Genomic DNA, 57,671 nt, shown 5'->3' with positions numbered 1-57,671 from the left:
GACCTGGCGCCACTCAGCGGCCTGGTGAAGAACCAGGTGCGCTCGATCGCGCGCAGCTTTGGCGCGCCGGAGTCACTGGTGGAGAAGGTCCCGACCGCGGACCTGGAAGACCTCGAGCCGGGCAAGCCGGACGAGGCTGCACACGGCGTCACCTATGCGCAGATCGACGCCTTCCTGCACGGCGAGCCGGTAAGCGAGGAAGCGTTCGAAATCATCAAGCGGACGTACGAGAAGACGCAGCACAAGCGGGAAATGCCGTTCGCCCCCTGAGGAGCGACGCGGTCAATGTGGGAGCGGGTTCACCCGCGATTACGTCAGTGAATTCACCGACCTCATCGCGGGTGAACCCGCTCCCACAGGGTTCAGCGGTGTCTGTTGTTACTTCAGTACAACAGCGCCTTTCATCATGCTGATATGGCCTGGGAAGGTGCAGAAGAACTGATAGTCCTGGCCCGCTTCCAGCTTGGACACATCGAAGGTCACGGAGCTGGTTTCACCGGCGCCGATCAGCTTGGTGTGGGCAACGATGCGCGCATCGCTTTCATCCAGGTAACCGCCGTCCAGGCCCTTGCCCATGCTGGCAGTGGCGATGGCCTGGGCATCGGCAGTCTTGCTGATTACCAGGTTGTGGCCCATGACGTTCTTCGGCAGGTTGCCGGAGTGGGTCAGCTCGACGGTGAACTGCTTGCAGCTCTTGTCGATGGTGATTTCCTTGGTGTTGTAGGACATCTGGTCGGTGGAATCGACGGTGACCTTGCAATCAGCGGCCATTACCTGGGCACTGGCGAGGGTCAGCAGGGATACCGCAACGAACTTGGCAAACATCGTGAATCTCCATGGCAGGTTTTTTATTGAAATCAGACTGCCCCATCCAGCGCAACGGACCGGTGACATGGGTCAAGGGTTAAGACCCTGAATCGGCAGTGAAATTCTCTATGGTGTCCATCAAGACAATCAACGTGCGCCATCATGCCCCTATGACCGAGGATGGGACAACCTCTCATTTAGGAGTAGTCCGCCATGTCCCTCGGCAATTTCATGCAAAGTCTTCTGGCCGCCTATGCCTGCGGCGCTGCCGGCACCGCCTGCGAATTCTCCCGTCCGGAGTAGCTGCAAGGCTTGGAACCGCCGCTGCATGACCGTACCCTGTGGCCGTTTTCGACCCGGAGAAAGTCATGTCCCTGCGTTCCGTTTGTGTTTTCTGTGGCGCCAGCACCGGGGCCAGCCCGGTCTATCGTGAAGCCGCCATCGCCCTCGGCCAGGCGATCGCCGGGCGCGGCCTGACGCTGGTCTACGGTGGTGGTGCGGTGGGCCTGATGGGGATCGTTGCCGATGCCGCCATGGCCGCCGGAGGCGAGGTGATCGGGATCATCCCGGTGAGCCTGCAACGCGCCGAAATCGCCCACCCTGGCCTCACGCGCCTGGAGGTGGTCGACGGCATGCACGCGCGCAAGGCGCGCATGGCCGAGCTGAGCGACGCCTTCATCGCCCTACCTGGCGGGCTCGGCACCTTCGAGGAGCTGTTCGAAGTCTGGACCTGGGGCCAGCTCGGCTACCACGGCAAACCGTTGGGCCTGCTCGAAGTCAACGGGTTCTACGAGAAGCTCAGCGGCTTCCTCGATCATGTCGTCGAACAGGGCTTCGTGCGCCCGCAGCACCGCTCGATGCTGCAGATGAACGAGGCACCGGACGCCCTGCTCGATGCGTTGGACGCCTGGGAGCCGGTGGTGCAGCCGAAGTGGGTCGATCAGCCGCCGAGCTGATCCTCCACGGGCAGCACCGTTACCCGGACCTCGGGATCATGGCTGCCGCCGCCGAGAATCACCCCGCGCAGCGGCGAGACATCGGCGAAGTCCCGACCCCAGCCGAGAGTGATGTGCTCCAGCGCCGGCAGCAGGTTGTTGGTGGGATCGAAATCCACCCAGCCATGGGTCGGGCAGTACACCGAGACCCAGGCATGGGAAGCGTCGGCACCGATCAGCCGGGCCTGCCCGGGCGGTGGCCGGGTCAGCAGGTAACCACTGACGTAGCGCGCCGCCAGCCCCCGCGAGCGCAGGCAGGCAAGCATCAGGTGGGCGAAGTCCTGGCAGACCCCACGACGCCGCGCCAGCACCTCCACCAACGGCGTGGCGACCTGGGTTGCGCCGGCATCGAAGGTGAACTCCCGGTGGATCTTTTCCATCAGCGCCCGTACCGCTTCCAGCAGCGGTACGCCGGCGCCGAAGCAGGGTTCGGAGAATTCCACGAAGCGCCTTTTCAGGCGCACGAACGGTGACTCGAAGCGATAGCGGCTGGCCTCGAGAAACGCCGGCGACAGCGCCCTGCGCGAATAGGCCAGGGCATCCCGGGCCTGCTCCCAGGCGGGTGAAGCGCACAGCGATGGCAGCTTGCGCGGTAGCACTTCGATGCGCACGCGCGTACTGACCTGCAACTCGTCATGCTGGTACTCCAGGCCGAGTCGGGTCAGGGGATTGCCGAACACATCCAGCTCGTCGCGGCGCCGTGTCGGCACCGGGGTCACCTCCAGAACACGCTCCTGGCAACGTTGCCAGGCACAGTCCCTCGGCCAGAGGTGCACCAATTGCTGAGCCAGGGAGACCGGGCTGGCATAGCGGTAATGGGTATCGTGAAGAATCTGGTAATGCGCACTCATCAGGCGGACACCGTCTGCTGGCTGACATCGACATGGGCGAAATGGCGCAGGGCCAGGCGCTCGGCAGCCGCTTCGGCGCCTGCCGCGATCCGTTCGAGCATTGCCGCCAGCCCTTCCAGCACTGCGGTCAGGCTGGCTTCTCCGAACAACGACGCCTCCAGGCTGCGCAGGTCGAAACGCTTCAGGCGCTCGGCCAGCTCGCCCAATTCGGCCTCTGCCGGGCTGCGCAGGCGTTCCAGCGACCGCAGCAGCGAACGCAACTGGAACAGCACGCCATGGGGGTTCTGCTCGTCCAGCAGAAGCAGGTCCAGCGCCGGAACCAGCTGCGCCACCGCCAGATAGCGCGAACGGTAAGTGATGCTGCTGTTGGCCAGTTCAAGCAACCACTCCAGACCAGCCTGGTCGCTGGGCGCCGGTCCGCGCAGGTAGCCTGCAAGGCTGCTGCTCAACGCGTGCAGGCGCTCGATGCGGCGCCCGGTAAGCAGGAAGCGCCAGCCTTCGTCGCGGGTCATGTCGTCCATGGCGAAGCCGGACAGGGCCGCCATCGACAGGATCAGGCGGTTGAGAAAGTCCAGCAGTTCGGTGAAATCGGCCGAGAGATCGTCAAGGCGCTGCGCCTCTCGTTGCAGTTCGCTCAGCGCCTGCCAGTTTTCCCGCGACAGCGTGCCGCGCACCTGCCCGGCCGCCCATTGCAGGCGCTGCAGATTGGCCCGCAGGCTGAAGCCCCAGTTCGGGTCCAGCAGTGCAGTGCGCAGACGGGTGTCGAGAGTGCCCTGTCTCGGCAGCAGCTCCAGCTCTTCGGCCAGTTGCACCGCCGCTTCCAGCGCTTGCGGCGAGTCGCCATCCAGGTAACGCCCCAGCAGGATCCGCAGCAGGCGCGCGCTGGTATCGCAACGCTCGCAATAACGGCCGAACCAGAACAGGTTTTCCACCACCCGCGATGGCAGATAGGGGTCGGCGCGGACCAGGTCGGCGACGCCCAGGCTGCGGCTGACCTGCCATTGTTCACCTCGGGCCGGGCGCTCGCCCAGGACCCAGGTGTCCTTGCTGGCACCGCCGCGCTGCATCGACACCACCTCGGCATCGGCCTGCGCTGCCACCCGTGTCAGCCCGCCCGGCAGGACCCGCCAGCCGTCGGCGTCGGCCACGGCGTAGACGCGCATGCCCACGGGCCGGTCTTCCAGCCTCGCACCCTGCCAGACCGGAGCCTGGGACAGCTGCGCCAGTTCCTGGGCGACATAGGCATAGGGCCGCGCGCGCAGGCGCTTGGCCACCGCCTGGCGCTGGGCATCGTCGAGGTCGCGCCCCAGCAAGGGCTGGAAGCTTTGCGAGGGAAAGGCGGGCTTGAACAGCAGGTCGGGCATCTTTTCCAGCGCCTGCTCCAGGGCGGCTGGCTCGCCGCACCACCAGCTGGCGATGGACGGCAGGATCAATGGCTCACCCAGCAGCCGCTCACTGATCGCCGGCAGGAAGCCCGGCAGACCGGGAGATTCCAGCACGCCGCTGCCCAGGGCGTTGGCTACCAGGACCCGTCCCTGGCGCACGGCGTCCAGCAGGCCGGGGACGCCCAGCGCCGAGTCGGTGCGCAATTCCAGGGGGTCGCAGAAATCGTCGTCGAGCCGACGCAGGATCGCGTGGACCCGGCGCAGGCCGCTCAAGGTCTTCAGGTAGACCGTGCCGTCGCGCACGGTCAGGTCGCTGCCCTCCACCAGCGGGTAGTCCAGCTGGCGGGCAAGGAACAGGTGTTCGAACCAGCTTTCGTTGAAGCGCCCGGGGGTCAGCAGCACCACCAGTGGCGTTTCCCGACCGCTGGGCGCCAGGCGTGCCAGGCTCTGCTGGAGGGTACGGAAGAAGCCGGCCAGGTGTTGCACGTGGAGATCGCGATACAGCTCGGGGAAGGCGCGGGAGACCACGGTGCGGTTCTCCAGGGCGTATCCCGCGCCGGAGGGAGCCTGGGTGCGGTCGGCAGTCACCCACCAGCGGCCGTCCGGGCCGCGTGCCAGATCGGCGGCGTAGACATGCAGCCAGGTCTGCTGCGGCACTTCGATGCCTTGGCAAGGCCACAGGAAATTGTTGTGGCCGAAGACCAGCTCGGCCGGCAGCAGCCCCTCGGCGATCAGTTGCTGCGGCCCGTAGATATCCGCCAGCACGCCATTGAGCACCTGCGCCCGCTGGGCAATGCCGCGGGCCAGCACGTCCCATTCGGCGGCGGGGATGACCTGGGGCAGCAGGTCCAGTTCCCAGGGGCGATCGGCACCGTCGGGATCGGCGTAGATGTTGTAGGTGACGCCGTTTTCCCGCAATTGTCGGTTAAGCAGGGCCTGGCGCTGGGTCAGTTGCTGCGGACCACTGCGTTGCAGGTGGGCCAGCAGTTCCTGCCAGTGCGGACGCACGCTGCCGTCGACGGCGAGCATTTCATGCCAGGTCGCGGGGCTTGGGGTCAGGGCATCCAGCAGGTCGGGCATCGGGGCGCTCACAGGGGAGTGGTGGGCGGGATGCGGCAAGAGTTATGCCAGTGGCTTCAGCGCGGAATTGACAACATCCGAAAGCAAGACTCCCACAGGGTACGCGCATGAGTGCACCCATGTGGTGCCTGGATGGGCTTCATGACGGGGCGCAAGCCCCGTCATGGGGCTTAGCGCGGCAGGACCGGCTGGCGCTTGGTCTTGCCCTTGCCCTTGCCGCCCTTGGCTGCGTCCTTGCGCGCCTTGGCCGCCTCCTGGTTGCGGGCGAACGCGGCGGCCTTGGCCTCTTCGCGCTTGTCCCAGGGCTTGGCACCATTGCTGGCGCGCGGCGGCAGGCCGGTGTGCTGGGTGAGGAGCTTCTGTTCCTTGGCCACCTTGTGGCTGCCCGCAGGGGTGGAGTTCTTGCGCCGGGCGCTCTGGTAGCTGTCGGTCGCCGGCTGGTGCGCCGGAATCAGCTGATGCTTGCCCGGGCCGATCAGGTCGGCACGGCCCATGCGCTCAAGGGCCTCGCGCAGCATCGGCCAGCCCTTCGGATCGTGGTAGCGCAGGAAAGCCTTGTGCAGGCGGCGCTGCTCCTCGCTCTTGACGATGGTCACCCCTTCGCTCTTGTAGGTGACCTTGCGCAGCGGGTTCTTGCCCGAGTGGTACATGGCAGTGGCCGAGGCCATCGGCGACGGATAGAACGCCTGCACCTGGTCGGCGCGGAAGCCGTTGCCCTTGAGCCACAGGGCCAGGTTCATCATGTCTTCGTCGGTGGTGCCCGGGTGCGCGGCGATGAAGTACGGAATCAGGTACTGCTCCTTGCCCGCTTCCTTCGAATACTTCTCGAACATGCGCTTGAAGCGGTCGTAGGTGCCGATACCAGGCTTCATCATCTGGTTCAGCGGGCCTTCCTCGGTGTGCTCAGGGGCGATCTTCAGGTAGCCACCAACGTGGTGGGTCACCAGTTCGCGCACGTACTCGGGCGACTCCACGGCAAGGTCGTAGCGCAGGCCGGAAGCGATCAGGATCTTCTTCACCCCCGGCAGGGCCCGGGCGCTGCGGTACAGCTTGATCAGCGACGAGTGGTCGGTGTTCAGGTTCGGGCAGATCCCCGGGAACACGCAGGACGGCTTGCGGCAGTGGGTCTCGATCTCGGTGCTCTTGCAGGCGATCCGGTACATGTTCGCGGTCGGGCCGCCGAGGTCGGAAATAACGCCGGTGAAGCCGGGGACCTTGTCACGGATCTCCTCGATCTCGCGAATGATCGACTCGTGGGAACGGTTCTGGATGATCCGCCCTTCATGCTCGGTGATGGAGCAGAACGTGCAGCCACCAAAGCAGCCGCGCATGATGTTCACCGAGAAACGGATCATTTCGTACGCAGGGATGCGCTCCTTGCCGTAGGCCGGATGCGGTATCCGCGCGTAGGGCATGCCGAATACGTAGTCCATTTCCTCGGTGGTCATCGGAATGGGCGGCGGGTTGAACCAGACATCGACTTCACCGTGCTTCTGCACCATGGCCCGGGCGTTACCCGGGTTGGTTTCCAGGTGCAGCACGCGGTTGGCGTGGGCGTAGAGCACCGCGTCATTGCGCACCTTCTCGAACGACGGCAGGCGGATCACGGTCTTTTCCCGGGTCATCCGCGGGCTGTCGAGCAGTTGCACCACCTTCGGCTCGTTCGGATCCTCCACCTCGCCCTTCTGCTGCTCGATGGCGCAGGCCTGGGTGTCCTGGGTGTTGACGTAGGGGTTGATGATCTTGTCGACCTTGCCCGGACGGTCGATGCGGGTCGAGTCGATCTCGTACCAGCCCTGCGGGGTATCGCGACGGACGAAGGCGGTACCGCGGATATCGGTGATGTCCTCGATGCGTTCGCCCGCGGCAAGACGCTGGGCGATGTCGACCACGGCACGTTCGGCGTTGCCGTACAGGAGGATGTCGGCGCAGGCGTCGATCAGGATCGAGTGGCGGACCTTGTCCTGCCAGTAGTCGTAGTGCGCGATGCGGCGCAGCGACGCCTCGATGCCGCCGAGAACGATCGGCACGTGCTTGTAGGCTTCCTTGCAGCGCTGGCTGTAGACCAGGCTCGCACGGTCCGGGCGCTTGCCGGCCAGGCCACCCGGGGTATAGGCGTCATCGGAGCGGATCTTCTTGTCGGCGGTGTAGCGGTTGATCATCGAGTCCATGTTGCCGGCGGCGACGCCGAAGAACAGGTTGGGCTCGCCGAGCTTCATGAAGTCGTCCTTCGACTGCCAGTTCGGCTGGGCGATGATCCCGACGCGGAAGCCCTGGGCCTCCAGCAGGCGGCCGATGATGGCCATGCCGAACGACGGATGGTCGACGTAGGCGTCGCCGGTCACGATGATGATGTCGCAGGAATCCCAGCCGAGCTGATCCATCTCCTCCCTGCTCATCGGCAGGAACGGCGCTGGTCCGAAGCATTCGGCCCAGTACTTGGGATAGTCGAAGAGTGGTTTGGCTGCTTGCATGTCAGTGACCGGTTTTTTTGAGTGCAGGAAAATCGCGGGCGCGGAATATAGCACAAAATTTAACCAATTCCGACGGCGAAGGTCGGAATTGGTCGGGCGCGGGCATTACTCGTCGTCGTCGAAGTTGTAGCTGCCCGGGGCAAGGTTCTCGAAGCGCGTGTACTTGCCGATGAAGGCCAGGCGGATAAAGCCGATCGGGCCGTTCCGCTGCTTGCCGATGATGATCTCGGCAATGCCCTTGTGCTCGGTCTCGGGGTGATACACCTCGTCGCGGTAGACGAACATGATCACGTCGGCGTCCTGCTCGATCGCTCCCGATTCCCGTAAGTCGGAGTTCACCGGACGCTTGTTCGGACGCTGCTCCAGGGAGCGGTTGAGCTGCGACAGGGCGATGACCGGGCAGTTGAATTCCTTGGCCAGGGCCTTGAGGGACCGGGAGATCTCGGAGATCTCGTTGGTCCGGTTGTCGCCGCTGGAACCGGGGATCTGCATCAGCTGGAGGTAGTCGATCATGATCATGGCGATATCGCCATGCTCGCGGACCAGGCGACGGGTCCGTGCACGCATTTCCGACGGGCTGATGCCGGCGGTATCGTCGATGAACAGCTTGCGGTCGTTGAGCAGGTTGACCGCCGAGGTCAGGCGCGGCCAGTCATCGTCGTCCAGCTGGCCGGAGCGCACCTTGGTCTGGTCGATGCGGCCGAGGGACGAAAGCATACGCATGATCAGCGATTCGCCTGGCATCTCGAGGGAGTACACCAGCACCGCCTTGTCGCTGCGCAACACGGCGTTTTCCACCAGGTTCATGGCGAAGGTGGTCTTGCCCATGGATGGACGGCCGGCGACGATGATCAGGTCGGCCGGCTGCAGGCCGCTGGTCTTCTCGTCGAGGTCGGTATAGCCGGTGGACAGGCCGGTGATCTCGCTGTCGGAGTTGAACAGCGTGTCGATGCGGTCGATGGCCTTGGTCAGCAGTTCATTGACGCCTACCGGGCCGCCGGTCTTCGGGCGAGCCTCGGCGATCTGGAAGATCTGCCGCTCGGCTTCGTCGAGAATCTCCTCGGCATTGCGGCCCTGCGGGTTGAAGGCGCTGTCGGCGATGTCGTTGCTGATGCTGATCAGCTGGCGCAAGGTCGCGCGCTCGCGAATGATCTGCGCATAGGCCTTGATGTTGGCCACCGACGGGGTGTTCTTCGCCAGCTCGCCGAGGTAGCCGAGGCCGCCGATCTGCGAGCTCAGGCCTTCCTTGTCCAGCTGTTCGTGCAGGGTAACCACGTCGAACGGGATGTTCAGGTCAACCAGCTTGTGGATGGCGCGGAAGATCAGGCGGTGGTCATGCCGGTAGAAGTCGCCATCGGAGACTTGATCGAGCACGCGCTCCCAGGCGTTGTTGTCCAGCATCAGGCCACCGAGCACGGCCTGTTCGGCCTCGATGGAATGTGGCGGCACCTTCAGCGCGGCAGTTTGCAGATCATATTGCTCGGGGGCGGTTATCTCGTTCATGGCCACCTGGGAAATCTGGAGGGTGAAAAAGACAAAGGGCACGACCTGCGATGCAGGATCGTGCCCGATGTTAACCGGCTGTTTCCAAAGGAACCAGCCGATCGATACAGCTTAGGCTGCTACGACGACCACGCGTACGGTGGCTTCGACGTCGCTGTGCAGGTGCACGGCTACGTCGTATTCGCCAACCTGACGGATGGTGCCGTTCGGCAGGCGAACTTCAGCCTTGGCAACTTCAACGCCGGAGGCGGTCAGTGCGTCAGCGATGTCGTGGGTGCCGATCGAACCGAACAGTTTGCCTTCATCACCAGCGGTAGCGGTGATGGTGACTTCCAGTTCAGCCAGTTGGGCAGCGCGGCTTTCAGCCGAAGCTTTCTTGTCGGCAGCAGCTTTTTCCAGCTCGGCACGACGCTCTTCGAACGCAGCCAGGTTGGCGGCGTTGGCAACGGTGGCCTTGCCGAATGGCAGCAGGAAGTTACGACCGTAACCAGCCTTGACTTTAACTTTGTCGCCCAGGTTGCCCAGGTTGGCGACTTTTTCCAGCAGGATCAGTTCCATTTGGTATAAACCTCTTAACTTTTAACCTTCACCGTTCGCAGAGCCGTTACCGGCGTCCTTGGACGCCCCGCGTCCGCGAAAATCAATCAGGCTGTCGACAATGGCCAGGACCACGAGCAACGGATAAATCAGCTGCATGAACAGCAGCAGCGTTACGTACAACCCGACCAGCCAGAACTTCGCCAGTCGCTTCTGCGCCACCAGGCCATGGATCACGGCCAGTCCGGCGAAGACCAGCGGCACGGTGCACAGCGGTGTCAGCATGCCCAGCTCGGTACCGAAATTCGGACCCACCAGCATCAACACCAGCAGCACCAGCGCCGCCGCCAACGGCAGTCTTACGGCACGAAACTCGTTGCCGAAGCCTCCCGGGTTATACAAGGCTGCCTGCCAGTAGCGCCCCAACATCAGGGACAACACACTGACCGCCTGCAGCAAGGCCGCAATCAGGCCGGTAAGCACCGGTGAGATCAGCCCTTCCAGCCGGCCCCGCTCTTCTACCGACAATTGTTGGTAGATCCCGTCGAGCATCTGCGGAAGGATCTTGGCGATCTCTTGCGCGAGGGTGTCGATCGGTTCGCGGAACACCGAACCCAGAACGGCGCCATACACCAGGCCCAGGGCGATGCTGGACAACAGCACCCGGTTCCAGGACTGCCCGGCGCGCAACAGCGCTGCCAGACCCAGCGTCCCCAGCAACACCATCAAGGTGCGCGGCTCGCCGAAGTACCACCAGGCCAATGCCGGCAGTACAGCCCAGGCAAGAACGCCGGAGGCGTCCTTGAAACCGCGCCGCAGGAACACCAGGCTCCCGGCGGCGGCACTCAACCAGAACAGCAGCGGCAATGCCGCACAACCCACCACTACCAGAGTGGCCTGCACGCGACCGCGCATGATGAAATCAGCCAGGGCCCGCATGCATTTTATCCTTTGCTACTTGTCGACGACCCGGTCTCAGCGGCCGTGGCTGTCGGTGTAGGGCAGCAGGGCCAGGAAGCGGGCGCGCTTGATAGCGGTAGCCAGCTGACGCTGATAACGAGCTTTGGTACCAGTGATACGGCTTGGAACGATCTTGCCGGTTTCGGATACGTAAGCTTTCAGGGTGTTGAGATCTTTGTAATCGATCTCTTTCACGTCTTCAGCAGTGAAGCGGCAGAATTTACGACGACGGAAGAAACGTGCCATGTAATAGGCTCCTCAAAAGATCCGTGGATTACTCGTCAGCGTTATCGCTGTTGTCGCTGTCATTGCTGTCGTCGCCTTCGGCGCTGTCAGCATGCTCAGGACGGTCACGACGCTCACGGCGCTCGCTGCGGTTTTCTTCAGCCTTGAGCATCTCGGACTGGCCGGTGACGGCTTCGTCGCGACGGATGACCAGGTTACGGATCACGGCATCGTTGTAACGGAAGTTGTCTTCCAGCTCGGCCAGGGCCTTGCCGGTGCACTCAACGTTCAGCATCACGTAGTGAGCCTTGTGAACATTGTTGATTGCGTAGGCCAGTTGACGACGGCCCCAGTCTTCCAGACGGTGGATCTTGCCGCCGTCTTCTTCGATCAGCTTGGTGTAACGCTCAACCATGCCGCCGACTTGCTCGCTCTGGTCCGGGTGAACCAGGAAGATGATTTCGTAATGACGCATGAATGCTCCTTACGGGTTGTAGTCTGCCGACAATGCGGTCAGACAAGGAGTGAATGACTCTTGTATGTCTTGTCCTGGATCGGGCACGCATGCCCGGGACAAGGCGCGCAATTGTAGAGAAGCGCGGTGGGACAAGCAAGGTAATTGGTGAAATATTGAGCAGTGCCCCTAAAAGCATCGCTGGCAAGCCAGCCCCCACAGGGTCAGCGGTGTGGGAGCTGGCTTGCCAGCGATTGGGTCCACCATTTACTTGCTGACGGAACGCTGCCGCACCACCTCGAACAGGCAAACGCCGGTTGCCACCGAGACGTTCAGGCTGCTGACGCTCCCCGCCATCGGCAATTTCACCAGGAAATCGCAGTGTTCGCGGGTCAGGCGGCGCATGCCCTTGCCTTCGGCGCCCATCACCAGCACTGTCGGCCCGGTCATGTCCTGCTGGTACAGATCCTGCTCGGCTTCGCCGGCCGTGCCGACCACCCACAGGCCACGCTGCTGCAGCTTTTCCAGGGTCCGCGCCAGGTTGGTCACGGCCACCAGCGGAATCACCTCGGCAGCACCGCAGGCCACCTTGCGCACCGCAGCAGTGAGGGTCGCCGACTTGTCCTTGGGCACGATCACCGCCAGCGCACCGGCAGCATCGGCAGTACGCAGGCAGGCCCCGAGGTTGTGCGGGTCGGTGACGCCATCGAGAACCAGCAGCAGCGGAACCTTCTCGGTCCGCTCCAGCAGTTCCTCGAGCATTGCCTCGCCCCAGACCTGGCTCGGGCTGACCTCGGCGACCACGCCCTGGTGCACGCCTTCGACCCAGGCGTCCATTTCGCGGCGCTCGGCCTGGCCGACGCTGACCCGGTATTCCGCGGCCAGCGCCAACAGCGCCTGGACCCGCGGCTCGCTACGACCTTCCGACAGCCAGATCTGCTTCACCCGCTTGGGGTGAAAGCGCAACAGGGCTTCCACAGCATGCACGCCGTAGATCTTTTCCAACTGACTCATGACTTGCCTTTCGGTTTACGCGAAGTGGAACCGGACTTTGGCGGCCCCTTGCGGTGTTTGCTCGGTTTCTCCGATTTGCCCGCGGACTTGCCCGCCGGCTTGCCACTGGCATGGGCGTGCCGCGCCTCGGAAAGCAGGGCCTTCTTCATTTCCCGGCTCTTGCGCACTTCGGCGTTGTTCGTCGCGGCATGGGAAGAGAAATAGGCTTCGGAGGTTTCGTCCTTCTTGCTGCGACGAGCAGGACGCTCTGCCTTGGCCGGAGCAGGTGCAGGATCTGCCGCCTTGCCCTTGGCATTCGGGCCTACGCCGATCTTCGCGCCGGTCGCCGCTGCCGGCTCGGCCGAACGCTGTTTGCGCCCGATCGGCGCCTTCAGGGCGTTCTCCGACATTTCGAAGTCGATCTTGCGCTGCTCCAGGTCGACGCGCATCACCCGCACTTCGACGGTGTCGCCGAGACGGAAGCTACGGCCGGTGCGCTCGCCGGTCAGGCGGTGGTGCACCGGGTCGAAGTGGTAATAGTCGCCCGGCAGCGCACTGACGTGGACCATGCCCTCGACATAGATGTCGGTCAGCTCGACGAACAGGCCGAAGCCGGTCACCGCGGTGATCACACCCGGGAAGGATTCGCCGACGCGGTCCTTCATGTATTCGCACTTGAGCCAGTTGACCACGTCGCGGGTCGCCTCGTCGGCGCGCCGTTCGCTCATCGAGCACTGTTCGCCCAGCTGCTCCAGGGTGTTCTCATCGTACGGGTAGATCCGTGCCTTGGGAATGCTCATCGCCCCGGCGCGCTTGACGTGCGGGGTTTCCACGCGGGAACGGATCACGCTACGGATGGCGCGGTGTACCAGCAGGTCCGGATAACGACGGATCGGCGAAGTGAAGTGGGTGTAGGCCTCGTAGTTCAGGCCGAAGTGGCCGTTGTTCTCGGCGCTGTACACCGCCTGGCTCAGGGAGCGCAGCATCACGGTCTGGATCAGGTGGAAGTCCGGGCGCCCGGCGATGCTCGCCAGCAGGGCCTGGTAGTCCTTCGGCGACGGGTCCTTGCCTTTATGCAGCGACAGGCCCAGCTCGCCGAGGAAGGCGCGCAGCTTTTCCAGGCGCTCCGGCGGCGGACCGTCGTGAACCCGGTACAGGGCCGGAACCTCATGCTTCTTGAGAAATTCGGCGGTGGCCACGTTGGCCGCCAGCATGCATTCCTCGATCAGCTTGTGCGCGTCGTTGCGCACGGTCGGACGGATCTCCGCGATCTTGCGCTCGGCGCCGAAGATGATGCGGGTTTCCTGGGTCTCGAAGTCGATCGCGCCGCGGGTGTGGCGGGCATCGAGCAGCACCTTGTACAGCGCATAGAGCTGCTTGAGGTGCGGCAGCACTTCGCTGTATTCCTCGCGCAGGGCACGGCCTTCGCGGGTGCGGGCATGCTCCAGCATGCTGCTGACCTTGTTGTAGGTCAGGCGCGCGTGGGAGTGGATCACCGCTTCATAGAACTGATAATCGACCATCTGCCCGGACTTGTTGATGGTCATTTCGCAGACCATGGCCAGGCGATCGACGTGCGGGTTCAGCGAGCACAGGCCGTTGGACAGTTCCTCCGGCAGCATCGGGATCACCCGCTCGGGGAAGTACACCGAGTTGCCGCGGACCTGGGCTTCGGCGTCGAGCGCCGAACCAAGACGGACGTAGCTGGATACGTCGGCGATCGCCACGTACAGGCGCCAGCCACCGGAGAACAGGCGCAGCTTGCCAAGGCTCTCGCAATACACGGCATCGTCGAAGTCGCGGGCGTCTTCGCCGTCGATGGTGACGAACGGCAGGTGGCGCAGGTCGATGCGCTTTTCCTTGTCCTTCTCTTCCACGTCCGGCTTGAGCTTGCGGGCTTCCTTGATGACAGCTTCGGGCCATACATGCGGAATGTCGTAGCTGCGCAGGGCCACGTCGATTTCCATGCCCGGCGCCATGTAGTTGCCGATCACTTCGATTACATCGCCCTGCGGCTGGAAGCGCGGGGTTGGCCAGTGGGTGATCTTCACCTCGACGAACTGGCCGATCTTGGCCCCTGCGTTGCGGCCAGGCGTGACCAGCACTTCCTGCTGGATCTTCGGGTTGTCGGCGGTGACGAAGCCGATGCCGCCTTCCTCGAAGTAGCGGCCGACGATGCTCTCGTGGGCGCGGGAAATGATCTCTACCAGCACGCCTTCCCGGCGGCCACGGCGGTCGACGCCGGAAACCCGGGCCAGGGCGCGGTCGCCGTCGAACACCAGGCGCATCTGCGACGGGCTGAGGAACAGGTCTTCCGTGCCATCGTCGGGGATCAGGAAGCCGAAACCGTCGCGGTGGCCCGAGACACGGCCGAGGATGAGGTCCAGCTTGTCTACCGGGGCATAGGTGCCGCGCCGGGTGTAGATCAGCTGACCATCGCGCTCCATTGCCCGCAGGCGACGGCGCAGGGCCTCGATCTGATCCTCGGTGTGCAAACCGAACTCCTCAACCAGTTGCTCGCGCGCAGCCGGCGAGCCTCGTTCGGCGAGGTGCTGGAGGATCAGCTCACGGCTAGGGATGGGGTTTTCGTATTTTTCCGCTTCACGAGCGGCCTCGGGATCGAGGGACTGCCAATCGGCCATTAGGAGGGGTTCACCTTGTCTATATAAGGGTTAGTTTGGCATAGCCGTATTGAAACCGGAAATTTCAACCTTGGACAGCCCCACCCGGGACGGCCTGTAAACGGGTTCTGGGCTTCGGTCGATCAACGGCTTGAATTTTTTAAGATTTTTTTCGAACGGGGGTTTACAGCCCCGGGGGCCATCCGTATAGTGCGCACCACAGCGACGGACACCGTCGTTATAGTTGAGAAGCCGCACGATGTAAAACACTACGTCGAAGCGCAATCAGCGAAATGCCCAGATGGTGAAATTGGTAGACACGCCAGCTTCAGGTGCTGGTGACCTTACGGTCGTGGAAGTTCGAGTCTTCTTCTGGGCACCAATTTCAAATTTCAGCCAACGAGTGACAAGGCTGGAATTTACGCGACACGCTACACCGAATTTGTTACAAATGCTTCAACCTTTGCCCAGATGGTGAAATTGGTAGACACGCCAGCTTCAGGTGCTGGTGACCTTACGGTCGTGGAAGTTCGAGTCTTCTTCTGGGCACCATATTTCTAAAGAAACCCGCGAAAGCGGGTTTTTTTATGCCTGGGATTCGCCAAATCCCGCCAATTGGGGCCGCTTCGCGACCCTGCCCCACTCTAGAAAGTCTTTTCGAACTTCAACGCCACCTCGGTCTGCCGGTACGAATAAGCCCAGTCGATGCTGCTGTCGGTCACCGTGCGCTTGGCATACAGGCTCGGCACGATGCCGGCGAAGGCCAGGCGCGGCACGCTCAGGTTGGCGATGTAGATCTGCTGGCGATCCTTGCGCAGGCCACCGAGAAAAACGTCCGGCGCGTCATAACGGGTGGTGCGATACAGACCGATCAGGCTCAGGTTCACCCCCGCATTGAAACCGTGATACGCCCCGAGGCTGCCCATGTACTCGCGATTGCTCGCGGTATCGGCTTCCTGGCTGCGCCGGGTGTAGGTCACGCCGCCAAATATCAGGGTCTGTGGATCAAGCAGATACGACAGCGACGTACCCACCTGACGCTCGTCGTAATCATCGAAATAGTCACGCTGATCGCCCTGGAAACGGAAATGCTTGTGCTGCGCCTGCAAGCCGACCTGCAAGCGATTGCTCAGGTTGTGCTTCCATTCCCCGCGCACGCCGCTGGCCTGGTACTTGGTGTGGTGGTCGCTGTAGTAGTTCTCGAACAGCGGGGTCAGCGACACATCGTCGAGCGCACTCTGGAAGCTGTAGCCGGCGTACAGCACGCTGGTGTTGTCGTCGTACCAGGTCTCGACGTCATCCTCCTCGCCGTGCCGGCTGTAGTCGTTGCCATAGCTGAGGCCACGCACCAGCACATTGTGATTGCCGGCGATCTGGAAACGCCGCTCGGCCGCGACATCGTAGACCAGGCTTGAAGCGCTGATCTTCTTCGGCATCTGCCGCGTGTAGTCGAAGCAATCGAAGAACACCGAACACACCTGGGTCACCGTGGTCATGCCGTTGGCCTGGTTGATATTGCTGTTGTAGCCGAAGCCCAGGGATGCCGAGCCATGCCACTGGCGGCGCACATCGATGGCGTGGTGGTACTCGTCCAGCACGCTCAGCACCTGCTCGGGCACATCAGTGGCGGCGACCTCGCGGAACAGCGTTTCGGCCTCGCGGGTCTGGTTGTCCTCGAACAGGGTCCGCGCCAGCTCCAGGCGCGCTCGCACGAAACCCGGTTGCAACCTGTCGGCCCGACGCAGATGAGCAATCGCCTGCGTGTAGCGGCGCTCGCTGCGGTCGATCAGGCCCTCGGCCATTTCCACCAGCGCCGGCTCATGCCCGGGCAACCGCCGGTAGCGCTCGACGAACTGCCGCACCTTGCCCCACTGCCGCAGGTTGATGGACACATAGATCGCCGGCCCGAGGTCTTCGAGGGTGTTCTGCACGTTGTACGTCTGCCCCTGGATGGTGATCAGCCCGTCGTTGTTCTCGGCCGGGTCCGGCGCGCCCAGGTTGGCCCGCTCGCGCGCTTCGGCGCCGCGCTCGATCCTGTTCAGGAGCAGGCGGGTGTCGTCATCGTCGGCCAGCAACACGGTGGACAACAGGGTCGAGCAACACAGCAGGGCGATGCGCACCCGCAGGAACGGCAGCATGGTGATCGGTCCGGGACAGAAAGGTACTGGAGGTCGGAAGGGGGAGCCGATGCTCCCTCCTCCAGTGACACACGGGTGTTATTGCTTGGCGCCGCCGAAGGCGACCTTGGTGGTGCTGGTGGTGTAGATACCTGCCAGGGCCTCGGCGTTGGCGCCGTAGAACTGCCCCTTGATGTTGGTGCCGCGAGCGAAGGAACCGTTCGAGGCGATGGTGGTGCCAGCGAAGCTCAGCCCGCCAACCGAACCGGCCAAGGTGCCGCTGCCGGCACCATAGTTGGCGGTCAGCACACCCGAAGTGACGCCCGCGGCAGTGCCCGGGTTGTACTGGTTGACACCGACGACGTTGTACTTGGCATTGACCAGGGTCGGCATGCTGGTGGTCGGGTTTTCGCCGACGAACCAGACGGTGCGGTTGGCACTGGACAGGTTCAGGTCGGTGCTGTTGGTTGGCTGGGTGCCGGTTTTGGCCGGTGCCCATTCACCAAAGTACACCTCGGCGCCCGAGACCTTGGCAATTACCTCGCCACCGAATTGTGGATAGCCCGGCGAAGGCGCGGCGATCTGGCGATAGGCATGGATCTCGGTGTTGTAGGTAGCCAGGTTCTTCCAGGTTTCCGACGTGGTGACGCCATTGAGCGGGTTGACGATATGTGCCGAGGTGGTGCCATAACCGCTCAGCACCGCGCTGGTCTGGGCGATCGGGCCAGCCTTGAAACTGACGACTGCTGCCGAATTGGCAATGCCACCCGTGGTCGTCGGCATGGCGATTCCCGCAGTCCCTACCGCCATCATGTTCGAGGCAGCAGCCTGGACATAGGCGGAAGAGGAACCGCCGCTGACGGTGGCGGCAAATGCACCGGAAGTAACCAGCGACAACGCTGTCAATGCAAAGAGTTTCTTCACAACAAGCTCCTTATCATGAGTTGGAATCAACACTGTTTTTACGAAAACAGCAAAAAACTAGAAACGCGCAGTCAGTCCCAACTTCAGCGTGCGGCCAGGTGCAGGCATTACTGTTCGGGACAACGGATCCAGGTAGTAGCGGTTGGTGATGTTATTCACGCCAAGATCGACATCGACATGGTCGTTGACATGCAACGTCGCATAACTGTCGAACACCCAGATGGGATGCCACTCATAGGGCTGATTCACCCCCTGGACAAAGAGCAGGCCCTGGTCGATCCACTTCTGCTCTTCCTTGTTCCTGGCGCTGCTGTGGTAGACCATGCGCCCTCCGAGCTCGAGCTTTTCATCGAACAGCCGCATACCACCGTCAAGGTTGATGGAATATTGAGGCTGGAGGCTGGTGCGGGAAAACGTGGTCGGGAAACCGCCGGTGACGCACTCGTCGACAGCTTTCCCGTAATACGGATCCAGCGTGTTGGCCATGTCCTTGTCACAGAGTTTCTGATCGAGACGATAGCTGACGCCGAAGTTCGAGTAATAACGACCGGTATCGAACCTGGCCTGAAGTTCGATACCTGAAAGCATTTTCTTGTCGTATTGAATAATGTTGTAGGCGAAGTCCCTGTCTATGTAATCGTGGATCTCGTTCTTGTAGTAGTTGATCCGGAAGTCTGCATTGCGCCACTCCGGAACCCGGGAGTGCAGATCATGCACATAACCGAACTCCCAGTTATACGCGTGCTCCGGTCGCGGTGAACTTTGGATCATCCCGATTCCCGTAGCAGAAAAGGTCTGTGCCTCTTCATAAATGGTGGGAAAGCGTACGAACTCGGTGTACCGGGCGTAGACACGGGCATTATCCGTGACGCGCAAGGTAACGCCGGCCATCGGAGCCCATGCGCTGTCCTTGCTTTTCCTGGGCTTGGCCCATCGTTCAGCGTCGGTCGGCTGTTGGTAGATCGGCAGCGCTACGGTCTGGCCAATCAGGTAGCGCGGAGCGGTCGTGCCGGTACCCTGAGCATTGGCCACCTGCTCGCTCATGTTGATGGTGCCGTTGGTGAACGGGTTCTGCGAACTCACCAGGCGCTGGCCATTGGTAGCAATGTCCACGCTTTCCGAGGTGTAGCGAATACCGTTGACCAGCCCTTCTTGCAGATAGTCATTAATGAGGAACTCTGTCGTCTCCTCATCCAGGCCCCAGCTTTTAACCAACTCCCGCGCGCCAGCGATGTAGGCCTGGTTCTCAGCATCGGTCAGCATTCGCGAATAACTGTAGCGCTTGGCAACCACAGCGGCCTTGGCATCCCAGCCCGTTGCCTGCTCCTTCCTGTACTCATCCAGCGTCGTATCGAACGAGCTGTAGTCGCTGTAGCGAGCTCCCGCGTTGAACGTCAGCCAAGAGGTTGCCGCCCACTCGTTGTTGAAGGTGAAGTTGTACTGCTCACGGCGCCCGCCGCGAGGCCCCAGGTAGTTGGAGGCGAAAACGTAGGTACTGCCGATATCGTCGCTGGCGTTGTCGGTCTGCTTGAGCTTTTCCTTGCTGAAGTCCCCGGACAGGGTCAGCGCCCAGACATCGCTCAGCTCCATGCGGTTGGACAGGTTCAGCCCCCAGCGATCGTGGTCGGTCATCTGCAGGGCGCGGGAGAACAGGTTGAAGCGGCCATCGGTGTTGGGCAGCTTGTCCGGCATGGCCGTGTTGCCATTGCACTGGCCGACGTTGTACTTGCAGCGGACATAGTTGTCCCATGCCTTGTCGCTCAAGGTGGCGTCTGCAATGGAGAAGACCTGCTCGCCATTCTGGTAGCGCTTGGCGTCACTGCGGGTCATCCAGAACCCGGCCTGCATATCGACCCAGCGGTTGTCCTGCGGATTCCAGTTGTAGGTCAGCGACAGCGTGTCCTGGTCGACCTCGCTGTAGGGCAGCTGGAAGCCGATATTGCTGCCAGCGGCCACCAGCTTGGTGGTTTCGTTGATCAGGTACGGCATGGTTTCGCCGAACTCGAGATCACTGTGCATGTAGCTCAGCTTCAGGCTCTGGTCGTCCGCCAGATAGAAGGTGCCCTTGAGCAGCGTGGTGCGCATCTCGTTGGAGGTGCCGGATACCTCGGCCCCCGGCTTGTAGAAACTGGCCAGGTAGTTGCCGCTGGTGTCGCCAATGGTCGGCGAATTCACTTCCGCCGCCTGGGCCTTGTCGTACCAGCTCTCGGTCTCGTAGCGCTCGCTGCCCTGCTTGCCGCTGTAGTAGTTGCCTTTCTTGCGGTAGCTGTAGGCGGCCAGCAGATCGAAGTTCTCCTGGCGGGTCGCCGCCGCGATACGGAAGGCGTTGTCCTCGAAGTCGAAATCGTTGGAACGGGAAGACTCGTGGGGGGTGTACATCGCTCCGCCACTGTTGGCGAAATAGACGTACTGGCCCGAGACGTAGGCCCCCTCGATGTCCCGGTAATCCCGCCCCAGGTTGTTCATCCCGTCTTCATTGGGCGCCACCGCGTTGCTGGCGGTCTCGGTCTTGATCTCCAGGCCGTAGCTCTCGCCCGGCCTGACGATATCCTCCGCGTCCAGGGTGCGGATCTCCACCGAGCCGCCGATGCCGCTCTTGACTCCCGGGGTCATGGACGGCCCCTTCTCCACCGAAATGCTGCCGATCATGTTGGGATCGACATAGTTGCGGTTGGACACCCCGGCCGACCCGAGCCAGACCGAAGTGGCCTGCTCGGTGCCGTCGACGGTCACCGGTATCCGCCCTTCGCCCTGGATACCGCGGATATTCGGATCGAGCGCGCCGCTGTTGCGTGCTTCGCCGCTGTAGACGCCATTCATGCCCTTGAACAGGTCGGCTGCGTTGGCGCCTTTGTAGCGTTCGATATCGTCCTTGCCGGCGTAGACGTTGGACACATCCTTGCGATAGACGTCACTGCGTCCCTTGTCGTCCTTCTCTTCCCACTCTTCTGCCGTGATCTCCTGGGCCTGCAGTTCCTGCGGCTGGTTGCCCGTCTTTTCCTCATAACCCGCCGGCAGTTCGATCTCCAGCGGTTCCATATTCGGCGTTGAAGACTGCCGCGCCGGGCTTTCGTCTTCGGCCAGGGCGGTGGAGCTGAACAGCGCCAGCAGAATCGACCAGGCCAGCGGCTTGAGGCGCATCGGCTTGGGAGGAGTGATGAAGAAGGACATGGCGAGACTCGTGTTTATCGATGCATGGCAGTTTCATGACCGCTCTGCGGCGGCGGAGTGATACTACCGATAAACGCAAATGAATCTCGTTTAGATTTATATGCGGGAGGGTGAAAAATGTATGCGGTGAGGAGAACACCACAAAACCCTGTGGGAGCTGGCAAGCCAGCTCCCACAGGGTTTTGTGTTGCAGCGCAGGAAGTGCGCTCAGCGTTTCCTGCCAAAGATCGACTTCGGCGCCCGCCCGAAGTACCGGGTAAAGGCCACGGTGAAGTTGTTCGGGTATTTGTACCCCACCTGCCACGCTGCCTGGGCGACCTGCTGGCCGGATTCGAGCAGGGTCATGGCCTTGCGCATGCGCAAATCCAGCAGCATCCGCGCCGGAGTCGTGTCGTACAGATAGCGGAAACCTTCCTTGAGCTTGTGCTCGTTCATGCCGACGCTGGTGGCGAGGTATTCCACGGTCAGCGGCGTATGCAACTGCTCGCAAAGAATGTTGCGCGCACGCTCGATCCGTTCGATCTCGCTGGTACTCAACGGCGATGCGCTGCCGTCCTGGGGCGCCAGCAAGTTGAACTGCTCGGACAGCAGGCTGAGGGTATGAATATGCAGGTCCAGTCGATTCGACGGATTCAGCCCCCCCGGTTGCAGATAGCGTAACAGTGCCGCCGCATGGGCCTGGGCCGCTTTCGAGCTGGCGCGAAAATCGATGCGTTGCAAGCGCCCGCTGCCCAGTACCTGGGCTGCGCGCGCCTCGCCGACGTACTTGCACAGGGTCGCCTGGTCGATCACCACCCGCAGTTGCGACGCTGTCTCGTTGGCCTGGTAACGCCGTTCGCCAGGCGTCGCGCGAAACGCGGTGATGGTGGTCTGCCCGGCCTCGAAGGCGAGGCTGCAGCCGTCCTTGCCAAGGAAGCCCGATTTCCCCTGCAAGCCGATGGTCACCACCATCACATGCCCGTCATGGGGCCCACAGGTTTCTTCGATCAGCGTGCGCGTCGGGTGATAGTGCAGACGCCCCAGCGACAACCCTTGCTCCAGTTGCAACAGCTCGGAGTAGCAATTGCCGACATCCTCGGCCAGTTGCATACGCAAACGCCCGTCGGCCTGTACCGACCGTTGCCGGGGGTGATCGAGGCCGATACGGCAGCTCCCTTTCATTGTGCTCATGACGACATCCCTGCGTGCGCGCGCCGTGCTTCGCATAGGAATGGCTCCGGCTCGCATACTTAACATAAATGATTCTCATTTAATATATATCACTCTTTTCAGTGATTCGGCCACGGCTTGTTTCGTTAGGAACAAGGCAGCCAAGTACAGGGAGTTACCGTGCCTCATCGTGAAAATCTCCAGGACCTGACCAGCATCCACCCCCTGCAAGCCTGCTGGGACCTGCAATTGGCCGGGCTCGGCGCCGATGCCCTGCAGGTCGCCCTCGAATGCGCACTGTTCGATCATCTCGGCACGCCCGCCAGTGCTGTCGCCCTCGCCAGGACACTGCGACTGGATGCCGCCAGCACCGGCTACCTGCTGGAGCTGCTGTGGAGCCTCGGCCTGCTCGAACGCGATCAGCAGCGGCCACCGCACTACCGCAACCTTCCCCTGGCTGACCTTTATCTGCGCGCCGAGGCCCGCGCCTATTGCGGCGACGCCCTGCTGTTCCGCCACAAGGTACTGCGCCAGACCGGCACCCAGCTCGGCGACTACTTGCGCAACGGCGTACCGCGCACGCCCCTGGCCAGCGCCTCGATCGCCAACGCATGGGCCAACGCCGCGCGCCTGCAGATCGCCCAGGAGCAACGCGCCGTGACCCGCGAAGTCGCCTGCGCTCTGCTCGACCGCTTGCCCGAGGCGCCTCATCTGAGGCGCATCCTCGATCTCGGCGGCGGCCCCGGCCTGGTCGCCATCGCCCTGGCCGAACACCTGCCCGCAATCGAAGGCGCCGTCTTCGAATACCCGCTGGCAGCCGAAGTAGCCCGGGAAAACATCGCCGCAGCCGGGCTCGGCAAACGCCTGCACGCCATCGGTGGCGATCTTGACCACGACGATATCGGCAGCGGCTACGACCTGATCTGGTGCTCCTCCGTTTTGCATTTCGTCCACGACCTGCCCGCCACCCTGCAGCGCCTGTACACCGCCCTGCGCCCGGGCGGCGTGCTGCTGGTGTGCCAGGCCGAAGTGCCGGAAGAGCGCGAGGCCGCTGCCCGGGTGGTGCCTTATTACCTGCACATGCGCCTGCAAGGCCGCCACGTGCTGGCCCAGGGCGAACTCGCCGGCAGGCTCGCAGCCCTCGGTTTCCGCACCGTGGAGCAGATCAACGGACTGCATTTTCCGGTTACCCCGGTCAACGCCGTCATCGCCCGCAAACCCAAGGGATGACTCGATGGAGCGCACGCGGATCGCCGGCCTGCAAATGCTGTTCGGCTGGCTCAACCTGGTGCTGGCGGTGCCCAGCATCTATCTGATGTTCGGCATGCCGCTGGTGATGCGCCAATACGGCTGGAGCGGCACCGAGATCGGACTGTTCCAGCTCGCCGGGCTGCCGGCGGTGTTCAAGTTCCTGCTCGCCGTGCCGGTGCAGCGGATACGCCTGGGCCGTGCTCACCTTGTGTCCTGGATGCTGCTGCTGAGCGCCGCGCTGCTGCTCCTGTACTGGTTGATCGGCCGGCAGAACCTGATCGAACAGCGCCTGCCGCTGTTCGCCATGACCTTCGCCATCAGCATCGTCGCCACCTGGATGGACATCCCGCTCAATGCCCTCGCGGTGCAGTGGCTGCCGCGCAGCCAGCAACTGCGCGCCGGCAGCATCCGCTCGGCGGCGCTGTTCCTCGGTGCCATCGTCGGCGGCGGGGCGATGCTGCTGATCCAGGCGCGCCTGGGTTGGCAGGCGCCGTTCCTGATCATGGGTGCCGGCCTGCTGCTCGGCGTATTGCCGCTTCTCGCCCTGCGCCGCACGGCCCGACCGATCGAGAACGAACACACCGCACCAGGCGGGTTCGTTGCCGACTGGACGAGCTTCTTCAACCAGCCCGGCGCCCGGCAATGGACCGGGCTGCTGCTCACCGCCTTCCCGTTCATCGGCGCAGCCTGGCTGTACCTCAAGCCGCTGCTGCTCGACCAGGGCATGCCAATGCAGGACGTGGCGTGGATCGTCGGTATTGCCGGCGGCGTCACCGGCGTGGTGTCCAGCCTGATTGGCGGGCGCCTGATCGGCGTGCTCGGCACCGCCCGGGCGATCCTGGCCTACCTGCTCGCCGCCCTGCTTGCGTTGCTCCTGCTCACCCTCAGCGTGTGGCTGCAACTGGGCACCATCTGGCTGGTCGCCAGCGCCCTGTACCTGGCCGCGAGCATGGGCGCCGTCTCGGCGCTGATGTTCGGCCTGACCCTGTTCTTCAGCCGGCGCCAGCGCACCGCCAGTGATTACGGTCTGCAATCGAGTCTCTTCGTCGTCACCCGCCTGGCCGCCCCGGTGGCGGCCGGGTTGCTGCTCGATCGTCTCGGCCAGGCGGGCATGCTCGCCTGCCTCAGCACCGGCCTGTTGCTGGCCCTGCTGTTGGCCTGGCGAGTGCGCCACAGCATCGCCGGCAGCGCTGAAGCCCTGCTGAACCACGAACGTCACGCCGCTGCCGGGGTGACCCCCATCACTACCGAGGGCAAAGCATGAAGCCTCGTACCGTCGGCATCTGCCTGGTCAGCCGCGACAGCACGCTGCAGGAGGATGTGCAAGCCGTGCTCGACCGGCTCAATCACTGGTTGGGCCATGAAACCGCGATCGCCAGCCTGCACTGGCCGGACAGCGACTCGCGCTGCCTGTACCGCCAGGTTGCCGGACAGGCCGAGGCCTATGTGCGCGAGCATGCCGGCAATCACCACCTGTACCTGGACATGCGCTGTTTCGACGACGCGGCGGCTGCCCGTGAAGCACTTGCCAGCGCCGACAGCGAAAGCGACTACGTGCTGTTCGACACTCGCCACCTGGCCAATCAACCCGAGAGCGACCCGTTGGTGGAACTGCTCGCCGCGCAACCCGAAGCCAAGCGCTCGCCCAGTTCCGCCCTGCTGCTCTGCAACGAAGAACACCTGCAGCACTGGCTCGGCCGCCTCGGCGGCAACCGCCTGGTACGGGTGCCCCACGAGCGCCAGCCACTGCGCCGCGCCGACCTGCTGCGGCTGTTCATCGATCATCTGGAACACGCCTACTTCAACCGCCTGCTGGCCCGCACCACCCTGCAGTCCAGCGAACCGGTGGCCCTGGCCCGGGATATCGAGCAGCGCATGAACGCGCGCTGGGGCGAGCAGTGGGACTGCCACTTCTTCACCGGTTCCATGGTCGCCGGCTTCCTCGACTCCATGGGCGACCTGCTGCGCGACAGCGGCCGCGGCTTCCACACCGCCAGCAACGAGCACGCCCTGGCGGTCAGCGCCCTGGCCGGCTGGCAGCTGTATCGCCGGGCCTATGTGATCGTGATGACCTCGGGCATGCTCGACGAACTGCGCGGCACCCTGGCCAACCTCAAGCGCGCCGGCGCGCCGGGCCTGGTGATCTGCGCCGACTCGCCGGAGTCGGTGTGGTTCGCCTTCCAGGGCAGCCTTGACTGCGATAACGACGGCCATCAGGTGATCGCCGCACGCGGGCTCTGGCAGCACTTCATCCGTCGCCCGGAAGACGCCCGCGCCAGCGTCGAATCGGCCTTTGCCGCGCTGGACCAACGTCCGGCACCCACCTTCCTGTTCGCTACCCAGGCGGTGCTCGAGTCACGGGTGCAAGATCAAACGCCAGGCTCGGTGGCGCCTGCCCCGGCCACCGCCAGCGACCTCGACGACCGCCAGCGCGCCGCCCTCGACACCGTGGTGCAGGTGCTCAACAGCGAGCCGTCGCGGATCCTCTGGCAATGCGGCCGCCTCAGCGAGGAAGAACGCCAGCGCGTGCTGGCCCTGGCCCGCCGCAGCGGCATCGCCCTGGCCGACAGCATCATCGCCCCGGGCAGCGTTTGCGCCTACCAGGACCAGGAGCCGGTACTCAACTACCTCGGCCCGCTGTCCATGTACGGCTTCAGCCGGCGCATCCATGCCTTCCTCGAACAGCCGCAGGACGATGAAGGCAAGCCCTGGCTGTTCTTCGTCAAGAGCAAGATCGACCAGTCGGCCACGCCCTACTCCGAGGGCCGCCTTAAGCGCCTGTTCCATATCGTCCAGGTCAATCGTCAGTGCGCGCATATCGCGCCGTTCACCGAGGTGGCGGTAGAGCTTCCCTTGGGCAAGGTGCTGGACTACCTGGAGCCGCGCCTGGACGTGCCGCCCGCTTTGCTGCACGCCCGCCGCGAACGCCTGCAACGCCTGCAGCGTACCCGCGAGGCGCTGCCCAGCGACCAGATCGAAACCCTGCCGATGACCCCGAACTTCTTCTTCCATCGCCTCGGCCAGTTGCTTGGCGAACTGATCGAGCGCGATGGCTATCGCTATACCGGGGTCTACGATGTCGGCCGTTGCAGCATTTCGGCGATGCGCAACCTGCCACGCACCGATGCCGGGTTCTCCGGCTGGTATGGCCGGGCACTGATGGGCGATGCGCTGATGTCGCTGCCCTACATCGCCTTGAACAACTGCCGCCATGTGCTGGCGTTTATCGGCGATGGCGCCCGGGCGCTGGTCCCGGATATCGAGCAGCGACTGGCCATGAGCCTGGCCAGCGCCCAGGACGCCGCCACCCGCAACGTCACCGTGCTCTACCTCTCCAACGGCGTGCTGTCGATGATCCAGACCTACCTGGACAAGCGCTACGCCTGCCACGGCGCAGCCCAGGTCAATGTGCCGCTGAACGACCGGCCGCAGCATGCCGAGCAACGCTTCGGGCCGATCAGCATCTGCCGCGCGCGCCTGCTCGCCTTCTGCCCCGACACCCTGCGCCAGGCCCTTACCGCCCCTGGCCGCCTCAACTTCTTCGACGTCTGGCTGGGCCACAACTCGGAAGGCGATGGCTTGAGCCTCGTTTCCGAAACGGCCTGGAGCCGCCTCAACGCAGAGAACCACTGATGAAATTCGGATTCATTGCCCACCCCACCTCCATCGGCCTGCTGCACCAGGTCAAATTGATCGACCTGCTCGACCGCACCCTGGAAGAACAGGCCTGGGGCTACGACCGCGAACGCTGGCGCCAGCGCAACCTGGTGCCCTTCGTCGATTTCGGGCGCATCGTCAGCGCCAGCGGCGCGGAGTGCTCGGGCATCCTGCAATTCATGCCACTGACCGCCGAACAGATGCTGCGCCAGCCACGGGCCATCGCCGAACGCGTGCTCCAGGGTGTCAACGCGCTCAAGGCCGAAGGCGCCGAACTGGTCGGCCTCGGTGGCTTCACCGCCATCGTCGGCAACCGCGGGCTGGCGACCATGGAGCAGGCCGAGGTCGCGGTGACCACCGGCAATTCCCTGACCGCCTTCGCCGCCTACGCCAACCTGCTGGACAGCCTCAGCCTGCTTGGCGTGGCGCCGGAGAATGCCGAAGTCGCCGTGCTCGGCTACCCCGGTTCGATCGCCCTGGCCGTCGCCCGCCTGCTCGCCGAACAGGGCTGCCGCCTGCGCCTGGTCCATCGCGGCAACCAGCGCCAGGCCGAGGCGCAGCTGGAATACCTGCCGACGCAGTACCACCGCCAGGTCAGCCTGCACGACACCATCGAGGACTGTTACGCCAGCGTGCGTTTCTATGTCGCCGCCACTTCCAGCGGCGGCCTGATCGACCCGCGCCGCCTGCTGCCCGGCAGCGTGGTCATCGATGCGGCGCTGCCCAAGGACGTGATGGACGTGCCGCACACCCGCCGCGACATCCTGCTGGTGGACGGCGGCCTGGTCTCGGCCAGCCCGGCGGTGCACCTGGGCCTGCGCACCATGGGCCTGGAGCCCAAGCGCAGCATGAACGGCTGCCTCGCCGAAACCATGATCCTGGCCCTGGAAGGCCGCGCCGAACCCTTCTCCATCGGCCGCGAGTTGCCGGCGGACAAGGTCCTTGAAATCGGTGTCATCGCTGCTCGCCACGGCTTCACCCCTTCGCCCATGGCCAGCGCCGGCGAAACCCTCGGCGCCGATGATTTCGGCCGCCTGCACCGGCACCACCACGGCCAGCGCCCGGTGCAGGCCAGCGATGCGAAAAAGGCCCCGCAGGACCTGCGCCGCGAAGTACTCAACAGCTTCGGCGAGCACATCAACCCGGTGCTGCGCGAGTTCTACCGGTTTAACCATATCGAGCGGGTCTTCAGCCATGGCGAAGGCTGCTGGCTGACCGACCTCGACGGGCGCCGCTACCTAGACTTCGTCGCCGGCTACGGCTGCCTCAACACCGGGCACAACCACCCGGCGATCAGCCAGGCCCTGCAACGCTACCTGCAAGAGCAGTTCCCGACCTTCATCCAGTACCTCTCCGCACCGCTGCACGCCAGCCTGCTGGCCAAGCGCCTGGCGGACCTGGCGCCGGGTGGATTGTCGCGGGTGTTCTTCAGCAACTCCGGGACCGAGGCGGTGGAAGCGGCGCTCAAGCTGGCCCTGGCCGCCAGCAACAAGACGACCGTGCTGTACTGCGACAACGGTTACCACGGCAAGACCCTCGGCGCCCTTTCGGTGACCGGCCGGGCCAAGCACCGCAAGCCGTTCGAACCCCTGCTGCCGCGCTGCGACAGCCTGCCTTTCGGCGACCTCGATGCGCTGCGCCAGCGTCTGGAGAAGAACGATGTGGCAGCGCTGATCATCGAGCCGATCCAGGGCGAAGGCGGGGTGATCCTGCCGCCGCCGGGCTACCTCGCCGGAGTCCGGGCCCTGTGCGACGAATTCGATTGCCTGTGGATCCTCGACGAGATCCAGACCGGCCTGGGACGCACCGGCAAGTTGTTCGCCTGCGAATGGGACGACACCGCGCCGGACATCATGGTGCTGTCCAAGTCGCTCTCCGGCGGACTGGTGCCGATTGGCGCGACGCTGTCCAAGGAGGCGGTATGGCACCGTGCCTATGGCGATATCGACAGCTTCGCCCTGCACACCTCGACCTTCGGCGGTGGCAACTTCGCGGCGGCGGCGGCCCTCGCGGCACTGGACGTGCTGGAGCAGGACGGCCTGATGGACAACGCCGCGCGGGTCGGTGCGCACCTGCAGGAGGGCCTCCAGGCGATTGCCGCGCGCTACCCGTTCATCAAGGCAGTGCGCGGGCGCGGGCTGATGCTGGCGATCGAGTTCAGCAACAGCATGGCCGGGGGCATCGAGGCGCTGGTGCGAGAGATGGCCGGGCGCATTCCGGGACAGGCGGCGGCGACCTATCGCATGTTGTCGGGCAAGGCGCGGCGGCATCTGGAAGCGGCCATGGAAGAGCTGGAGCAGAGCCTGGAGGACATGTTCGTGCTGCGGCTGATGACCAAGCTGTCGGAGGAGCACGGGATCCTGACGTTCGTGACGGCCAACAACAACAGGGTGATGCGCATCCAGCCGCCGCTGGTATTGGGGATCGAGGAGGCTGATCGATTCCTCGGGGCGTTTGCGGCGGTCTGCGAGGATCTGGCCACTTTTGAATCCTGATTGACAGTTCCGGCCTCATCGCTGGCAAGCCAGCTCCCACAGGGATCGCGTGTACCGCTGAATCTGTGGGAGCTGGCTTGCCAGCGATGAGGCCGGTACAGCCACAACACTTCTCATACCTTTTCCACGCTTTCCCATACGAATCCCCTGCCCCACCCCATTGAATCCTCGCCTGTCACATTTGAAAATAATTCCAGTTCGTATCTACTGAATGGAAGAAAGCGATATGACCTTACCGCCGCTGGTTGAACCCGGTGCCGAGCTGAGTCGCGAGGAAGTGAACCGCTACAGCCGTCACCTGCTGATCCCGAACATGGGCGTAACCGGACAACGCCGCCTGAAGAACGCCAGGGTGCTGGTGATCGGCGCTGGCGGCCTGGGCTCGCCGACCCTGCTCTACCTCGCCGCCGCCGGCGTCGGCACCCTTGGGGTGATCGACTTCGACCGGGTCGACGAGTCCAACCTGCAACGCCAGGTGATCCACACCGTCGACAGCGTCGGCGAGCTCAAGGTGGAAAGCGCCCGCCAGGCCATCGCCCGGCTAAACCCGCTGGTCAAGGTAATCACCCATAGCGACCGCCTGGAACCCGGAATCGCCGTGGAGCTGTTCTCGCGCTACGACCTGATCCTCGACGGCACCGACAACTTCGCCACCCGCTACCTGGTCAACGACGCCTGCATCCTTGCCAACAAGCCCTATGTCTGGGGCTCGATCTTCCGCTTCGAAGGCCAGGCCTCGGTGTTCTGGGAAAACGCTCCGGACGGACGCGGCCTCAACTACCGCGACCTGTATCCCGAACCACCACCGCCGGAGCTGGCCCCGTCCTGCGCCGAAGGCGGCGTGCTGGGCGTGCTCTGCGCCGCCATCGCGTCGATCATGGCCACCGAGGCGATCAAGCTGCTGGTCGGTATCGGCGATCCGCTTCTTGGCCGCCTGATGGTCTACGACGCCCTGGACATGAATTACCGCGAGCTGCCGATCCGCCGCCTGCCGAAACGCGCGGCGATCACTGCGCTGTCCGACTACCAGAGCTTCTGCGGCCTCAACCGTCCTTCGCTGGCCGACGACAGCAGCGTGCCGCTGATCAGCGCGCTGCAACTGAAGTCGCTCAGGGACGGCGGCAAAGCCCCGGTGATCATCGATGTCCGCGAGCAGACCGAATGGGACATCGTGCGCATCGAAGGCGCGCTGCTGATGCCCAGGTCCGCCGATGTCGCACAGCAGATTCTCGAACGCTTCGGCCACGACACCGAACTGGTCATCACCTGCAAGTCGGGCATGCGCTCCCAGGCCGTGTCCAGCGACCTGCGCAAGCTCGGCCTGGACAAGGTGCGCAACCTCGACGGCGGCGTGCTGGCCTGGGTCCGCGACGTCGAACCGGCGTTGCCGACCTACTGAGGACGCGGCCATGACCCTGCGCATCACCCGCGCGGCGCTGGAGCAGATCCAGCGCCAGGCGGCCCGGGAGCATCCCCTCGAAGCCTGCGGCGTGATCGCCGCGCCCTGTGCGCAGAAGCTCGCCAGCCGGGTGATCCCGATGCGCAACCAGGCTGCGTCGCCAATCTGGTTCAGCTTCGATCCGCGCGAGCAATTGGAGGTGTGGAACGAACTGGACGAGCGCGACGAGGAGTGCCGCGTGCTCTACCACTCGCACACCACGAGCGAGGCCTGGCCCAGTCGCGAGGACATCGCCCACGCCCAGGATCCGCAGGTGCATTACCTGATCCTGTCGACCTGGGCCGAGGCCAGGCACCGGGCCCGCAGCTTCCGCATCGTCGAAGGCCGGGTGTTCGAAGAACAGCTGTCCATCCAGGAATGAGACATCAACCAAAGGAGATTCACATGTCGGTTTCAGTCATGGTTCCAACCCTGCTGCGTCCACTCACCGACGGGCAGAAGAAAGTCGAGGCCCAGGGCGAGACGGTGCGCCACATCATCGACCACCTCGACAGCCGCTACCCGGGGATCAAGGCGCGACTGGTACACCAGGACGAGGTGCACCGCTTCGTCAATATCTACGTCAACGACGATGACATCCGCTTCGCCGCCGGCCTCGCTACCAGCGTTGCTCCCGGCGCGAAGCTGACCGTACTGCCGGCCGTCGCTGGCGGCTGAGTCCCGCTACACCGTGTCGCCGGCTCGCCTGCGACACGGTAGCACCGGTTTTCCGATTCACTGTTCCACCCAAGGTGCTTCCCCATGTCCCGACTCCTGGATGACGCCGGCCTGAGCTGGCGCAGCGGCCCCTGCCTGCCCGCGTGGCAGAGCCTGAGCGCCGCCCTGCAACGCCAGGGCGACTGCCTCGGCCTGCGCCATGCCGACGGCGCGCCCGATGGTCCGGCGCTGCAACTGATGCACCCCGATCTGCAACCGCTCCAGACCCGCTTCACCGGCTTGCCGGCGCTGCCCCTGGAACTGTCCACCGAATTCACGCTCCAGGCCGCCTGCGGTCTCATGTCGGTGCACGGCCGCGCCAGTGGCAGGCTCCAGGCCCTGGGCGTGAACTATCTCGCCACCCTCAACGCCGCCCTCGCCTGGCAAGGCAGCCTCGCCGCTGCCGTCGGCCAATTGCGCGGCGGGCGCTTCCATGAGGTGGCCCTGCAACCCGCCGCCGGCGCGCTGCTGAGCATTGGCCAGTACCTGGCCGGGGCCACTGCGCCGGAAGATCCCGAACACCTGCTGCCCGGGGCTGACGATGCCCTGGCCCGGCCGCCATTCCTCTCTGCCGATGGCGTGCTGTTCGAGCTGGAAACCCTCGACAGTCATCCGTGGCGGCAATTCTGGAATGCCCTCGGGGTCAGCGACGCGATTGCCGGCAAGGCCTGGCAACGCTTCCTGCTGCGCTATGCCCGCGCCGTCGCCCCCATGCCTGCCGAGTGCCTGGACGCACTGGCCGGCCTGCCGCTGGCGCGGATCCAGGCCATTGCCGCCGAGTGCGGCGTGGCCCTGGTGGCGGTGCGTGATGCGGCGCAGCGGCAAGGCGACAGCGACTACCCGGCCAGCAGTGCCAGCCCGTGGCAAATCCGCCGTGGCGTCGCCGCCCCTGCGCTGCGCCGTGCATCGCCCATGCGCCTGCCGCTGGAAGGCATCCGCGTGCTGGAATCCTGCCGTCGCATCCAGGGTCCCCTGGCCGGGCACCTGTTGTCGTTGCTCGGTGCCGAGGTGATCCGCCTGGAACCCCCGGGCGGCGATCCGCTGCGCAATATGCCGCCCTGCGCCGACGGCTGCTCGGTGCGCTTCGATGCACTCAATCACCTGAAGGACGTGCGCGAGGTGGATATCAAGTCTGCCGCCGGTCGCGCCGAGATCCACGCGCTGTGCCGCGACGCCGATGTGTTCCTGCACAACTGGGCGCCAGGCAAGGCCGCCGAGCTGCAGCTGGATGCCGCCGACCTGCACGCCACCCAGCCCTCGCTGATCCATGCCTATGCCGGCGGCTGGGGCGATGCCCGGGTCGCTGCGCCGGGGACCGATTTCACCGTGCAGGCCTGGTCCGGTGTCGCCGCGCGCATTGCCGCCGCGTCCGGTACTCGCGGCGGCACCCTGTTCACCGCCCTCGACGTACTCGGCGGCGTGGTCAGCACCCAGGGCATCTGCGCCGCCCTGCTCGACCGCGAGCTGCACGGCCACGGCGCGGCAGTGCACAGCTCGCTGCTGGGCGCCGCCGACCTGCTTCTCGACCGCCGTTGCGACGAGCCTTCGCCGTCCCTGCTGCAAGGCCTGTTCAGCACCGCCGACGGTGTCCTCGCCCTCGACTGCCAGACCCGCCAGCAGCACCGGGCCCTGATGCGCCTGCTCAGCGGCGAAGCCGACGCGACCAGCCTCGCCCGACAACCCAGCGCGCACTGGCTGGACGCCTGCCGCGCAGCCGGCATTCCCGCCAGCACCGCCCATGCAGACCTCGCCCTGCTCGCCGCCGATCCGCGCCTGGCCCCGAGCCTGTCCCAACGCGCCTACCGCGCTGTTCAATCTCCGTGGAGTTTCCTATGAATACTGCCGGCATCATTGACCTCGTCCCCCTACACATCCGTCGTCGCTGGAGCGAAGACGGCAGCTATCCCAACCAGGATGTATTCAGCCTGTTCCGCCAGCGCGCCGCCGAATCCCCGGACAAGGCCGCGGTGCTGTCGCCGGAAGGCAACGTCAGCTACGCCGGACTGCTCGACGCAGCCCTGCGCATGGCCGCCAGCCTGCGCCAGGCCGGTATCGTCGCCGGCGATGTGGTGGCCTACCAGTTGAGCAATACCTGGCGCTGCTGCGCCATCGACCTGGCAGTGGCAGCCCTCGGCGCCATCGTCGCGCCCTTCCCGCCGGGTCGCGGCAAGCTGGATATCCAGTCGCTGGTGCGGCGCTGCGATGCCCGGGCGGTGATCGTGCCGCAGGAGTACGCCGGCATCGACCTTTGCGAGGTGATCGAATCGCTGCGCCCGACCCTGCTGTCGCTGCGCATCCTCATCGTCGACGGCGAGCCCCGCGCCGGCTGGTCGACCCTCGACAGCCTGCTCGACGCTGCCCCCATCGATGCCGCCAGCCTGCCGCAGGTGTGCCCGGATTCGCCGGTACGTCTACTGGTGTCCTCGGGTACCGAGTCCGAACCCAAGCTGGTAGCTTACTCGCATAATGCCCTGGTTGGCGGCCGCGGCCGCTTCCTGCAACGCATCAGCCACGACGGCGCCGAATTCCGTGGCCTGTACCTGGTGCCGCTGGGCTCGTCGTTCGGCTCCACGGCCACCTTCGGCGTGCTGTGCTGGCTCGGCGGCTCGCTGGTGGTGCTGCCGCGCTTCGACGTGGGCGAGGCGATCAAGGCCATCGAGACCTTGCGCCCGAGCTTCATCCTCGGCGTGCCGACCATGCTCCAGCGCATCGCCGCCGATCCGGCCCTGGCCGATGTCGACAAGTCCAGCCTGCGCGGCCTGATCTGCGGCGGTTCGCTGATCGACGAAGCCACCGTGCTGCGCTGCACCGAGCACTTCGGTTGCGGCTTCATCAGCCTGTACGGCTCGGCCGACGGAGTGAACTGCCACAACACACTGGACGACCCGCTCGACGTGGTGCTCAACAGCGTCGGCAAGCCGAACCCGGCGGTGTGCGAAATCCGCATCGTCGACGACCTGGGCCGCGAGCTCCCCCATGGCGATGTCGGCGAGATCACCGCACGCGGGCCGTTGAGCCCGATGCAGTATGTCAACGCACCGGAGCTGGACGAGCGCTACCGCGACGGCGAAGGCTGGGTGAAGACCGGCGACCTCGGCTTCATCGACCCGCAGGGCTACCTGGTGCTGGCCGGACGCAAGAAGGACATCATCATTCGCGGCGGCGCCAATATCAGCCCGGTGCAGATCGAAGGCCTGATGATGGGCCACCCGGACGTGGTCACCGTGGCCTGCGTGCCGGTGCCGGATGCCGACCTCGGCCAGCGCGTATGCCTGTGCGTGACCCTGCGCGAAGGCGCGGCGAAGCTCGCCCTGGCGGATATCACCGCGTTCCTGCGCGAGCAGGGCCTGGAGGTCAACAAGCTGCCGGAGTACCTGCGCTATTACCGTCACCTGCCGCTGACCCCGGCGGGCAAGATCGACAAGCGCGCCCTCGCCGCCGATGCCGCCGGGCTCGGTGAAACCGTACGCCAGGTGGGCTGAGCCATGAGCAACGCATCTCCTGAGGCAATCGACCTGGCACGGCGGGTTCGCGTCTTCGTCGACGACCACATCCTGCCCCATGAACTGGCGCTGGGCGCCTATGACCCGGCGGCCGCCGTGCTGGCCGCCGGGTTGCAGGCAAAGGCCCGGGCGGCCGGGCTGTTCGGCAGTTTCTATCCGGGCAGCCCGATCACCCGCCTGAGCGATTACCTGGCGGTGGCCGCCGAGGAAGGCCGCAGCGAATTCGCCCCGGCGATCCTCGGCTGCGACGCCACCCTCGACACCTGGATGCTGGATCGCCATGCCAGTCCGGAGCAGCGCGAGGCATTCCTGTTGCCGCTGCTGCGTGGCGAGTCGGTGCCCTGCTACGCCATGTCCGAGCCGGACAGCATCGGCTCGATCCCGGCGACCCTGCAGTGTCGTGCCGACTGGCAGGGCGATCACTGGCGGCTGAACGGGCGCAAGTGGTTTATCTGCCGCGCCGCCCGGGCCGACTTCGCCACGGTGATCACCCGCACCGGCGACGGCGCGGTCGGTGAAGCGCTGTCGATGCTGCTGGTGCCCACCGACAGCCCCGGCTTGCGCTTCATTCGGCCACTGGCCCTGCTGGGGCGCCAACAGGGCCAGGGCGAACTGCATTTCGACAATGTGCGGGTCGAGGCCTCGCAGGTGCTCGACGAGCCCGGTCAGGGCATCGCCTTGATGCAGCGCCGTCTCGGCCTTGGCCGCCTGCTGCGGGCTGCGCACTGGCTAGGGCTGGCGCAGCGCTGCTTCGATGATCTGTGCGCGCGGGTGCATTCGCCTCGCGGCCAGCTGGCGCGGCTGGCCGACAAGCAACTGGTGCGCGGGCGGGTCTATCAGGTATATCGCGATATCGCCGCCGCCCGTGGCCTGCTGCGGGATGCGGCGGAGAAGTTCGACCTGGGCCTGCCCAACGCCATCGAGGTCAACCTGGCCAAGCTGGCGGCCTCGGATGCGCTGTCCGGCGCGGTGGACTCGGCGATGCAGATCATGGGCGCCGAGGGCCTGAGCGAGCTGTCGCCGCTGTCGGGCATCTACCGGCATGCGCGCACCACGCACATTCTCGACGGCACCGACGATGCGCTGATCAGCACCCTGGGTCGCGATCTGCTGGCCGCCACGGCACCGGGCAAGGTGAACCCATGAAAAAGCACGCCGCCCTGGCCGCCCTGCTGACCTGCGCCATGGGCCTGCCGATGATGATCTTCTACGCCCTCGGCGTGCTCGGCCCGCAACTGATCGCCGACCTCGGCATCGACCGCGAACACCTTGGCTGGCTGACCACCAGCGCCTTCGGCCTGGCGGCGCTGCTGTCGCCCTGGGCCGGGGCACTGGTGGCGCGGATCGGCTCGCGCAACGGGCTCCTCGCGCTGTTTTTGCTGGTAGCGCTGTCGTTCAGCTTGATGGCGGTGCTGCCCGGCTTCGTCGGGGTGGTGATCGCCCTGTCGTTCTGCGGCGTGGCCCAGGCTCTGGCCAATCCGGCGACCAACCAGGCCATCGCGCAAACGGCCGATGCACCGAAGGCAGCATTGGTGGGGTTGAAGCAGGCGGGCGTGCAACTGTCGGCGTTGATTGCAGGGTTGGCGCTGCCTGCCTTGAGCGCGTGGCTGGGCTGGCGTCTGGCGCTGGCCTGCTGGGTGCCGGTGGCGCTAGTGCTGGCGCTGTGGGTGCCGGGGCGGGTCGCCGCGCCAGCGGCAGGCACCCGTGCGCCGCTGCGCGTGGTCTCGGCCAATGGCTGGCTGCGGCGGCTGATGGCAATCCAGGCTTGCGCCGGGTTGTGCCTGTCGTCGTTCATCACCTTCTTCGGCGTGTATGCCAGCAGCCTTGGGGCCAGCCCTTCCAGAATCGGCTTGATGGTCAGTTGCTTCGGCCTGATGGGCATCGCTTCGCGCCTGGTGCTGACCCCGCTGGGTGCGCGCCTGAAAGATGAAACCGTGCTGCTTGGCGGGCTGTTCCTGTTTGCCCTCGGGACCCTGCTGGTGATGCAGCAGGCGTCGGGCAGCAACCACTTGCCGTTGTGGCTGGGGGTGAGCGGCATGGGCCTGAGCCTGGTGGCGAGCAACGCCGTGGCCATGAGCATGCTGCTGCGCGATGCGCGGTTCGGTGGTGTTGCCGGCAGTGCGGGCATGCTGTCGCTGGGCTTCTTCGGTGGTATCGCCGTGGGGCCACCATTGTTCGGCGTGCTGCTGCGCCAGCCCGGCGGATTCGCAGTGGCCTGGACCCTGCTGCTGGTCGCCCTGTTGGTCGGCGCCGTGCTGTGCCGCAACCTGTATCGCACCCGTCGTACCGAGGAGGGCCGTTCCCATGCCGGCACAGCGTAAGCGCAAGGCGGTGGTCGACGCTCTGTTCAAGCAGCTCGACAGCATTTCCCGGCAGTGCGGCGAACAGTTCCCGCTCTACCGCCTGCCCCGCGAACGCAAATGGAAACTCTCGCGGCGCGGCTCGTGGCTGGGTGGTTTCTGGGCCGGGCTGTGGTGGCGGCGGGCGGCGTACACCGAGCTCAGCGAAGATCTGGACCAGGCCGCGTTCTGGAGTCGCCAACTGGTAGCGCAGCTGGACGAGCCGAGCCTGAACCGCAGTTTCGTGTTCTGGTACGGCGCCGCCTTTGGCGGGCGCCTGGCCCAGGATCAACCGGCACGGGAGCTTGCCTTGCGTGCTGCCGACACCCTGGCCCGGGATTACCGCCCGGATATCGGCGGCTGGCCGCTGGGCCCCGGCATGGGGGGTGGCGACCGCGGGGATGCGACCCTGAATATCGATGCGCTGGCGCCAACGTTGGCGTTGATGCATCTGCAGGCGGACAAGCGCGAGATGGCACGCAGTCATCTGGAGCTGTGTCTTCGCACCTTGCGCGGGGAAGGCGGGGCGTGGGCGAGCCATGCGCAGTTCGATGAAGACGGTCGCATCAGCCGTGGTCCGGCTGGCCAATGGGCACGGGGGCAGGCCTGGGCAATGCTCGGGCTGGCTGAAGCGGTGAAGCTTTATGGCGGCGTCTATGCGGCGCCGGCCCGTGAAGCGTGTGCCTATTGGCTGGAACGCTGGGGCAAGGACATGGGCGATGCCGATCCCTGTGCCATGGCCATCGCCTCGCTGGCGTTGCTGCGCCTATGGCAATGCCTGCCGGGGATGAATGAATGGCGGGACCTCGCGTTCAAACAGCTTGAAGGGTTGATGTCGCTGGAGGTGCAGCAGGGGTGCTTTGTCGGGCATTACTACCGGACCGGGGTGGATCAGGAGCAAATGGTGGAATCGGCTTGTGCGACGTTCTTCCTGGTGGAGGCGTTGTTGACCCAGGACCAGGTGATGGCGGCGCAGGGCGGGATCGCGGGTTGGTAGATTCAGGGAGCGACGCGGACCCTGTGGGAGCGGGTTTACCCGCGATTGCTGTAGTGAATTCACCATAGCAATCGCGGGTAAACCCGCTCCCACAGGTACGCGTCGTGCCTTGGAACTGTTCTCTGTGCGACAGCGCAGCCTGAAAGGCTGGCGGACTCCCACAGGGTCCGGCAGTGTTCTTTCGATAAAGCGGAAATCCGATAGTCAGCTCATGAAATTCCCGCCATGCAGCCACTTGAGAAACGATTTCGTTTACCATTGTTTCCAAATATGTAGCCGCAAGCGAGGATTGACCCGCATGACGATTCGCAGTAACCCGATTTTGCGCGGCCTGGCCGTTTCCCTTCTCGGCCTGGTGCTTGCCGCACCTGCCGCGATGGCCGCCGATCCGGTGACCCTGACGCTCTACAACGGCCAGCACAAGGAAATCGGCGAAGCCATCGCCAAGGCCTACGAGGCCAAGACCGGCATCCATATCAACATCCGCAAGGGCAGCAGCAACCAGCTGGCCAGCCAGATCATCGAGGAAGGCGAGCGTTCTCCCGCCGATGTGATCTACACCGAGGAATCCCCGCCGCTGAACAACCTCGGCGAACTGGGCCTGCTGGCGACCATCGATCAATCGACCCTGGACGTCCTGCCCAAGGAATTCGTCGCCGCCAACGGTACCTGGATGGGCGTGACCGCACGCACCCGGGTCGTGGCCTTCAATCCCAAGGAAATCGACGAAAAGGACCTGCCGCAATCGGTGATGGACTTCGCCGGTCCGGAGTGGGACGGCAAGATCGGCTTCGTGCCGACCAGCGGTGCCTTCCAGGAGCAGGCCGTGGCCATCCTGAAAATGCACGGCCGCGAAGCCGCCGAGGAATGGCTGACCGGACTCAAGGCCTTCGGCAAGACCTACACCAACAACATGGTCGCCCTGAAGGCCGTGGAAAACGGCGAAGTGGCTGCGGTGCTGGTCAACAACTACTACTGGTATGCGCTGAAGAAGGAGCGCGGCCAGCTGGATTCCAAACTGTATTACCTGGCGGACGGCGACGTCGGCGGCCTGATGACCATTTCCGGCGCCGCTGCGGTCAAGGCCAGCAAGCATCCGAAGGAAGCCCAGGCCCTGCTCGCCTGGATGGCCAGCGAAGAAGGCCAGCGCGTCATCACCCAGACCACCGCCGAGTACCCGCTGCACAAGGGCATGGTCTCCGACCAGGGCCTGAAGCCGTTCGAAGACCTGCGTCCGCCGAAGATCACCCCGGCCGACCTGGGTAATGCCGAGGAAGCGCTGGAACTCGAACGCGAAGTCGGCCTGCTCTGATGAGCGCCGCGCTTCCCGTGGAGCTGAAAAGCGGCTTCGTGCCGCGGCGCAAGCGCCCGTCGGTGTGGGTGGTGCTGCCGGTCCTGCTGCTGGTGGGGCTGAGCCTGCTGCCGCTGCTGTACGTAGCGATGAAGACCTGGGAAGCCGGCTGGCACGAGGCTCTGCGCCTGATCTGGCGGCCCTTCGTCTGGGGCCTGATGCGCAATACCTTGCTGCTGATGGTCGGGGTCACCGTCACCTGTGCGGTGGTCGGCCTGTCCCTGGCCTGGCTGCTGGAACGCAGCGACCTGCCCGGGCGGCGCCTGTGGGGCGTGGTGTTGTGCCTGCCGTTCGCCGTGCCGTCCTTCGTCAGTGGCTTCACCTGGGTGTCCCTGAGCCCGAAATTCGAAGGGCTGTGGGGCGCGATCCTGGTGATGAGCCTGTCCAAGTATCCGCTGGTGTTCCTGCCGGTGGCAGCGACCCTGCGCAACCTCGATACCTCGTTGGAAGAGTCGGCACGAACCATGGGCTGCAACCGCCGGGCGGTGTTCCGCCGGGTCACCCTGCCGCTGCTGTGGCCGTCGATCCTTGGTGGCTGCCTGCTGATCGCCCTGCACATGCTGGTGGAGTTCGGCGCCCTGTCGATCCTCAACCTGCAGACCTTCACCACAGCGATCTACCAGCAATTCGAGCTGGAGTTCAGCAATGCCAACGCGGCGATGCTGTCCGCCGTGCTGCTGCTGATGTGCTTGCTGATGTTGTGGCTGGAACTGCGGGTGCGCGGCAAGGCGCGGCATGTGCGGATCGGCCAGGGCGTGGCCCGGCGCGGCGCGCCGATCCGCCTGCGCGGTTGGATGCCGCTGGGCCAGGCGTATTGCCTGGGCCTGGCGATCCTCGGCAGCGGCATTCCGCTGGGGATGCTGGCGTACTGGTTGAGCGTGGGTTCGTCGGCGGCCTTCCCGGTGGCGGACATCAGCCGGGCGCTGCTGTCGTCGCTGTCGATCTCCTTGGGTGGTGCCGGCGTGAGCCTGCTGCTGGCCCTGCCGGTCAGCTTCCTGGTGGTGCGCTACAAAGGCCGGCTGGCGATCTGGGCCGAGCGCCTGCCGTACCTGTTGCATGCCCTGCCGGGGCTGGTGATTGCGCTGACCCTGGTGTATTTCGCCCTGCACTATGTGCCGGCGCTGTACCAGACCACCGGGCTGTTGCTGCTGGCCTATGCCTTGCTGTTCCTGCCGCTGGCCCAGGCGCCGGTGCGCACGGCCTTGACCAAGGCCGCACCACAGCTGGAAGAGGCGGCACGCACACTCGGCGCGACGCCGTTCATGGCGTTTTGCCGGATCACCCTGCCGATCATCTTCCCGGCCCTGGCCGCCGCCTTCGCCCTGGTGTTCCTCGACGCCATGAAGGAACTCACCGCGACCCTGCTGCTCAGCCCCACCGGCATGACCACCCTGGCCACCGAGGTCTGGGCGCATACCGCCAACGTCGAGTTCGCTGCGGCGGCGCCCTACGCGGCGCTGCTGATCCTGGTGTCCGGGTTGCCGGTGTACCTGCTGACCACCCGGATGTACCTGAACCGCGCCTGATCAGGCGCGGAACTGGCCCAGGCTGGCCTTGAGCTGGGCCGCCAGTTCATCGAGCACCTTGCTGCTGGCGGTGGTCTGCATGACCACCTGGGCCGCGCGTTCGGCCTGGACATGGATGTTTTCCACCCTTCCCCTTACCGCCTGCGCGCCCTGGGCCTGTTGCTCGGCAGCGCGGGTGGCCAGGCCGATGGCTGCATGCACCTGCTCTACCGAGGCCTGCACCGACTGTTGCAGACGGGCGTTGTCGCGCAGCACCAGCAAACCTTCGCTGGCCTGGCGCCCGGCCTGGCTGATCGCCGCCACGGCTTCCTTGGCGCCTTGCTGCAGCGCGCCGATATGGGCCTGGATGTCGCCCGTCGAGCTTTGCGTCTTGCTCGCCAGTGCCCGCACTTCGTCGGCTACCACGGCAAAGCCGCGCCCGGTCTCCCCGGCCCGCGCCGCCTCGATCGCCGCGTTGAGCGCCAGCAGGTTGGTCTGCTCGGCGATGCCATGGATCACGGTCAGCACCACTTCGATCTGCTCGCTCTGCTCGGCCAGGCGCTCGATCACCTTGGAGCCGGTATCCACCTGGCCGGCCAGCGCCTCGATCAACGTGGCGACCTGGGCCGAGCTGCGGCTGTTCTCGTCGGTGGCCTGGCGGATATCCACTACCTGCTGCAAGGCCTCCTGCATGGCACGGCTTTCCGCCTGCGCCTCATCGGCCATGCTCGACAGGGCGCGCAGGCTTTCCGCCACCTCGTCACGCTGCAATGCAGCAGCAGAGTCGGCGCCGGCGCTGCGCTGGGCCATGCTGCTGATCTCCACACCGGTGCGCTGCGCCACTTCGCCGGCCTCGCGGACAATGGGTTGCAACTTGTCGACGAAGCGGTTGACCGCCGCGGCCATGTCGCCGATCTCGTCGCGGCTGTCGATGGCTACGCGCTTGGTCAGATCGCCGTCGCCGGCGGCCAGGTCATCGAGCGCGGCGATCAGCAGGCGCAGCTTGTTGACCACGCGCCGACCCAGAACGATCGCTACCACCAGCAGCACACCGCAACCGACCAGCGCCAGGCCCGCACCGATGCGCCAGCGCAGGGTGGTTGCGGCATCCTGCACGCTTTGCGAGGTGTTGGCCTTCATTTGCAAGGCGCTGCCCTGGGCGGTCTGCAGGCGGCTTTGCAGGGCCTTGGTACTGTCGGCAGCGGCGCTGGTCAGGCTGTCGGCCACCAATTGGTCGCCGCTGGCGATCAGGGCGGAGAAGCGCTTGTCCAGGGCTTGCAGTTCGGCGTCCACCGAGGCGGTGGAGATCCCCATCAAGACTTTGCCGATCTCGGCGCCATTGGGGTTGATCGAGGCCTCGACGAAGTACACCGCCGGGTCGTTGCGCGCGGCATCCAGCACCTTGTCGAGGGCGCGCTCGCCCTTGCCCTTGTCGAGCAGGGCCTGGTTGATCGGGTTCTGGCGGTTCAGGTAGCGCGTAAGGTGCTCGCCCTGGGCGTCGTCATAGACGACGAAAAGCACGTTGGGATTGCGCTGGGCACGACGGGCGAACTCCGACAGGGTCGGCACGTCCACGTCCCAGATGGCCCGGGGTGCCACCGAGGCGAGCAGTTCGGCCATGTCGTTGGCCGAGTCGCGCAGGTTCTTCTCCAGGGTGGCGCGCAGTTGCGCCTGCTCTTCTTCCAGGCGCGACGATAAACCGGCGGTAAGACGCTGGCGGGTACTTTCGGAAAGGCTGCTCAGCCCCGAGCTGACTTCCTTGGCCGCCTGGTCGAGTTCGGTTGCCAGTTTCTGGCTGTCGGCGCCCAGGCGATCGCCCAGATCGGCCTCCAATGCCGTGACCGTGCTGCGGGTCAACACCACAGCGACGACCACCTGCACCAAAAGAGCGATACCAAGCGCCACAAAGACAGGCCGCAAGAGGCGGCTTCGTAACAATGAGATAACGGCAGACACAATGAATCCCTCTGCTATTTGGAGCCATTACAGTGATGGCAATCCTGAAGGCAATTTCACAGCAAGGCTTGTGCCGCAGCAGAGGGTCAAAAACGCCAAAGGCCCCTAAAAAGGGGCCTTTGGCTTTATCGCTTGGCTAAATCAGGCGAAAGGATGACGCAGGACAATAGTCTCGTTGCGGTCAGGACCGGTCGAGATGATGTCGATCGGCGCACCGACCAGCTCTTCCACGCGCTTGATGTAGGCACGGGCGTTGGCCGGCAGCTCGTCCAGGGTCTTGGCGCCCACGGTCGATTCGCTCCAGCCCGGCATTTCTTCGTACACCGGCTCCAGGCCGATGTAGCTGTCGGCGTCGGTCGGAGCGTCGATGACGGCACCGTTTTCGTTCTTGTAGCCCACGCAGATGCGGATGGTTTCCAGGCCGTCCAGCACGTCCAGCTTGGTCAGGCACAGGCCCGAGATGCTGTTGACGTCGATGGCGCGACGCAGGATGACGGCGTCGAACCAGCCACAACGACGGGCCCGGCCGGTGGTGGCACCGAACTCATGGCCGCGTTTGGCCAGGTAGGCACCGACGTCATCGAACAGTTCGGTCGGGAACGGGCCGGAACCGACGCGGGTGGTGTAGGCCTTGGTGATGCCGAGGATGTAGTCGATGTACATCGGGCCAACGCCGGAACCGGTGGCGATGCCGCCAGCGGTGGTGTTGGAGCTGGTGACGTACGGGTAGGTACCGTGGTCGATGTCCAGCAGCGAGCCCTGGGCGCCTTCGAACATGATGTCCTTGCCGGCGCGGCGCAGGGCGTGCAGCTCGGCGGTGACGTCGAGCATCATCGGCTTCAGTTGCTCGGCGTAGGCCATGCACTGGTCCAGGGTTTCCTGGAAGTCGATGGCCGGCTCCTTGTAGTAGTTGACCAGCTGGAAGTTGTGGTAGTCCAGCAGCTCGCCCAGCTTGGCGGCGAAACGCTCGCGGTGGAACAGGTCGCCGACACGCAGGCCACGACGAGCGACCTTGTCTTCGTAGGCCGGGCCGATGCCACGACCGGTGGTGCCGATCTTCTGCTCGCCACGGGCCTTCTCGCGTGCCTGGTCGAGGGCCACATGGTAGGACAGGATCAGCGGGCAGGCCGGGCTGATACGCAGGCGATCGCGAACCGGGACGCCTTTTTCTTCCAGCTTGGTGATTTCACGCAGCAGGGCGTCGGGAGCGACGACCACGCCGTTGCCGATCAGGCACTGCACGCCTTCGCGCAGGACGCCCGAAGGAATCAGGTGCAGCACGGTTTTCTCGCCGTCGATCACCAAGGTGTGACCTGCGTTGTGGCCACCCTGGTAGCGCACTACGGCGGCGGCATGTTCGGTCAGCAGATCGACGATCTTGCCTTTGCCCTCATCACCCCATTGGGTGCCCAGGACTACGACATTCTTACCCATAACACTTGTCCTCATTCGCGCAAACTTGGCGCCGGCGAGAGGGCCGGCGGCTAATCTCAGATGGCCAGTGGCAGAACCTGCCAGAGCCCGTTTTGCAGAATCAATTGCCGGTCGCAGTCCGCCTCGATGGCGGCAGCCAGCGGCTGGCCAGGCAATGCCTGCACAACCCGCTGACCGTCACTGCGCAACTGGCAGACCAACTGCCACAGAGCCGCATCCACACTGTCGGGCATCCAGATCCCGCCAGTGGGCAACACGACCTCTGCCCGCCCCAGTGTTACCAGGGTCTTCAAATCCGTGGAGAAACCGGTGGCCGGACGTGCCCGGCCGAAGTCAGCTCCGATATCGTCGTAGCGACCGCCCTGGGCGATCGATTGGCCGACACCCGGGACGAACGCGGCGAACACCACACCGGTGTGGTAGTGGTAGCCACGCAGCTCGCCCAGGTCGAAATACAACGGCAGGTCCGGATAACGCGCGGTCAACCGGTCGGCGATGCTCATCAGGTCATCCAGCGCTGCCAGCACTGCGGCCGGGGCACGGCCCAGGCGCACGCGGGCGGCTTCCAGCACTTCGCGGCCGCCGCACAGCTCGGCCAGAGCGCGGAGCATGCCGGCCAGGTCTGCCGGCAGGTTGGCGGTCAGGGCGATGACTTCGTCGATGGCCTTGCGCTGCAGGGCATCGAACAGCTGTTGCTCGACCGCACCGGACAGCCCGGCGGCACGGGCCAGGCCGCGGTAGATACCGACATGGCCGAGGTCCATGTGCACATCCGGCACGTCGGCCAGTTGCAGCATGGCCAGCATCAGGCTGATCACTTCCACGTCGCTGACCGGGCTGGCGTCGCCGTACAGCTCGGCACCGAGCTGGATCGGGCTGCGCGAGGTCGACAGGGCCCGTGGCTGAGCGTGCAGGACGCTGCCGGCGTAGCACAGGCGGCTCGGGCCTTCGCGGCGCAGGGTATGCGCATCGATGCGCGCGACCTGCGGCGTGATGTCGGCACGGAAGCCCATCTGCCGGCCGGATTGTGGATCGACCACCTTGAAGGTCCGCAGGTCCAGGTCCTGACCGGCACCGGTGAGCAGCGATTCCAGGTACTCGATATGGGGAGTCACGACGAACTCGTAACCCCAGCTCTGGAACAGATCCAACACCTGACGACGCGCGATCTCGATGCGCGTCGCTTCAGGTGGCAGTACTTCTTCGATGCCATCTGGCAGCAGCCAGCGGTCTACCGTTGCCATTACGCCATTTCCCCTGTGGTCCGGGCGGCCAGCCCGCGGGCGCGGCCGTGAGTGAAGCAGGTTCCGGCAAATCACGCGCGCAGCGCCGATTCCAGCGTTGCCGCAGTGCCGAGACCCTCGTGAATCATTGGTCGCGCCCCGGATCGCGGGCCTGTTCCGGCATTCGATCTCGCAGACGCAAAAAAGCCGGGAATTTCCCGGCTGCCGCATCATACACCCGTTGTCTTGCAGAAATCACCCCGCCCGACGCATTAGCCGCCCAGCGGGGTGATTCGACTTCAAGGTTTCGCTTTGTTCATGAAGCGGAAGAACTCGCTGCTCGGGTCGAGGACCAGAACATCGTCCTTGCTGCTGAAGCTCTCGCGGTAGGCATTCAGGCTACGGTAGAACGCGTAGAACTCCTGGTCCTGGCCGTAGGCCTTGGCGTAGATCGCCGCCGCCTGGGCATCACCGTCACCGCGGGTCTCTTCCGACTCGCGATAGGCTTCCGCCAGCAGTACCCGGCGCTGACGATCGGCGTCGGCACGGATGCCTTCGGCCAGCTCGTTACCCTTGGCGCGGTGCTCGCGGGCTTCACGCTCACGCTCGGTGCTCATCCGCTCGAACACGCTGCGGTTCACTTCCTTCGGCAGGTCGATGGCCTTGACGCGAACGTCCACCACCTCGATGCCCAGCTCCTTCTCCGCCATGCGGTTCAGGGAAGCGGTGATATCGGCCATCAGCGCATCGCGCTCACCGGAAACCACTTCATGCAGGGTGCGCTTGCCGAACTGGTCGCGCAGGCCGCTTTCCAGACGACGGGACAGGCGCTCGTCGGCGATCTGCTTCATGCCGGAGGTCGCGGTGTAGAAGCGCTCGGCGTCCTTGACCCGCCATTTGGCGTAGGCATCGACCATCACCGCTTTCTTCTCCAGGGTCAGGAACCGCTGGGTCGGGGCGTCGAGGGTCATCAGGCGGGCGTCGAACTTGCGCACCTGGTTGACGTACGGGATCTTCAGTTGCAGGCCGGGCTGGACATCCGCCTGGACCACCTTGCCGAAGCGCAGGAGCACCGCGCGCTCGGTCTGGGCCACGATGTAGAAGCTGTTCCAGGCCACGATGGCCAGGACCACGCCGACAATCAGGGCGATCAGCGATTTATTGCTCATCAGCGGCTCTCCCTGGTGCGCACTTGCTGTTGCTGTTGCAGGTCCACGGCACGGGCGGCGTCGTTGACCGAAGTCGCAGGCGCGCTGTTTACCGGTGCACTGGCACTGCGGCTACCACCGACCATCTTGTCCAGCGGCAGGTAGAGCAGGTTGTTCTGCCCGTCCTTGCCGGTGACGAGCACCTTGCTGGTGTTGCTGTAGACCTCTTGCATGGTCTCCAGGTACAGACGCTCGCGGGTGACCTCAGGTGCCTTGCGGTACTCGGCGACCAGCTTGGTGAAGCGGTCGGCCTCACCCTTGGCACGGGAGATGACTTCATCGCGGTAGCCGTTGGCGTCCTCGATGATGCGCTGTGCCTGACCACGGGCTTCCGGCACCACGCCATTGGCGTAGGACTCGGCCTGGTTGCGGGCACGCTGCTCGTCTTCACGGGCACGGATCACGTCGTCGAAGGCCTCCTGTACTTCACGCGGGGCTGCCGCGCTCTGCACGTTGACCTGGGTGACGGTGATGCCGGTACGGTAGGTGTCGAGGAAGCGTTGCAGACGCTCCTTGATCTCCACGGCCATCTGCTCGCGGCCTTCGGTCAGCACCTTGTCCATCGCGGTCGAGCCGACCACGTGGCGCAGGGCGCTGTCGGTCGCGTGCTGCAGGCTGACTTCAGGCTGGTCGACGTTCAGGACGAAGTCCTGCAGGTTGCTGATCTTGTACTGCACGGTCAGCGGCACCTCGACGATGTTCTCGTCCTCGGTCAGCATCTGGCCCTGCTTGGTGTACGCACGCTCGCGCGTGACGTTTTCCATGTACTTGCGGTCCATCGGCGGGAAGTAGATGTTCAGGCCCGGCCCTACGGTCTCGTAGTACTTGCCGAAGCGCAGCACCACGGCCTGCTCCTGCTCGTCCACGACGTAGACCGCGCTGTACAGCCAGATGGCCGCCAGTACGGCAAGGCCGACGCCGAGCAGGCCGAAGCCGCCACCTTTGGGAAGGCTGTCGCCACCACCACGTTTCTTGCCGCTGCCAAACATGCCGTTCAGGCTGTCCTGCAGCTTGCGGAAGGCCTCGTCGAGATCCGGAGGGCCTTTCTTGTCGCCGCCGCCGCCACCACTACCGCCGCGACGCCCACCCCAGGGATCCTGATTGTTCGAGTTGCCACCCGGCTCATTCCAAGCCATAGCGCTCTCCATCTGATAAAGCAAAGACGCGCCAAACGGCGCGCCGTCCAATGCTACAGAATGCCTGTGACGGCTGCCTGACCGCGTCGCCAGGCATTTATTGCAAAGTATGTTGTTCGATGAACTCGACCGGCTCCAGCCCTTCGCGCGCCACCAGGCGGTTGAAGTCGGCCCGCGGCAAACGCACGGCCAACAGGCTGCTGCCCTCCTCGTCGTGTTCTTCGTTCTGCACGGCCCCCGCCGCAAAGAATTGCGCACGCAAACGCGCGTAGCGCTGTTCCAGGCGAAGGGTGCCGATGAACAGGTCATCCCCCAGCAATTCGGCAATCGCCTGCCCCACCAACTCCAGTCCGCGACCCTCGCGGGCCGAGACCCACACCCTTTCAGGCTTGCCGTCGGCATTGCGCTGGATATGTGGCTCAATGCCTTCAAGCAGGTCGAGTTTGTTATACACCTCGAGGATCGGCAAGCCTTCGGCACCGATCTCGCCGAGCACCGCCATCACCTGCTCGATCTGCGCCATGCGTTCGGGCTCGTGGGCATCGATCACATGCAGCAGCAGGTCGGAGTTGCTCGACTCTTCGAGCGTAGCCCGAAAAGCCTCGACCAGCTTGTGCGGCAGGTGACGAATGAAGCCCACGGTGTCCGCCAGCACGATCGGCCCGATGTCGCCCAGTTCGAGACGGCGCAAGGTCGGGTCGAGGGTGGCGAAGAGCTGGTCGGCGGCATAGACCTCGGACGAGGTCAGGGCATTGAACAGGGTCGATTTGCCGGCGTTGGTATAGCCCACCAGTGAAACCGAAGGTACGTCGGCCCGCTTGCGCCCGCGTCGCGCCTGTTCACGCTGGCTGCGCACCTTCTCCAGGCGCGCCTTGATCTGGCGCAGGCGCACTCGCAGCAGGCGGCGGTCGGTTTCCAGCTGGGTTTCACCCGGACCACGCAGACCGATACCGCCTTTCTGCCGTTCAAGGTGGGTCCAGCCGCGAACCAGGCGCGTGCTCATGTGTTCGAGCTGCGCCAGTTCGACCTGCAGCTTGCCTTCGTGGGTACGGGCACGCTGGGCGAAAATGTCGAGGATCAGCCCGGTACGGTCCAGCACGCGACACTCAAAGACACGCTCGAGGTTACGTTCCTGGCTGGGCGTAAGGGTGTGGTTGAAGATGACCAGGTCGGCCTCTTCGGCCTTGACCAGGTCGCGCAGTTCCTCGACCTTGCCGCTGCCGATCAGGAACTTGGCAGTTGGCTGGTGTCGCGCCACATTGGCAAGCGCAACGATATCGGCGCCGGCCGACAAGGCCAGCTCCTGGAACTCCTGCGGGTCTTCGCGCGCCTCAGGGCTCTGACCTTCCAGATGAACGAGAACGGCCCGTTCACCACCACCGTGGCGCTCAAAGAACAAAGCAGGCTCCTATCAGGCGTTACCTGGCTCAGCGTCGCCGTGATCGGCATCAGCTGCGCTAGGCAGACGAATCGGACGGACCGGAACGACGGTCGAGATTGCGTGTTTGTACACCATCTGGCTGACGGTGTTCTTCAGCAGGATGACGAATTGGTCGAAGGACTCGATGGTGCCTTGCAGCTTGATGCCGTTGACCAGATAGATCGAAACCCCGACTTTTTCCTTTCTCAAAGTATTCAAGTAAGGGTCTTGTAGCGAATGCCCTTTTGACATATGCCGCACTCCTGTAAGGATCAATAGTAAAAAAACAAGAAAACTGATGGCTCAAGCCGCCCCACCCCCAAGGATAGACGGCAATTTGCGGGATTCAGCCCAATATGGAGGCGCTCCCGAGGTATTTCAAGGTGCGAGACAGATTGTCGCAAGCCAGGCTGTCCAACCAATGAAGGCCGGCCCAACTGCGCAACCAGGTAAATTGCCGCTTCGCCAACTGGCGGGTGGCAATGATGCCGCGCTCCTGCATTTCAACTGAAGTCAGCTTGCCATCAAGGTGATCCCAGACCTGGCGATAACCAACTGCCCGTATAGACGGCAGTCCCGCGTGCAAGTCACTTCTCGCACGCAGCAATCGGACCTCGTCAATGAAGCCCTGTTCCAGCATTTGCGTGAATCTTGCTGCAATTCGCTCATGCAGAACCTGTCGGTCCTGCGGGGCGATGGCCAGGCTGGCGACAGTATAGGGCAATTGCCCCTGCCCAGAAGGGTCAGTGCTATTACTTTGCTCAGCTTGACGCAAACGATGTGACGTCATCGTTGAACCGCTCACCCGATACACTTCGAGCGCACGGATCAGGCGCTGCGGATCATTCGGATGGATACGCGCCGCCGAGACCGGATCGACCGCTGCGAGTTCGTCATGCAGTGCCTGCCAGCCCTGCCGCTGCGCCTGGGCTTCCAGGTCGGCGCGCACCTGCGGGTCGGCCGCCGGCATATCCGCCAGGCCTTCCAGCAGGGCCTTGTAATAAAGCATGGTGCCGCCCACCAGCAACGGAATCTTGCCCCTCGCGGTTATATCGGCCATGGCGTCGAGGGCATCGCGGCGGAAATCCGCAGCGGAATAGCTTTCTGCCGGATCGAGGATGTCGATCAGACGATGGGGATGGGCCGCGAGGATGTCCTTCGACGGCTTGGCCGTGCCGATATCCATGCCGCGATAGATCAACGCCGAGTCGACGCTGATCAGCTCGCAGGGCAGCACCTTGGTCAGTTCGATGGCCAGGTCGGTCTTGCCCGCCGCGGTCGGGCCCATCAGGAATATCGCAGGAGGTTTCGACAACGCCATTCTTTCAACGACCGCGCAGGAACAGTTTGTCCAGGTCGTCCAGGCCCATCTGGGTCCAGGTCGGGCGACCATGATTGCATTGGCCGCTGCGCTCGGTGTTTTCCATGTCGCGCAACAGGCCATTCATTTCCGGGATGGCCAGGCGCCGGTTGGCCCGCACTGCGCCGTGGCAGGCCATGGTGCCAAGCAACTCGTTCAGGTGCGCCTGGATCCGGTCGCTGGTGCCATATTCCATCAGGTCGGCGAGAACGTCCTGCACCAGGCGATTGGCCTCGGCCTGCTTGAGCAGCGCCGGAATCTGCCGGATCGCCAGGCTTTCCGGGCCCAGGCGCTGCAATTCGAAGCCCAGACGCTGGAACCACTGGGCATGCTCTTCCGCGCAATCCGCCTCGCGCTGGCTCAGGGCCAGGGACTCCGGCACCAGCAGCGGCTGGCCGCTCAGGCCTTCGCTGGCCATGGCGATCTTCAGGCGCTCGTACATGATCCGCTCATGGGCCGCGTGCATGTCCACCAGCACCAGGCCATGGGCGTTCTCGGCCAGGATATAGATGCCTTTCAGTTGCGCCAGGGCGTAGCCCAGCGGGGGAATGTCGCGCTCGCTCTCCGGCAGCGGCGCCGGTTGCGCATTGGCCAACGGCGAATAGAACTCGCGATAGACCTCGCGCGCCTCCTCGACCGGCACGCTGGCAGTCGGTCGCGGCGTGTAGTTGTATTGGTAACCGCTGCCGGCAGGGCTCGCCGAGGGCGCCGCGAGCGGCTGCTCCAGCACGGCAGCGGAAAGCCGCATCTCGCCCTGCGGCCCGAACTCCCCGGCCTGCAAGCCGGTAGCCCGGATGATTTCCTCGGTCGCCGCCGGTGCGGCCACCTGGTCGTCCGGCCGCACATCGGCCAGTGCCCGGTGCAGCGTGCCGTAGAGGAAGTCATGGACCATGCGCCCATCGCGGAAGCGCACCTCATGCTTGGTCGGATGAACGTTGACATCGACGCCGGTCGGATCGAGTTCGAGGAACAGCACGAAGGTCGGGTGCCGACCATTGAACAGCACATCGCGGTACGCCTGGCGCACTGCGTGGGCGACCAGCTTGTCGCGTACCGCGCGGCCGTTCACGAAGAAATATTGCAGGTCCGCCTGGCTGCGCGAAAAGGTCGGCAACCCGACCCAGCCCCACAGGCGCAGGCCATTGCGTTCGATTTCGATCGGCAGCGCCTGCTCAAGAAAACCCGGCCCGCAGATCGCCCCGACACGCCGCGCCCGGGACAGCTCGTCCGGCGCCTCATGCAGGCTGAGAATGCTCTTGCCGTTATGACGCAGGTGGAACCCGACATCGAAGCGCGCCAGGGCCAGGCGCCGGATCACTTCCTGGAGATGGTCGAATTCGGTCTTCTCGGTCTTGAGGAACTTGCGTCGCGCCGGCGTATTGAAGAACAGGTCGCGCACTTCCACCGACGTGCCTACCGGATGGGCCGCGGGCTGCACCCGGGGCGCCATGTCGCGGCCTTCGGTTTCCACCTGCCAGGCCTGCTGGGCGTCGCGGGTGCGCGACGTCAGGGTCAGGCGCGCCACGGAACTGATCGACGCCAGGGCCTCGCCACGGAAGCCAAGGCTCATTACCCGCTCCAGGTCCTCGAGATCACGGATCTTGCTGGTGGCGTGACGCGCCAGTGCCAGCGGCAGGTCGTCGGAGGCGATACCGCTGCCGTCGTCGCGCACCTTGAGCAGCTTTACTCCACCCTGCTCGACTTCGACATCGATGCGCCGGGCGCCGGAGTCGAGGCTGTTTTCCAACAGTTCCTTGATCACCGAAGCCGGCCGCTCGACCACCTCGCCCGCGGCGATCTGGTTGGCAAGGCGCGGGCTGAGCAGTTCTATTCGCGAAGCGGAACTCATGGCTGGCCCGCCAGGGTAGTGGCGGGAATGTCGAGGTTCTGGCCGACCTTCAGCTCATCGCTCTTGAGGCTGTTGCTGCTGCGCAGGCTGGCGACGCTGACCTGGTAGCGCACGGCGATCATCGCCAGGGTCTCGCCCGGGCGTACCGTGTGCTCGCGCGGGCCCTGGGCAATCTTGCCGTTGTCACGCAACCAGGCGATGTAGGTGCCTGGCGGCGGGTTCTGCTGGAAGAACTGCTTCACACCGCTGTGGATCGAGCGCGCCAGCGACTGCTGGTGGCTCGGCGTGGCCAGCTTGGCTGCTTCGGCGGCGTTGGAAATGAAGCCGGTTTCCACCAGGATCGACGGGATATCCGGCGACTTCAGCACCATGAATCCGGCCTGCTCGACCCGGCGCTTGTGCAGCGAGGTCACCCGGCCGATATTGCCCAGCACCTTCTGCCCCACGTTCAGGCTGGAGCTGAGGGACGCGGTCATCGACAGGTCGAGAAGCACGCCTGCGAGCATACGGTCCTTGTCGTCAAGGCTGACGTTGCCGGCACCACCGATCAGGTCGGAGCGGTTCTCGCTGTCCGCCAGCCAGCGCGCGGTCTCGGACGTTGCGCCGCGATCGGACAGGGCGAATACCGACGCACCGAAGGCGGCCTTGGACGGTGCCGCATCGGCATGGATCGAGATGAACAGGTCGGCGCCCTTCTTGCGGGCGATCTCGGTGCGCTTGCGCAACGGGATGAAGTAGTCGCCGGTGCGGGTCAGTTCGGCGCGGAAGCCCTTTTCGGTATTGATCTGGCGCTGCAGTTCCTTGGCGATCTGCAGCACGATGTCTTTTTCGTGCTGGCCGCGGGAGCCCGAGGCACCCGGGTCTTCACCACCGTGACCGGCGTCGATGGCAATGACGATATCGCGCTTGCCGTTCGGCACGGGCGGCAGCTTGATCGCCGGCTGCGCCGGGGTGACCGGTACCGCAGGCGGCGTGGCGGCGGTGGCCGCTGGTGTCGGCGGCGTTGCCGGCGCCGACGCGGCGATGGCGTCGGCTTCCTGGTCGTACAGGTCGACCACCAGGCGGTTGCCATACTGTGCATTGGGCGCGAGCGTGAAGCTCTTCGGGGTGACCGCCTTGTTCAGGTCAATGACCACGCGCAGGTCGGTAGGCGTGCGCTGGGCCGAACGCACGGAAGTGATGGGAGTATTGGAAGTGGACGCGGTCAGCGGTGCGGCCAGGGTGGCGCCGTTGATATCGATGACCAGGCGATCCGGCGCGGTCAGGGTGAAGACGCTGTGTTCCACCGGACCGGACAGGTCGAAGACCAGCCGGGTGTTATCCGGCGCCCGCCACAGACGCATGCTCTTGACCTGCGAGGCCGCGAACGCCTCGGCGGTCACTGCCGTAAGCAGCAGTCCTACGACGGCAACCAGTGCGCGAAAGCGCATACCTTTCCCCATTTCTATTTGAATTCCACGGCCAGAGCGGCACACCAGGCTTCACCGCGAGCACCTTGCGGCGACAGGCTCAAGCACCGGCCGCCCGCCTGGGGGCTTATGGTAATGGTCAGGTCCGGCTTTGGCAAAATGCCCTCACCCTTGCCAGGCCACTCGAACAGGCACAGCGCGTCGCCCTCGAAATAGTCGCGAATCCCCATGAATTCCAGCTCTTCCGGATCGACCAGACGATAAAGATCGAAGTGAAAAGCTCGGACTTCGCCAATCTCGTAGGGTTCCACAACTGTAAATGTAGGACTTTTCACCGCGCCGGTATGTCCGAGGCCGCGAATGATGCCCCGGGACAGCGTGGTCTTGCCTGCGCCGAGGTCCCCTTCGAGAAAGATCACGCCATGACCTTGGGTCACCTGGGCGATACGCGCGCCGAAGTCGACCATGGCCTGCTCATCGGCCAGAAAAAGGGTTATGCCTGACACGCTGAATGCTCCTCCAACAACTGACGAATAGATGGCACCAGGTCGTGGGCCGCCAGCCCGCGCCCCTGGTCGCCAAGGCGCTCCCCGGCGCAAGCGTGCAACCAGACACCGAGGCAGGCGGCATCCCAGGCGCTCATTTCCTGGGCCAGCAGGGCACCGAGCACACCGCTCAGCACATCGCCCAGCCCCGCCCCTGCCATTGCCGGATGCCCGCGCTTGCACACGGCCAATTGGCCGTGTGGCTCGGCGATCAGGGTGCCGGCGCCCTTGAGCACGCACACCGCCGCATATTTGCGCGCCAGCTTGCGCGCCGCGCCGGGGCGGTCGGCCTGCACCGCCTCGGTGGAAATGCCCAGCAGGCGCGCGGCCTCGCCGGGATGCGGCGTGATGATGCTTCCGCGGACCAGGGCCATCGGCGACGAGGCCAGCAGGTTCAGGGCATCGGCATCCCAGATCTGCGGCAGGCGCGAACTGGCTGCTGCCGACAGCAGGCTCCGCCCCCAGGCCGCCTGGCCGAGCCCGGGGCCGACCACCAGTACCGAAGCGCGCTCGATCGGTGCCATCAGTTGGTTCGCGGAATGCACGCCCAGGCTCATGACTTCGGGCAAACGGGCCAGGGCTGCCGGCACGTGTTCAGGACGGCTGGCCACGGAAACCAGCCCGGCACCGCAGCGCAACGCCGCTTCGGCGCCCAGCAGCACGGCGCCACCGGTGCCACGATCACCGCCAATCAGCAGGACATGGCCGAACTGCCCCTTGTGGGCATTGAAAGGACGCGCAGGCAGGCTCGCCAGGACGTCTCGCGTCAGTACAAGCGGCTCGTGCGGGGGGTGTTTGGTCTGAGGCATGCGTCGTAGGGCTCCGATGTCTGGCAGAATTATACGCACCTGTCCTTTTATTGCCCTATTTCGCATGTCTGTCTCTTCCCTCGACCTCCCCGCCCTCGCCCGTTCGATCAAGGATTGGGGGCGTGAACTGGGCTTCGCCCACGTCGGCATCGCCGGCGTGGACCTGGCCGAGCACGAACAGCACCTCGAGCGCTGGCTGGCGGCCGGTTATCACGGCGAAATGGACTACATGGGCGCACACGGCAGCAAGCGCTCCCATCCCGACGAACTGGTACCCGGCACCGTGCGGGTAGTCTCGCTACGCATGGACTACCTGCCCGGCGACACGCAGATGGCCCAGCGCCTGGCCCAGCCGGAACGGGCCTACATTTCCCGCTACGCCCTGGGCCGCGACTACCACAAGCTCGTGCGCAAGCGCGTGCAGCAACTGGCCGAGCGCATCCAGACGGCCATCGGCCCGTTCGGTTTCCGTGCCTTCGTCGACAGCGCGCCGGTACTGGAAAAGGCCATCGCCGAGCAGGCCGGCCTGGGCTGGATCGGCAAGAACACCCTGCTGCTCAACCGCAAGGCAGGCAGTTACTTCTTCCTCGCCGAGCTGTTCGTCGACCTCCCGCTGCCGGTGGACGAAGCCCAGGCCACCGAGCATTGCGGACGCTGCAGCGCCTGCCTGGACATCTGCCCGACCAACGCCTTCGTCGGCCCCTACGTGCTGGACGCGCGGCGCTGCATTTCCTACCTGACCATCGAGCTGAAAAACGCCATCCCCGAAGAACTGCGGTCGATGATCGGCAACCGTGTATTCGGTTGCGATGACTGCCAGATCGTCTGCCCCTGGAACCGCTTCGCCAAGGACACCGTGGAAAACGACTTCAAGCCGCGCCACGGCCTGGACAACGCCGGCCTGGCCGAGCTGTTCATGTGGGATGAGGAACGCTTCCTCGCCAGTACCGAGGGCTCGCCGCTCAGGCGCGCCGGCTACGAGCGCTGGCTACGCAACCTGGCGGTGGGCCTGGGCAATGCACCTTCGACCATACCGGTGCTGGAGGCCCTGAATGCACGCCGCGAGCATCCCTCGGAGCTGGTCCGCGAGCACGTGGAATGGGCGCTCAGGCAGCATGCCGAGCGTCAATGCTCGTCGTTGTAGTGGAACTTGGGCATTTCCCAGTGGAAGCGGATCGCCAGCAGGCGCAGGAGGAAGCCGCCGAAAAGGGTAATCAGGATCGATTGTTCGGCGGGCAGTTTCAGCCAGATGCAGCCCATGTAGCACCAGGCGGCAGCGAAGGAAACGCTGGCGTATAGCTCACGGCGGAACACCAGCGGGATGTCGTTGCAGAAAATGTCGCGCAGGATGCCGCCGAATACCCCGGTGACCACGCCACTGATGGACGCCACCAGCATGCCGTGCCCCAGTTCCAGGGCGGTCATGCAACCGATCAGGGTGAACGCCACCAGGCCCAGGGCGTCGAGTACCAGGAACAGCGAACGCAGATGGCGCATCAGCGGCGCGATGAAGATGGTCAGCAACGCGGCGACGCTGGTCAGCACCAGGTATTCCGGGTGCTTGACCCACGTCAACGGGTAGTGGCCCAGCAACACATCGCGAACCGAACCACCGCCCAGCGCGGTAACGCAGGCAATCAGCACCACCCCGAACCAGTCCATACCGCGGCGGCCGGCGGACAGCGCGCCGGTCATGGCTTCGGCGGTGATCGCAATGAGGTAGAGCATCAGCAGCATGGTGCGGGTCCTGGCAGAAAGGCGCGAAGTCTAACCAGTTGCTGCTGGCACCAAAAGGGGGCACAACTTTCGAAAGAGCCTCGATC

The 57,671-nt window shown here is 64.7% G+C and carries 45 protein-coding genes, 2 tRNA genes and 1 pseudogene (1 of these 48 running past the window's edge); 19 read left to right on the top strand and 29 right to left on the bottom strand.

What is annotated here, in order from left to right:
* On the top strand, positions 1-270 hold the end of the coding sequence (gene nadE, locus ACKLLE_RS12580; protein ID WP_279896508.1) for an ammonia-dependent NAD(+) synthetase. It extends 558 nt beyond the left edge of the window; the window shows 270 of its 828 coding nt (coding positions 559-828); its start codon lies beyond the left edge, outside the window; it ends in the stop codon at positions 268-270.
* Positions 271-378: 108 nt separating this feature from the next.
* Here the strand turns inward: nadE and azu are convergent, their stop codons facing one another.
* The gene (azu, locus tag ACKLLE_RS12575) at positions 379-825 is read right to left on the bottom strand and encodes an azurin (RefSeq protein WP_064301543.1); all 447 of its coding nucleotides are present in this window, start codon (positions 823-825) and stop codon (positions 379-381) included.
* Positions 826-1,175: 350 nt separating this feature from the next.
* Between azu and ACKLLE_RS12570 the strand changes: the two genes are divergently transcribed.
* Positions 1,176-1,763, top strand: coding sequence for an LOG family protein (locus ACKLLE_RS12570; protein ID WP_009403880.1), 588 nt, complete (start codon positions 1,176-1,178; stop codon positions 1,761-1,763).
* Here ACKLLE_RS12570 and ACKLLE_RS12565 read toward each other — a convergent pair.
* The 10 genes from ACKLLE_RS12565 to rnr form a co-directional block, all read right to left on the bottom strand.
* Entirely contained in the window at positions 1,748-2,653 is a 906-nt protein-coding gene (locus tag ACKLLE_RS12565) for a transglutaminase family protein (RefSeq protein WP_009403882.1), read from the bottom strand. The genes ACKLLE_RS12570 and ACKLLE_RS12565 overlap by 16 nt on opposite strands.
* Positions 2,653-5,118: a circularly permuted type 2 ATP-grasp protein gene (locus ACKLLE_RS12560; protein WP_420058172.1), complete on the bottom strand. Its 2,466-nt coding sequence runs from the start codon at positions 5,116-5,118 to the stop codon at positions 2,653-2,655. Before ACKLLE_RS12560 ends, ACKLLE_RS12565 begins: the two co-directional genes overlap by 1 nt.
* A 170-nt stretch (positions 5,119-5,288) precedes the next feature.
* Positions 5,289-7,592 carry a YgiQ family radical SAM protein gene (locus ACKLLE_RS12555; protein ID WP_064301540.1) on the bottom strand — a complete coding sequence of 768 codons (2,304 nt, stop codon included), beginning with the start codon at positions 7,590-7,592 and terminating at the stop codon, positions 5,289-5,291.
* Positions 7,593-7,697: 105 nt separating this feature from the next.
* On the bottom strand, positions 7,698-9,095 hold the full coding sequence (dnaB, locus tag ACKLLE_RS12550) for a replicative DNA helicase (RefSeq protein WP_009403885.1): 1,398 nt from the start codon (positions 9,093-9,095) through the stop codon (positions 7,698-7,700).
* Between the two features lie 111 nt (positions 9,096-9,206).
* Positions 9,207-9,653: a 50S ribosomal protein L9 gene (gene rplI, locus ACKLLE_RS12545; RefSeq protein ID WP_003249568.1), complete on the bottom strand. Its 447-nt coding sequence runs from the start codon at positions 9,651-9,653 to the stop codon at positions 9,207-9,209.
* Between the two features lie 21 nt (positions 9,654-9,674).
* On the bottom strand, positions 9,675-10,571 hold the full coding sequence (locus ACKLLE_RS12540) for a YybS family protein (protein ID WP_009403886.1): 897 nt from the start codon (positions 10,569-10,571) through the stop codon (positions 9,675-9,677).
* 36 nt (positions 10,572-10,607) lie between these two features.
* Positions 10,608-10,838, bottom strand: a complete 231-nt coding sequence (gene rpsR / locus ACKLLE_RS12535) for a 30S ribosomal protein S18 (protein ID WP_009403887.1) — start codon at positions 10,836-10,838, stop codon at positions 10,608-10,610.
* 28 nt (positions 10,839-10,866) lie between these two features.
* The gene (gene rpsF, locus ACKLLE_RS12530) at positions 10,867-11,292 is read right to left on the bottom strand and encodes a 30S ribosomal protein S6 (protein WP_009403888.1); all 426 of its coding nucleotides are present in this window, start codon (positions 11,290-11,292) and stop codon (positions 10,867-10,869) included.
* A 246-nt stretch (positions 11,293-11,538) separates the two neighbouring features.
* Positions 11,539-12,285 carry a 23S rRNA (guanosine(2251)-2'-O)-methyltransferase RlmB gene (gene rlmB, locus ACKLLE_RS12525; protein ID WP_420058171.1) on the bottom strand — a complete coding sequence of 249 codons (747 nt, stop codon included), beginning with the start codon at positions 12,283-12,285 and terminating at the stop codon, positions 11,539-11,541.
* Positions 12,282-14,906 (bottom strand): ribonuclease R, encoded by a 2,625-nt coding sequence (gene rnr, locus ACKLLE_RS12520; RefSeq protein WP_064301538.1) that lies wholly within the window; start codon positions 14,904-14,906, stop codon positions 12,282-12,284. The genes rlmB and rnr overlap by 4 nt, the downstream gene beginning before the upstream one ends.
* A 274-nt stretch (positions 14,907-15,180) precedes the next feature.
* Between rnr and ACKLLE_RS12515 the strand changes: the two genes are divergently transcribed.
* Together ACKLLE_RS12515 and ACKLLE_RS12510 are read left to right on the top strand one after the other, a co-directional pair.
* Positions 15,181-15,267: transfer RNA gene (locus ACKLLE_RS12515), tRNA-Leu, on the top strand.
* An 83-nt stretch (positions 15,268-15,350) separates the two neighbouring features.
* Positions 15,351-15,437 (top strand) — tRNA-Leu (locus ACKLLE_RS12510).
* 92 nt (positions 15,438-15,529) lie between these two features.
* Here ACKLLE_RS12510 and ACKLLE_RS12505 read toward each other — a convergent pair.
* From ACKLLE_RS12505 to ACKLLE_RS12490, 4 genes are all read right to left on the bottom strand, one after another.
* Positions 15,530-17,023, bottom strand: a complete 1,494-nt coding sequence (locus ACKLLE_RS12505) for a surface lipoprotein assembly modifier (protein WP_420058170.1) — start codon at positions 17,021-17,023, stop codon at positions 15,530-15,532.
* 78 nt (positions 17,024-17,101) lie between these two features.
* Positions 17,102-17,926 (bottom strand): Slam-dependent surface lipoprotein, encoded by an 825-nt coding sequence (locus ACKLLE_RS12500; RefSeq protein ID WP_009398065.1) that lies wholly within the window; start codon positions 17,924-17,926, stop codon positions 17,102-17,104.
* A 57-nt stretch (positions 17,927-17,983) separates the two neighbouring features.
* Positions 17,984-21,097: a TonB-dependent receptor domain-containing protein gene (locus ACKLLE_RS12495; protein WP_420058169.1), complete on the bottom strand. Its 3,114-nt coding sequence runs from the start codon at positions 21,095-21,097 to the stop codon at positions 17,984-17,986.
* Positions 21,098-21,304: 207 nt separating this feature from the next.
* Entirely contained in the window at positions 21,305-22,267 is a 963-nt protein-coding gene (locus ACKLLE_RS12490) for a helix-turn-helix transcriptional regulator (RefSeq protein ID WP_064301535.1), read from the bottom strand.
* A 159-nt stretch (positions 22,268-22,426) separates the two neighbouring features.
* Between ACKLLE_RS12490 and ACKLLE_RS12485 the strand changes: the two genes are divergently transcribed.
* The 14 genes from ACKLLE_RS12485 to ACKLLE_RS12420 all read left to right on the top strand — a co-directional run bounded on the left by ACKLLE_RS12485 (position 22,427) and on the right by ACKLLE_RS12420 (position 41,520).
* Positions 22,427-23,476 (top strand): class I SAM-dependent methyltransferase, encoded by a 1,050-nt coding sequence (locus tag ACKLLE_RS12485; protein ID WP_420058168.1) that lies wholly within the window; start codon positions 22,427-22,429, stop codon positions 23,474-23,476.
* Between the two features lie 4 nt (positions 23,477-23,480).
* The gene (locus ACKLLE_RS12480) at positions 23,481-24,761 is read left to right on the top strand and encodes an MFS transporter (protein ID WP_420058167.1); all 1,281 of its coding nucleotides are present in this window, start codon (positions 23,481-23,483) and stop codon (positions 24,759-24,761) included.
* A complete protein-coding gene (locus ACKLLE_RS12475; RefSeq protein WP_420058166.1) occupies positions 24,758-27,130 on the top strand; it encodes a decarboxylase in 2,373 nt (790 codons plus the stop codon). The genes ACKLLE_RS12480 and ACKLLE_RS12475 overlap by 4 nt, the downstream gene beginning before the upstream one ends.
* Complete coding sequence (gene pigE / locus ACKLLE_RS12470; protein WP_420058165.1) at positions 27,130-29,649, top strand: prodigiosin MAP biosynthesis aminotransferase PigE; 2,520 nt, start codon at positions 27,130-27,132, stop codon at positions 29,647-29,649. Before ACKLLE_RS12475 ends, pigE begins: the two co-directional genes overlap by 1 nt.
* Before the next feature lie 226 nt (positions 29,650-29,875).
* Positions 29,876-31,048, top strand: a complete 1,173-nt coding sequence (gene moeB / locus ACKLLE_RS12465) for a molybdopterin-synthase adenylyltransferase MoeB (protein ID WP_064301530.1) — start codon at positions 29,876-29,878, stop codon at positions 31,046-31,048.
* 10 nt (positions 31,049-31,058) lie between these two features.
* A complete protein-coding gene (locus ACKLLE_RS12460) occupies positions 31,059-31,469 on the top strand; it encodes a M67 family metallopeptidase (protein WP_009398054.1) in 411 nt (136 codons plus the stop codon).
* 23 nt (positions 31,470-31,492) lie between these two features.
* Positions 31,493-31,765 (top strand): MoaD/ThiS family protein, encoded by a 273-nt coding sequence (locus tag ACKLLE_RS12455; RefSeq protein WP_064301529.1) that lies wholly within the window; start codon positions 31,493-31,495, stop codon positions 31,763-31,765.
* Positions 31,766-31,849: 84 nt separating this feature from the next.
* Positions 31,850-33,640 carry a CoA transferase gene (locus ACKLLE_RS12450; protein ID WP_064301528.1) on the top strand — a complete coding sequence of 597 codons (1,791 nt, stop codon included), beginning with the start codon at positions 31,850-31,852 and terminating at the stop codon, positions 33,638-33,640.
* Positions 33,637-35,286, top strand: a complete 1,650-nt coding sequence (locus tag ACKLLE_RS12445) for a class I adenylate-forming enzyme family protein (protein ID WP_420058164.1) — start codon at positions 33,637-33,639, stop codon at positions 35,284-35,286. The genes ACKLLE_RS12450 and ACKLLE_RS12445 overlap by 4 nt, the downstream gene beginning before the upstream one ends.
* Before the next feature lie 3 nt (positions 35,287-35,289).
* Entirely contained in the window at positions 35,290-36,453 is a 1,164-nt protein-coding gene (locus ACKLLE_RS12440) for an acyl-CoA dehydrogenase family protein (protein ID WP_420058163.1), read from the top strand.
* The gene (locus ACKLLE_RS12435; protein WP_064301525.1) at positions 36,450-37,628 is read left to right on the top strand and encodes an MFS transporter; all 1,179 of its coding nucleotides are present in this window, start codon (positions 36,450-36,452) and stop codon (positions 37,626-37,628) included. Before ACKLLE_RS12440 ends, ACKLLE_RS12435 begins: the two co-directional genes overlap by 4 nt.
* The gene (locus ACKLLE_RS12430; RefSeq protein ID WP_420058162.1) at positions 37,612-38,643 is read left to right on the top strand and encodes a glucuronyl hydrolase; all 1,032 of its coding nucleotides are present in this window, start codon (positions 37,612-37,614) and stop codon (positions 38,641-38,643) included. The genes ACKLLE_RS12435 and ACKLLE_RS12430 overlap by 17 nt, the downstream gene beginning before the upstream one ends.
* 298 nt (positions 38,644-38,941) lie before the next feature.
* Positions 38,942-39,955, top strand: a complete 1,014-nt coding sequence (locus ACKLLE_RS12425; RefSeq protein WP_064301523.1) for an extracellular solute-binding protein — start codon at positions 38,942-38,944, stop codon at positions 39,953-39,955.
* The gene (locus ACKLLE_RS12420) at positions 39,955-41,520 is read left to right on the top strand and encodes an ABC transporter permease (protein ID WP_420058161.1); all 1,566 of its coding nucleotides are present in this window, start codon (positions 39,955-39,957) and stop codon (positions 41,518-41,520) included. Before ACKLLE_RS12425 ends, ACKLLE_RS12420 begins: the two co-directional genes overlap by 1 nt.
* Here ACKLLE_RS12420 and ACKLLE_RS12415 read toward each other — a convergent pair whose 3' ends face one another.
* From ACKLLE_RS12415 to ACKLLE_RS12355, 13 genes and pseudogenes are all read right to left on the bottom strand, one after another.
* Complete coding sequence (locus tag ACKLLE_RS12415) at positions 41,521-42,225, bottom strand: methyl-accepting chemotaxis protein (protein WP_420058236.1); 705 nt, start codon at positions 42,223-42,225, stop codon at positions 41,521-41,523.
* Positions 42,226-42,426: 201 nt separating this feature from the next.
* A pseudogene (locus ACKLLE_RS12410) lies at positions 42,427-42,639 on the bottom strand (methyl-accepting chemotaxis protein); the annotation flags it as partial.
* Between the two features lie 957 nt (positions 42,640-43,596).
* A complete protein-coding gene (locus ACKLLE_RS12405) occupies positions 43,597-44,889 on the bottom strand; it encodes an adenylosuccinate synthase (protein ID WP_009399554.1) in 1,293 nt (430 codons plus the stop codon).
* 56 nt (positions 44,890-44,945) lie between these two features.
* Positions 44,946-46,133 carry an ATP phosphoribosyltransferase regulatory subunit gene (locus ACKLLE_RS12400; protein ID WP_009399553.1) on the bottom strand — a complete coding sequence of 396 codons (1,188 nt, stop codon included), beginning with the start codon at positions 46,131-46,133 and terminating at the stop codon, positions 44,946-44,948.
* Between the two features lie 278 nt (positions 46,134-46,411).
* The gene (gene hflC / locus ACKLLE_RS12395; protein WP_009399552.1) at positions 46,412-47,281 is read right to left on the bottom strand and encodes a protease modulator HflC; all 870 of its coding nucleotides are present in this window, start codon (positions 47,279-47,281) and stop codon (positions 46,412-46,414) included.
* A complete protein-coding gene (hflK, locus tag ACKLLE_RS12390; protein ID WP_064301519.1) occupies positions 47,281-48,456 on the bottom strand; it encodes an FtsH protease activity modulator HflK in 1,176 nt (391 codons plus the stop codon). Before hflK ends, hflC begins: the two co-directional genes overlap by 1 nt.
* Before the next feature lie 97 nt (positions 48,457-48,553).
* Positions 48,554-49,855 carry a ribosome rescue GTPase HflX gene (hflX, locus tag ACKLLE_RS12385; RefSeq protein WP_064301518.1) on the bottom strand — a complete coding sequence of 434 codons (1,302 nt, stop codon included), beginning with the start codon at positions 49,853-49,855 and terminating at the stop codon, positions 48,554-48,556.
* A gap of 12 nt (positions 49,856-49,867) precedes the next feature.
* Complete coding sequence (hfq, locus tag ACKLLE_RS12380; RefSeq protein ID WP_009399549.1) at positions 49,868-50,128, bottom strand: RNA chaperone Hfq; 261 nt, start codon at positions 50,126-50,128, stop codon at positions 49,868-49,870.
* Between the two features lie 94 nt (positions 50,129-50,222).
* Positions 50,223-51,197: a tRNA (adenosine(37)-N6)-dimethylallyltransferase MiaA gene (gene miaA / locus ACKLLE_RS12375; protein ID WP_064301517.1), complete on the bottom strand. Its 975-nt coding sequence runs from the start codon at positions 51,195-51,197 to the stop codon at positions 50,223-50,225.
* A 4-nt stretch (positions 51,198-51,201) separates the two neighbouring features.
* Positions 51,202-53,085 (bottom strand): DNA mismatch repair endonuclease MutL, encoded by a 1,884-nt coding sequence (gene mutL / locus ACKLLE_RS12370; protein WP_009399547.1) that lies wholly within the window; start codon positions 53,083-53,085, stop codon positions 51,202-51,204.
* Positions 53,082-54,527 (bottom strand): N-acetylmuramoyl-L-alanine amidase, encoded by a 1,446-nt coding sequence (locus tag ACKLLE_RS12365; protein WP_279896555.1) that lies wholly within the window; start codon positions 54,525-54,527, stop codon positions 53,082-53,084. Before ACKLLE_RS12365 ends, mutL begins: the two co-directional genes overlap by 4 nt.
* Positions 54,528-54,529: 2 nt before the next feature.
* Positions 54,530-55,000 (bottom strand): tRNA (adenosine(37)-N6)-threonylcarbamoyltransferase complex ATPase subunit type 1 TsaE, encoded by a 471-nt coding sequence (gene tsaE, locus ACKLLE_RS12360; protein WP_064301515.1) that lies wholly within the window; start codon positions 54,998-55,000, stop codon positions 54,530-54,532.
* The gene (locus tag ACKLLE_RS12355) at positions 54,988-55,848 is read right to left on the bottom strand and encodes an NAD(P)H-hydrate dehydratase (RefSeq protein ID WP_420058160.1); all 861 of its coding nucleotides are present in this window, start codon (positions 55,846-55,848) and stop codon (positions 54,988-54,990) included. The genes tsaE and ACKLLE_RS12355 overlap by 13 nt, the downstream gene beginning before the upstream one ends.
* A 64-nt stretch (positions 55,849-55,912) precedes the next feature.
* On the opposite strand from ACKLLE_RS12355, the gene queG reads away from it, so the two are divergent.
* Positions 55,913-56,992, top strand: coding sequence for a tRNA epoxyqueuosine(34) reductase QueG (gene queG, locus ACKLLE_RS12350; RefSeq protein ID WP_064301513.1), 1,080 nt, complete (start codon positions 55,913-55,915; stop codon positions 56,990-56,992).
* Here the strand turns inward: queG and ACKLLE_RS12345 are convergent.
* The gene (locus ACKLLE_RS12345; protein WP_009399542.1) at positions 56,974-57,585 is read right to left on the bottom strand and encodes a trimeric intracellular cation channel family protein; all 612 of its coding nucleotides are present in this window, start codon (positions 57,583-57,585) and stop codon (positions 56,974-56,976) included. The genes queG and ACKLLE_RS12345 overlap by 19 nt on opposite strands.
* Positions 57,586-57,671 lie beyond the last annotated feature (86 nt).

This window comes from Pseudomonas bharatica, from assembly GCF_048586865.1.
Lineage (GTDB): Bacteria > Pseudomonadota > Gammaproteobacteria > Pseudomonadales > Pseudomonadaceae > Aquipseudomonas > Aquipseudomonas bharatica.
Note: the sequence above shows the minus strand (reverse complement) of the source record. Positions and strands in the feature narration are given on the sequence as shown.

Excerpts from the sequence above, each read along its gene's own strand:
- azu (WP_064301543.1), bottom strand. The coding sequence starts at position 825 with ATGTTTGCCAAGTTCGTTGCGGTATCCCTGCTGACCCTCGCCAGTGCC.
- ACKLLE_RS12570 (WP_009403880.1), top strand. The coding sequence starts at position 1,176 with ATGTCCCTGCGTTCCGTTTGTGTTTTCTGTGGCGCCAGCACCGGGGCC.
- ACKLLE_RS12565 (WP_009403882.1), bottom strand. The coding sequence starts at position 2,653 with ATGAGTGCGCATTACCAGATTCTTCACGATACCCATTACCGCTATGCC.
- ACKLLE_RS12560 (WP_420058172.1), bottom strand. The coding sequence starts at position 5,118 with ATGCCCGACCTGCTGGATGCCCTGACCCCAAGCCCCGCGACCTGGCAT.
- ACKLLE_RS12555 (WP_064301540.1), bottom strand. The coding sequence starts at position 7,592 with ATGCAAGCAGCCAAACCACTCTTCGACTATCCCAAGTACTGGGCCGAA.
- dnaB (WP_009403885.1), bottom strand. The coding sequence starts at position 9,095 with ATGAACGAGATAACCGCCCCCGAGCAATATGATCTGCAAACTGCCGCG.
- rplI (WP_003249568.1), bottom strand. The coding sequence starts at position 9,653 with ATGGAACTGATCCTGCTGGAAAAAGTCGCCAACCTGGGCAACCTGGGC.
- ACKLLE_RS12540 (WP_009403886.1), bottom strand. The coding sequence starts at position 10,571 with ATGCGGGCCCTGGCTGATTTCATCATGCGCGGTCGCGTGCAGGCCACT.
- rpsR (WP_009403887.1), bottom strand. The coding sequence starts at position 10,838 with ATGGCACGTTTCTTCCGTCGTCGTAAATTCTGCCGCTTCACTGCTGAA.
- rpsF (WP_009403888.1), bottom strand. The coding sequence starts at position 11,292 with ATGCGTCATTACGAAATCATCTTCCTGGTTCACCCGGACCAGAGCGAG.
- rlmB (WP_420058171.1), bottom strand. The coding sequence starts at position 12,285 with ATGAGTCAGTTGGAAAAGATCTACGGCGTGCATGCTGTGGAAGCCCTG.
- rnr (WP_064301538.1), bottom strand. The coding sequence starts at position 14,906 with ATGGCCGATTGGCAGTCCCTCGATCCCGAGGCCGCTCGTGAAGCGGAA.
- ACKLLE_RS12505 (WP_420058170.1), bottom strand. The coding sequence starts at position 17,023 with ATGCTGCCGTTCCTGCGGGTGCGCATCGCCCTGCTGTGTTGCTCGACC.
- ACKLLE_RS12495 (WP_420058169.1), bottom strand. The coding sequence starts at position 21,097 with ATGTCCTTCTTCATCACTCCTCCCAAGCCGATGCGCCTCAAGCCGCTG.
- ACKLLE_RS12490 (WP_064301535.1), bottom strand. The coding sequence starts at position 22,267 with ATGAGCACAATGAAAGGGAGCTGCCGTATCGGCCTCGATCACCCCCGG.
- ACKLLE_RS12480 (WP_420058167.1), top strand. The coding sequence starts at position 23,481 with ATGGAGCGCACGCGGATCGCCGGCCTGCAAATGCTGTTCGGCTGGCTC.
- ACKLLE_RS12475 (WP_420058166.1), top strand. The coding sequence starts at position 24,758 with ATGAAGCCTCGTACCGTCGGCATCTGCCTGGTCAGCCGCGACAGCACG.
- pigE (WP_420058165.1), top strand. The coding sequence starts at position 27,130 with ATGAAATTCGGATTCATTGCCCACCCCACCTCCATCGGCCTGCTGCAC.
- moeB (WP_064301530.1), top strand. The coding sequence starts at position 29,876 with ATGACCTTACCGCCGCTGGTTGAACCCGGTGCCGAGCTGAGTCGCGAG.
- ACKLLE_RS12460 (WP_009398054.1), top strand. The coding sequence starts at position 31,059 with ATGACCCTGCGCATCACCCGCGCGGCGCTGGAGCAGATCCAGCGCCAG.
- ACKLLE_RS12455 (WP_064301529.1), top strand. The coding sequence starts at position 31,493 with ATGTCGGTTTCAGTCATGGTTCCAACCCTGCTGCGTCCACTCACCGAC.
- ACKLLE_RS12450 (WP_064301528.1), top strand. The coding sequence starts at position 31,850 with ATGTCCCGACTCCTGGATGACGCCGGCCTGAGCTGGCGCAGCGGCCCC.
- ACKLLE_RS12445 (WP_420058164.1), top strand. The coding sequence starts at position 33,637 with ATGAATACTGCCGGCATCATTGACCTCGTCCCCCTACACATCCGTCGT.
- ACKLLE_RS12440 (WP_420058163.1), top strand. The coding sequence starts at position 35,290 with ATGAGCAACGCATCTCCTGAGGCAATCGACCTGGCACGGCGGGTTCGC.
- ACKLLE_RS12435 (WP_064301525.1), top strand. The coding sequence starts at position 36,450 with ATGAAAAAGCACGCCGCCCTGGCCGCCCTGCTGACCTGCGCCATGGGC.
- ACKLLE_RS12430 (WP_420058162.1), top strand. The coding sequence starts at position 37,612 with ATGCCGGCACAGCGTAAGCGCAAGGCGGTGGTCGACGCTCTGTTCAAG.
- ACKLLE_RS12425 (WP_064301523.1), top strand. The coding sequence starts at position 38,942 with ATGACGATTCGCAGTAACCCGATTTTGCGCGGCCTGGCCGTTTCCCTT.
- ACKLLE_RS12420 (WP_420058161.1), top strand. The coding sequence starts at position 39,955 with ATGAGCGCCGCGCTTCCCGTGGAGCTGAAAAGCGGCTTCGTGCCGCGG.
- ACKLLE_RS12415 (WP_420058236.1), bottom strand. The coding sequence starts at position 42,225 with ATGGCCGATGAGGCGCAGGCGGAAAGCCGTGCCATGCAGGAGGCCTTG.
- ACKLLE_RS12405 (WP_009399554.1), bottom strand. The coding sequence starts at position 44,889 with ATGGGTAAGAATGTCGTAGTCCTGGGCACCCAATGGGGTGATGAGGGC.
- ACKLLE_RS12400 (WP_009399553.1), bottom strand. The coding sequence starts at position 46,133 with ATGGCAACGGTAGACCGCTGGCTGCTGCCAGATGGCATCGAAGAAGTA.
- hflC (WP_009399552.1), bottom strand. The coding sequence starts at position 47,281 with ATGAGCAATAAATCGCTGATCGCCCTGATTGTCGGCGTGGTCCTGGCC.
- hflK (WP_064301519.1), bottom strand. The coding sequence starts at position 48,456 with ATGGCTTGGAATGAGCCGGGTGGCAACTCGAACAATCAGGATCCCTGG.
- hfq (WP_009399549.1), bottom strand. The coding sequence starts at position 50,128 with ATGTCAAAAGGGCATTCGCTACAAGACCCTTACTTGAATACTTTGAGA.
- miaA (WP_064301517.1), bottom strand. The coding sequence starts at position 51,197 with ATGGCGTTGTCGAAACCTCCTGCGATATTCCTGATGGGCCCGACCGCG.
- mutL (WP_009399547.1), bottom strand. The coding sequence starts at position 53,085 with ATGAGTTCCGCTTCGCGAATAGAACTGCTCAGCCCGCGCCTTGCCAAC.
- ACKLLE_RS12365 (WP_279896555.1), bottom strand. The coding sequence starts at position 54,527 with ATGGGGAAAGGTATGCGCTTTCGCGCACTGGTTGCCGTCGTAGGACTG.
- ACKLLE_RS12355 (WP_420058160.1), bottom strand. The coding sequence starts at position 55,848 with ATGCCTCAGACCAAACACCCCCCGCACGAGCCGCTTGTACTGACGCGA.
- queG (WP_064301513.1), top strand. The coding sequence starts at position 55,913 with ATGTCTGTCTCTTCCCTCGACCTCCCCGCCCTCGCCCGTTCGATCAAG.
- ACKLLE_RS12345 (WP_009399542.1), bottom strand. The coding sequence starts at position 57,585 with ATGCTGCTGATGCTCTACCTCATTGCGATCACCGCCGAAGCCATGACC.